Annotated in this window: 41 protein-coding genes and 1 riboswitch; of the genes, 16 read left to right on the top strand and 25 right to left on the bottom strand. The window is 62.0% G+C overall.

Going from position 1 to position 43,448, the window contains the following annotated elements:
- Window positions 1-185: 185 nt before the first annotated feature.
- Complete coding sequence (locus TU79_RS24280; protein WP_057010364.1) at window positions 186-1,745, bottom strand: sigma-54-dependent transcriptional regulator; 1,560 nt, start codon at window positions 1,743-1,745, stop codon at window positions 186-188.
- Between the two features lie 256 nt (window positions 1,746-2,001).
- Here TU79_RS24280 and phhA point away from each other — a divergent pair, with 256 nt between their 5' ends.
- The 3 genes from phhA to TU79_RS24265 all read left to right on the top strand — a co-directional run bounded on the left by phhA (window position 2,002) and on the right by TU79_RS24265 (window position 4,445).
- Window positions 2,002-2,793: a phenylalanine 4-monooxygenase gene (gene phhA / locus TU79_RS24275; protein ID WP_057010363.1), complete on the top strand. Its 792-nt coding sequence runs from the start codon at window positions 2,002-2,004 to the stop codon at window positions 2,791-2,793.
- 96 nt (window positions 2,794-2,889) lie between these two features.
- Window positions 2,890-3,246 (top strand): 4a-hydroxytetrahydrobiopterin dehydratase, encoded by a 357-nt coding sequence (locus TU79_RS24270; RefSeq protein ID WP_003238764.1) that lies wholly within the window; start codon window positions 2,890-2,892, stop codon window positions 3,244-3,246.
- Window positions 3,246-4,445 carry an amino acid aminotransferase gene (locus TU79_RS24265; RefSeq protein WP_057010362.1) on the top strand — a complete coding sequence of 400 codons (1,200 nt, stop codon included), beginning with the start codon at window positions 3,246-3,248 and terminating at the stop codon, window positions 4,443-4,445. Before TU79_RS24270 ends, TU79_RS24265 begins: the two co-directional genes overlap by 1 nt.
- A 31-nt stretch (window positions 4,446-4,476) precedes the next feature.
- Here TU79_RS24265 and TU79_RS24260 read toward each other — a convergent pair whose 3' ends face one another.
- Window positions 4,477-5,286 carry a UDP-2,3-diacylglucosamine diphosphatase gene (locus TU79_RS24260; RefSeq protein WP_057010361.1) on the bottom strand — a complete coding sequence of 270 codons (810 nt, stop codon included), beginning with the start codon at window positions 5,284-5,286 and terminating at the stop codon, window positions 4,477-4,479.
- Between the two features lie 221 nt (window positions 5,287-5,507).
- Between TU79_RS24260 and TU79_RS24255 the strand changes: the two genes are divergently transcribed.
- Window positions 5,508-6,392 carry a DMT family transporter gene (locus TU79_RS24255; RefSeq protein ID WP_057010360.1) on the top strand — a complete coding sequence of 295 codons (885 nt, stop codon included), beginning with the start codon at window positions 5,508-5,510 and terminating at the stop codon, window positions 6,390-6,392.
- 3 nt (window positions 6,393-6,395) lie between these two features.
- Here TU79_RS24255 and TU79_RS24250 read toward each other — a convergent pair whose 3' ends face one another.
- Complete coding sequence (locus TU79_RS24250; RefSeq protein WP_057010359.1) at window positions 6,396-6,683, bottom strand: Rdx family protein; 288 nt, start codon at window positions 6,681-6,683, stop codon at window positions 6,396-6,398.
- Between the two features lie 84 nt (window positions 6,684-6,767).
- On the opposite strand from TU79_RS24250, the gene TU79_RS24245 reads away from it, so the two are divergent.
- A complete protein-coding gene (locus TU79_RS24245) occupies window positions 6,768-8,957 on the top strand; it encodes a patatin-like phospholipase family protein (RefSeq protein WP_057010358.1) in 2,190 nt (729 codons plus the stop codon).
- 392 nt (window positions 8,958-9,349) lie between these two features.
- Here TU79_RS24245 and TU79_RS24240 read toward each other — a convergent pair whose 3' ends face one another.
- A complete protein-coding gene (locus TU79_RS24240; protein ID WP_057010357.1) occupies window positions 9,350-9,784 on the bottom strand; it encodes a MarR family transcriptional regulator in 435 nt (144 codons plus the stop codon).
- 121 nt (window positions 9,785-9,905) lie between these two features.
- Window positions 9,906-12,035, bottom strand: coding sequence for a DNA helicase RecQ (gene recQ, locus TU79_RS24235; RefSeq protein ID WP_057010356.1), 2,130 nt, complete (start codon window positions 12,033-12,035; stop codon window positions 9,906-9,908).
- A 277-nt stretch (window positions 12,036-12,312) separates the two neighbouring features.
- On the opposite strand from recQ, the gene TU79_RS24230 reads away from it, so the two are divergent.
- The 3 genes from TU79_RS24230 to TU79_RS24220 all read left to right on the top strand — a co-directional run bounded on the left by TU79_RS24230 (window position 12,313) and on the right by TU79_RS24220 (window position 16,876).
- Window positions 12,313-12,900 (top strand): UPF0149 family protein, encoded by a 588-nt coding sequence (locus TU79_RS24230; protein ID WP_003238779.1) that lies wholly within the window; start codon window positions 12,313-12,315, stop codon window positions 12,898-12,900.
- A gap of 20 nt (window positions 12,901-12,920) precedes the next feature.
- Window positions 12,921-13,304, top strand: coding sequence for a YbaN family protein (locus TU79_RS24225; RefSeq protein WP_057010355.1), 384 nt, complete (start codon window positions 12,921-12,923; stop codon window positions 13,302-13,304).
- A gap of 101 nt (window positions 13,305-13,405) precedes the next feature.
- Window positions 13,406-16,876 carry a hybrid sensor histidine kinase/response regulator gene (locus TU79_RS24220; RefSeq protein WP_057010354.1) on the top strand — a complete coding sequence of 1,157 codons (3,471 nt, stop codon included), beginning with the start codon at window positions 13,406-13,408 and terminating at the stop codon, window positions 16,874-16,876.
- A 41-nt stretch (window positions 16,877-16,917) separates the two neighbouring features.
- On the opposite strand, the gene TU79_RS24215 is transcribed toward TU79_RS24220, so the two are convergent.
- Window positions 16,918-18,282, bottom strand: coding sequence for a DNA recombination protein RmuC (locus TU79_RS24215; protein ID WP_169793819.1), 1,365 nt, complete (start codon window positions 18,280-18,282; stop codon window positions 16,918-16,920).
- Between the two features lie 175 nt (window positions 18,283-18,457).
- Entirely contained in the window at window positions 18,458-18,781 is a 324-nt protein-coding gene (locus TU79_RS24210; RefSeq protein WP_057010352.1) for an SEL1-like repeat protein, read from the bottom strand.
- Window positions 18,782-19,239: 458 nt separating this feature from the next.
- Here TU79_RS24210 and TU79_RS24205 point away from each other — a divergent pair, with 458 nt between their 5' ends.
- The 3 genes from TU79_RS24205 to TU79_RS24195 all read left to right on the top strand — a co-directional run bounded on the left by TU79_RS24205 (window position 19,240) and on the right by TU79_RS24195 (window position 22,014).
- Window positions 19,240-19,545 carry a hypothetical protein gene (locus TU79_RS24205; protein ID WP_057010351.1) on the top strand — a complete coding sequence of 102 codons (306 nt, stop codon included), beginning with the start codon at window positions 19,240-19,242 and terminating at the stop codon, window positions 19,543-19,545.
- Between the two features lie 443 nt (window positions 19,546-19,988).
- Complete coding sequence (locus TU79_RS24200) at window positions 19,989-20,213, top strand: hypothetical protein (RefSeq protein ID WP_003175353.1); 225 nt, start codon at window positions 19,989-19,991, stop codon at window positions 20,211-20,213.
- Between the two features lie 523 nt (window positions 20,214-20,736).
- Complete coding sequence (locus TU79_RS24195) at window positions 20,737-22,014, top strand: OmpP1/FadL family transporter (RefSeq protein ID WP_057010350.1); 1,278 nt, start codon at window positions 20,737-20,739, stop codon at window positions 22,012-22,014.
- A 66-nt stretch (window positions 22,015-22,080) separates the two neighbouring features.
- Here the strand turns inward: TU79_RS24195 and TU79_RS24190 are convergent, their stop codons facing one another.
- From TU79_RS24190 to cobO, 13 genes are all read right to left on the bottom strand, one after another.
- Entirely contained in the window at window positions 22,081-22,632 is a 552-nt protein-coding gene (locus TU79_RS24190) for a glutathione peroxidase (protein WP_057010349.1), read from the bottom strand.
- A gap of 151 nt (window positions 22,633-22,783) precedes the next feature.
- Window positions 22,784-23,992: an MFS transporter gene (locus TU79_RS24185; protein ID WP_057010348.1), complete on the bottom strand. Its 1,209-nt coding sequence runs from the start codon at window positions 23,990-23,992 to the stop codon at window positions 22,784-22,786.
- A gap of 54 nt (window positions 23,993-24,046) precedes the next feature.
- The gene (locus TU79_RS24180) at window positions 24,047-24,451 is read right to left on the bottom strand and encodes a MarR family winged helix-turn-helix transcriptional regulator (RefSeq protein ID WP_003238800.1); all 405 of its coding nucleotides are present in this window, start codon (window positions 24,449-24,451) and stop codon (window positions 24,047-24,049) included.
- Window positions 24,452-24,493: 42 nt separating this feature from the next.
- On the bottom strand, window positions 24,494-25,222 hold the full coding sequence (locus TU79_RS24175) for an adenosylcobinamide-GDP ribazoletransferase (protein ID WP_057010347.1): 729 nt from the start codon (window positions 25,220-25,222) through the stop codon (window positions 24,494-24,496).
- Between the two features lie 2 nt (window positions 25,223-25,224).
- On the bottom strand, window positions 25,225-25,800 hold the full coding sequence (cobC, locus tag TU79_RS24170; RefSeq protein WP_057010346.1) for an alpha-ribazole phosphatase family protein: 576 nt from the start codon (window positions 25,798-25,800) through the stop codon (window positions 25,225-25,227).
- Window positions 25,797-26,852 carry a nicotinate-nucleotide--dimethylbenzimidazole phosphoribosyltransferase gene (gene cobT, locus TU79_RS24165; RefSeq protein ID WP_057010345.1) on the bottom strand — a complete coding sequence of 352 codons (1,056 nt, stop codon included), beginning with the start codon at window positions 26,850-26,852 and terminating at the stop codon, window positions 25,797-25,799. The genes cobC and cobT overlap by 4 nt, the downstream gene beginning before the upstream one ends.
- Window positions 26,849-27,370, bottom strand: coding sequence for a bifunctional adenosylcobinamide kinase/adenosylcobinamide-phosphate guanylyltransferase (gene cobU / locus TU79_RS24160; RefSeq protein ID WP_057010344.1), 522 nt, complete (start codon window positions 27,368-27,370; stop codon window positions 26,849-26,851). The genes cobT and cobU overlap by 4 nt, the downstream gene beginning before the upstream one ends.
- 492 nt (window positions 27,371-27,862) lie before the next feature.
- Window positions 27,863-29,314 (bottom strand): cobyric acid synthase, encoded by a 1,452-nt coding sequence (locus TU79_RS24155; RefSeq protein ID WP_057010343.1) that lies wholly within the window; start codon window positions 29,312-29,314, stop codon window positions 27,863-27,865.
- A complete protein-coding gene (cobD, locus tag TU79_RS24150) occupies window positions 29,311-30,300 on the bottom strand; it encodes a threonine-phosphate decarboxylase CobD (RefSeq protein WP_057010342.1) in 990 nt (329 codons plus the stop codon). Before cobD ends, TU79_RS24155 begins: the two co-directional genes overlap by 4 nt.
- The gene (cbiB, locus tag TU79_RS24145; protein ID WP_057010341.1) at window positions 30,293-31,201 is read right to left on the bottom strand and encodes an adenosylcobinamide-phosphate synthase CbiB; all 909 of its coding nucleotides are present in this window, start codon (window positions 31,199-31,201) and stop codon (window positions 30,293-30,295) included. Before cbiB ends, cobD begins: the two co-directional genes overlap by 8 nt.
- Window positions 31,198-31,848, bottom strand: a complete 651-nt coding sequence (bluB, locus tag TU79_RS24140) for a 5,6-dimethylbenzimidazole synthase (protein ID WP_057010340.1) — start codon at window positions 31,846-31,848, stop codon at window positions 31,198-31,200. The genes cbiB and bluB overlap by 4 nt, the downstream gene beginning before the upstream one ends.
- Window positions 31,845-33,200 (bottom strand): cobyrinic acid a,c-diamide synthase CobB, encoded by a 1,356-nt coding sequence (locus TU79_RS24135; protein WP_057010339.1) that lies wholly within the window; start codon window positions 33,198-33,200, stop codon window positions 31,845-31,847. The genes bluB and TU79_RS24135 overlap by 4 nt, the downstream gene beginning before the upstream one ends.
- Window positions 33,197-33,808, bottom strand: coding sequence for a cob(I)yrinic acid a,c-diamide adenosyltransferase (gene cobO / locus TU79_RS24130; protein ID WP_015372612.1), 612 nt, complete (start codon window positions 33,806-33,808; stop codon window positions 33,197-33,199). The genes TU79_RS24135 and cobO overlap by 4 nt, the downstream gene beginning before the upstream one ends.
- A gap of 80 nt (window positions 33,809-33,888) precedes the next feature.
- Window positions 33,889-34,143, bottom strand: a riboswitch (cobalamin riboswitch).
- A 99-nt stretch (window positions 34,144-34,242) separates the two neighbouring features.
- Between cobO and TU79_RS24125 the strand changes: the two genes are divergently transcribed.
- Window positions 34,243-35,556: a PQQ-dependent sugar dehydrogenase gene (locus tag TU79_RS24125; RefSeq protein WP_057010338.1), complete on the top strand. Its 1,314-nt coding sequence runs from the start codon at window positions 34,243-34,245 to the stop codon at window positions 35,554-35,556.
- Between the two features lie 59 nt (window positions 35,557-35,615).
- On the opposite strand, the gene TU79_RS24120 is transcribed toward TU79_RS24125, so the two are convergent.
- The 5 genes from TU79_RS24120 to TU79_RS24100 all read right to left on the bottom strand — a co-directional run bounded on the left by TU79_RS24120 (window position 35,616) and on the right by TU79_RS24100 (window position 40,203).
- Entirely contained in the window at window positions 35,616-36,161 is a 546-nt protein-coding gene (locus TU79_RS24120; protein ID WP_057010337.1) for a C40 family peptidase, read from the bottom strand.
- Window positions 36,162-36,305: 144 nt separating this feature from the next.
- On the bottom strand, window positions 36,306-36,935 hold the full coding sequence (locus TU79_RS24115) for a C40 family peptidase (protein ID WP_057010336.1): 630 nt from the start codon (window positions 36,933-36,935) through the stop codon (window positions 36,306-36,308).
- 209 nt (window positions 36,936-37,144) lie between these two features.
- Entirely contained in the window at window positions 37,145-37,849 is a 705-nt protein-coding gene (gene hda, locus TU79_RS24110; protein WP_003238826.1) for a DnaA regulatory inactivator Hda, read from the bottom strand.
- Between the two features lie 203 nt (window positions 37,850-38,052).
- Entirely contained in the window at window positions 38,053-39,126 is a 1,074-nt protein-coding gene (locus tag TU79_RS24105; RefSeq protein WP_057010335.1) for an AI-2E family transporter, read from the bottom strand.
- Window positions 39,127-39,162: 36 nt separating this feature from the next.
- Entirely contained in the window at window positions 39,163-40,203 is a 1,041-nt protein-coding gene (locus tag TU79_RS24100; RefSeq protein ID WP_057010334.1) for a DUF2066 domain-containing protein, read from the bottom strand.
- A gap of 356 nt (window positions 40,204-40,559) precedes the next feature.
- On the opposite strand from TU79_RS24100, the gene purM reads away from it, so the two are divergent.
- The 4 genes from purM to TU79_RS25760 all read left to right on the top strand — a co-directional run.
- A complete protein-coding gene (gene purM, locus TU79_RS24095) occupies window positions 40,560-41,618 on the top strand; it encodes a phosphoribosylformylglycinamidine cyclo-ligase (protein WP_057010333.1) in 1,059 nt (352 codons plus the stop codon).
- On the top strand, window positions 41,618-42,268 hold the full coding sequence (purN, locus tag TU79_RS24090; protein ID WP_057010332.1) for a phosphoribosylglycinamide formyltransferase: 651 nt from the start codon (window positions 41,618-41,620) through the stop codon (window positions 42,266-42,268). The genes purM and purN overlap by 1 nt, the downstream gene beginning before the upstream one ends.
- 8 nt (window positions 42,269-42,276) lie before the next feature.
- Entirely contained in the window at window positions 42,277-42,990 is a 714-nt protein-coding gene (locus tag TU79_RS24085; protein ID WP_003238835.1) for a DUF3108 domain-containing protein, read from the top strand.
- Between the two features lie 142 nt (window positions 42,991-43,132).
- Window positions 43,133-43,448 (top strand): transposase family protein (locus TU79_RS25760; RefSeq protein ID WP_169793818.1); only part of this gene is annotated, 316 nt, incomplete at its 3' end.

Here is a 43,448-nt window from a genome sequence, read left to right as displayed (position 1 = left end):
TGGTCGATCAGCTCTTGGGGAATGGATGGAAGGTCTCGCGGGGCCTCACGGCCAGGTTTCTTTTTGGTCGGCATACATGCACCTCTATCAACATGTTATGCCCGAACACAAAATTTATGACAGTCCCAGTGTCAGTCAGCTTATGGGGAGCTGACCCCCTGATATGTACCCACCCCCAGACGCACTCAAGCCCCCTTCACCACCCCATAATCGCGCAATTTATTAGCAATAGTCGTATGCGAAACCCCCAACCGCTTCCCTAGCTGCCGACTGCTGGAATGCTCCACGTACAACGCCTCCAACACCGCCTTCTCAAACCGCCCGACAATCGCCTCCAACCCCCCTTCCAGCGAAAAGTCTCCCAGCGGCTGACGCACCCCGTAATCCGGCAGTCGAATATGCTCCACCTTGACCACCCCGCCCTCACACAACGAAACCGCCTGAAACAATACATTCTCCAGTTGCCGCACATTCCCCGGCCAATGGTAATGAGCAAGCCGGTCCATGGCCGCCGGTGCCAGTGTTGGCAGGGGGCAGCCGATCTGCCGGCTGGCCTGGTCGAGAAAGTGCTCCACCAACGGCGCCAAGCCATCCAGGCACTCGCGCAACGGCGGGATATGCAACGACAGCACATTCAGCCGGTGATACAAATCCTGACGAAACTCCCCCCGCGCGCAGAGTTCTGACAAATCCACCTGGGTCGCGCAAATCACCCGCACATCCAGGTACACCTCTTCATCGCTGCCCACCCGACGAAAGCACCCGTCCTGCAGAAACCGCAGCAGTTTTACCTGCAACCGCGCGCTCATTTCCCCCACCCCATCAAGAAACAAGGTTCCGCCCGCCGTCAGTTCCAACAACCCAAGCTTGCCCTCGGCGCGAGCCCCTTCAAACGCACCGGGGCCGTAGCCGAACAGTTCCGTCTCGGCCATCGACTCCGGCAACCCCGCGCAGTTGAGCGCCATCAACGGTGATTGCCCACGCGGGCTGGCCAGGTGACAGGCGCGGGCCAGCAACTCCTTGCCGGTGCCGGTTTCACCTTCTATCAATAGCGGCGCATCCAGCGGCGCCATGCGCCGCGCCTCACGGACCACGGCGGCCATGACCCGCGAGCTCTGGAAAATGCTGTCGAAGCCGCGCAACTCCTGCTTGCGCACGTTATAGATACGCTCACCGACGCGGTCGGCGCGGTGCAGGGTCAGTACGGCACCGGCCATGGCTTCGCTGTCGTCGTGCTCGGACGATTGCAACGGCGCGATATCGGCCAGGAACACGTCGCCCTTGACCTTGACCCGCAAGCCATTGATGCGCGACTTGCTGGCGCGCACCAGTTCCGGCAAGTCGAAATCCTCGGCGTAGCGCGACAGCGGAATTCCCGGCACCTCGTCCACCCGCACCCCGAGCAACTGCGCGGCCGAACGGTTGGCGGCGACGATGGAGCCGCCCATATCGATCGACAGCACCGGAAACTCCAGGGCACCCAGCAGGGCGTTGAGTTCCATGTGCCGGCGCTCGCTGGGCATCAGCCCTACCCGCTTCACGCCGAACACCCCGCCAATTGCCTCGAACTGCGGGCGCAAGGCCTGGAACTGCATGTTCACCAGGTTCGGGCAGTACAGGTAAATGGCGTTGCCATGCTCACCGCCAACCTCGCCCTTGGCGACGTTGACGCCGTACTCCACCAGCAGGTTGAGAATGTCCCGCAGGATGCCAATGCGGTTCTGGCAATGCACTTTAATACGCATGAAGACACCCGAAGAGTGGGAAGGCGCCGCGTGTTTTTGTCGCTGAGCGCAGATTATCGTCAAGATTATGTTACAGCCAGTGTCCTTTTCCCAGCCCAATGCCGTGACGAGCGCAGATACGTAACGAATTCTTTACGAACTGCAGAGGCTTTTTCTGCAACAGACGCTGTGAAGCGGATGGAATCCTGCCCCGTAGGGCGTATCAATACCGGTATCGCAGGACATAACAATAATGAACGCCCAGCAGGAGAGCCGTATGAAGCAGACGCAATACGTGGCCCGCGAGCCCGATGCGCAAGGGTTTATCCAGTATTCGCCGGAAGAACACGCGGTGTGGAACACCCTGATCACGCGCCAACTGAAGGTGATCGAGGGGCGCGCCTGCCAGGAATACCTGGACGGTATCGACAAGCTGGCCCTGCCACTGGACCGCATCCCGCAACTGGACGAAATCAATCAAGTGCTGGCCGACACCACCGGCTGGCAAGTGGCCCGGGTCCCGGCGCTGATCCCCTTCCAGACCTTTTTCGAGCTGCTCGCCAGCAAGCAGTTTCCGGTGGCGACTTTTATTCGCACCCGCGAGGAACTGGACTACCTGCAAGAGCCGGATATTTTCCACGAGATCTTCGGTCACTGCCCGCTGCTGACCAATCCCTGGTTCGCTGAATTTACCCACACCTACGGCAAGCTCGGCCTGGCGGCCACCAAGGAGCAACGGGTGTACCTGGCGCGGCTGTACTGGATGACCATCGAGTTCGGCCTGGTGGACACACCGGCCGGTCTGCGCATCTACGGTGGCGGTATTCTGTCGTCGCCCAGGGAGACGGTGTACAGCCTGTCTGCGCAGCCCGAACATCAAGCCTTCGACCCACTGGAAGCCATGCGCACGCCCTATCGCATCGATATCCTGCAACCGCTGTATTTCGTCCTGCCTGAGCTCAAGCGCCTGTTCGACGTGGCGCAGGAAGACATCATGGGCATGGTCGAGCGCGGCATGCAGTTGGGTTTGCATGCGCCCAAGTTCCCCCCCAAACCCAAGGCTGCGTGAACCGTGCATTTTGACGCCAGGTGAGTCTGTTCCCTGGCCGCGCGTTGCTTTAGGGTGACGCCACTGACCTTCACCTTTCGAATTCAGGACACCACCATGACCACGTTGAACCAAGCCCACTGTGAAGCCTGCCGCGCCGACGCCCCGCAAGTCAGCGATGAAGAGTTGCCGGTACTGCTCAAGCAGATCCCCGACTGGAACATCGAAGTGCGCGACGGCGTGATGCAGTTGGAAAAGGTATTCCTGTTCAAGAACTTCAAGTTCGCCCTGGCCTTCACCAATGCCGTGGGTGAAATCGCCGAAGCCGAGGGCCATCACCCTGGCCTGCTCACTGAATGGGGCAAGGTCACCGTGACCTGGTGGAGCCACTCGATCAAGGGCCTGCACCGCAACGACTTCATCATGGCCGCGCGCACCGACGAAGTGGCCACCGGCGCCGAGGGCCGCAAGTGATGCATTTCGATGCCATTGGCCGCGTGCCCGGCGACCCGATCCTGGGCCTGATGGAGCTGTACGCCCAGGACGCCAACCCACACAAGTTCGACCTCGGCGTGGGCGTGTACAAGGACGATCAGGGCCTGACGCCGATTCCCCATGCGGTGAAACTCGCCGAGCAGCGCCTGGTGGACACGCAGACCACCAAGACCTACATCGGCGGTCACGGCAATGCGGCCTTCGGCACCCTGCTTTGCGAACTGGTACTGGGCGCCGATTCTACGGTGCTCGGTGAACGCCGCGCCGGCGCCACCCAAACCCCGGGCGGCACCGGTGCCCTGCGCCTGAGCGCCGACTTTATCGCCCAGAGTTTGCCTGGCCGTGGTGTCTGGCTGAGCGACCCGACCTGGCCGATCCACGAAAGCATCTTCGCCAGGGCCGGGCTCAAGGTCAGCCATTACCCCTACGTGGGGGCTGACAATCGCCTGGACGTGGCGGCAATGCTGGCGACGCTGACCACGGTGCCGGAGGGCGACGTGGTGCTGCTTCACGCCTGCTGCCACAACCCGACCGGCTTCGACCTGTCCCAGGATGACTGGCGCCAGGTGCTGCAGATTGTGCGCGAGCGCCGGTTGCTGCCGCTGATCGACTTCGCCTACCAGGGCTTTGGCGACGGCCTGGAACAGGACGCCTGGGCCGTGCGCTTGTTTGCCGCCGAGCTGCCCGAAGTGCTGGTGACCAGCTCGTGCTCGAAGAACTTCGGCCTCTACAGCGACCGCGTGGGCGCGCTGATTGTGTGTGCGGCCGATGCCGAGAAGCTGACGGATGTGCGCAGCCAATTGGCCAATACCGCGCGCAACCTGTGGTCGACACCGCCGGATCATGGCGCCGCAGTGGTCGCAACCATCCTCGGCGACGTTGAACTGCGCGCCCTGTGGAGCGGCGAGGTCGAAGCCATGCGCGCGCGCATCGCCCAATTGCGTGCCGGACTGGTGGACGCTTTGGCCCCCCACGGGTTGGCTGAACGGTTTGCGCATATCGGGACGCAGCGCGGAATGTTTTCCTACACCGGCCTGAGTGCCGAGCAGGTCAAGCAACTGCGAGAAAAACACAGTGTTTACATGGTGAGTTCGGGACGGGCCAACGTTGCAGGCATTGACGCAACACGCCTGAACAGCCTGGCCCAGGCCATCGCCGACGTGTCACCCAACTACTAAAGGAGGGAGGGTCTTGCTCCCTCCCACACCTTCAGCCCGCGACCATTTCGGCCTTGAGCTGCGCTTCTTTCGCCTGCGCATCCGCCAGGCGATACAGCTCGATCTGCCCATCCCAGTGCTCGATCAGCGCGGTGCAGGACTCCACCCAGTCCCCGCAGTTGAGGTAATCCACCTCGCCCACCTTGCGAATCTCCGCATGATGAATATGCCCGCACACCACCCCGTGCAGCTCGCGCTTGGTCACTTCGTGGGCGATGGCTTCTTCGAAATCGCTGATAAAACTCACTGCGGTCTTCACCTTGTGCTTCAAATACGCCGACAGCGACCAATAGCCATAGCCATAGCGCGCCCGCCAATGGTTGAGCCAGCGGTTCAAGGTGAGGGTAAATTCGTAGGCCGAGTCGCCAAGAAACGCCAGCCAGCGGTGATAGCGGGTGATCACGTCAAACTGGTCACCGTGAATCACCAGCAGGTGACGACCATCGGCAGTGACGTGCACCGCTTCGTCCACCAGTTGGATATTGCCCAGGATCAGCTTGGAGTAGCGGCGCAGGAATTCGTCATGGTTACCGGTGACATAGATCACTTCGGTGCCACGCTTGGCCATGGTCAGCAGGCGGCGGATCACGTTGGTATGGGCTTGAGGCCAATACATGCCGCCGCGCATTTTCCAGCCGTCGATGATGTCGCCCACCAGGTACACCTTGTCGGCGTGGTAACCCTTGAGAAATTGCGACAGGTGTTCAGCCTGGCAATCCCGGGTGCCCAGGTGCACGTCGGAAATCCACAGGGTACGCACCCTTTGCTTGCGGCTGGGCTTGATGGACTCTGCACTGGTCATGGGCTTGCCTCGGCGGTGTTTTCGCGAGCTTGCGCTCTGGCGATTAATAGCCCATGACAAGGGTGCGTCAGTCTGATGACAGTGTTCCCGTTTCGCTCATCCCGCGGCCCCGTGCATTGTAGGAATAGTCACGCAATAAAAATCGCAGCGCGGACGACAGACGCCGGCCTGCGCAACCCTCTAGACTGCGCTTCTGTCCGCTCGTTGATTCAAGGATTGCAATGACTCCCCGCTCAGCCCTCGGCGCCCTGCATATCGGCGCACTGATGTTTGGCCTCACCGGCGTATTCGGCAAATTGGCGGCCGCCTCCCCCGCCATCATCGTGTTTGGTCGCGCCGCGTTTGCCGTGCTGGCGCTGGCGGTATTTGCCCGGTTCGCCAGCAATGCTCCCTGGAAGCCACTGCACAGGCGTGACTGGCGCCGACTGGTAGTCAGCGGCGTACTGCTGGCAGCGCATTGGGTGACGTTCTTTATTGCAGTAAAAGTCGCCGGCGTGGCGGTTGCCACCCTGGGGTTCACTGCGTTCCCGGCGTTTACCGTGATCCTTGAAGGGCTGATCTTTCGCGAACGCATCCGCGCCAATGAAGTGCTGCTGGTGGCGCTGGTCACGGTCGGCCTGGTGCTGGTGACGCCGGACTTCAATCTGGCCAGCGAAGCCACCGGCGGCCTGTTGTGGGGGATTGTCTCGGGGTTGCTGTTCTCGTTGCTGTCGCTGAACAACCGCGCCGGTTCCGGGCGAATTCCGGCGGTGCAGGCGGCGTTGTGCCAGAACGTGGTGGTCGCGGTATGCCTGTTGCCCGTGGCGGCACCGGGGCTGGCGCAGGTGCGTGCGATTGACTGGTTGTGGATCGGCCTGCTCGGGGTGTTCTGCACGGGCCTGGCCCATAGCCTGTTTGTCGCCAGCCTGGCAGTGATCAAGGCACGCACCGCGTCGGTGGTGTTCGCCATGGAGCCGGTCTATGGCATTACCGTGGCCTGGCTGCTGTTCGCCGAGACCCCGACCCTGCGCATGCTAATGGGCGGCGCGCTGATCATCGTCGCCATTGTGCTGTCCGGTCTGATGGGCAGTGCCGCTCAGGCCAAACAACCGGCTGGGGCGAGTTGATCCCTACGCGGTACGGTCGTTGTGGCCCAGATCACGCTGCGGGTCGATCTGGTCGCGCACCCGTTGCTTGAGCACCTTGGCTTCGGGAAAGCCGCCGTCGGCCTTGCGCTCCCACAGTTGCACGCCGTCGCAGGTAATCCGAAATGCGCCGCCGGTCGCAGGTTCCAGCGCGACCCGGGCCAGATCCTCGGCAAAGGTGCTTAACAGTTCCTGCGCCAGCCACGCCGCGCGAAGCAGCCACTGGCACTGGGTGCAGTAGGTGATGACGATCTCGGGTTTGTTCACGGACATAATTTGACAGGCTCCTGGCGTAACGGCCTCAGCGGATCGAGTGGCTATAATACCGGCCATTATCGCCCAGCCTTGAGATTCATGATGCGCCGCCTGTTGTCCTGCCTGTTCCTGTGCCTGTTCCCCCTTCTTGCCGATGCCGTTGAACCGCCACGCCCGAAAATCGGTCTGGTGCTGTCCGGCGGCGCCGCGCGTGGCCTGGCCCACATCGGCGTGCTCAAGGCGCTGGAGGAACAGGGCATCCACATCGATGCCATCGCCGGCACCAGCATGGGCGCAGTGATTGGCGGGTTGTATGCGTCGGGCTACAAGATCGACGAACTGGAAAAACTCGCGCTGGGCATCGACTGGCAGCAGGCCCTGTCCGATGCGCCACCGCGCGAAGACGTTCCGTTTCGGCGCAAGCAGGATGACCGGGATTTCCTGGTCAAGCAGAAACTCAGCTTTCGCGACGACGGCAGCCTCGGCCTGCCGCTGGGCGTGATCCAGGGCCAGAACCTCGCACTGCTGCTGGAGAGCATGTTCGCCCACAGCAGCAACACGCGTAATTTCGACAAACTGCCTATCCCGTTTCGGGCGGTGGCCACCGACATCACCACGGGCGAAAAAGTGGTGTTCAGCAAGGGCCACCTGCCCCAGGTGATTCGCGCCAGCATGTCGATCCCTGCCGTGTTCGCCCCGGTGGAACTGGACGGCCGATTGCTGGTGGACGGCGGCATGACCGATAACATTCCCGTGGATGTAGCGCGTGAGATGGGCGTCGACATTGCCATCGTGGTCGACATCGGCACGCCGCTACGCTCGCGCAAGCAACTGGCTACGGTGGTAGATGTACTCAACCAGTCCATCACCCTGATGACCCGGCGCAACTCCGAAGAACAACTCAAGGCCCTGCATCCCAAGGACGTGCTGATCCAGCCGCCGCTGAGTGCCTATGGCGTCACTGACTTCGGCCGCGCCAGGGACATGATCGACGCCGGCTACCGTGCCACCCGCGCACTCGACCAGCGCCTGGCCCACCTGCGCCCCGCCGAACAGATCGATGCCGAGCTGGTGGCCGCGCGAGCCCCTGGCGAGCGCACACCAGTGATTACCGCCATCAACGTGGAGAACGACTCGAAAGTCAGCGACGACGTGATCCGCTACTACATCCGCCAACCCCTGGGCGAGCCCCTCAATCTGGGCCGCCTGCAATCGGACATGGGCACCCTGTATGGCCTGGATTACTTCGAACAGGTGCAATACCGCGTGGTGAAAAAAGGCCGCGACAACACCCTGGTGATCAGCGCACGGGGCAAGCGCAGCGGTACCGACTACCTGCGGCTGGGCCTGAACCTGTCGGACGACATGCGCGGCGACAGTGCCTTCAACCTGGGCGCCAGTTACCGCGTCAACGGCATCAACCGCCTCGGCGCCGAATGGCTGACGCGTGTGCAGATCGGTGATCGGCAGGAGTTGTACAGCGAGTTCTACCAACCGATGGACGCCGGCTCGCGTTACTTCGTTGCGCCCTATCTAACCGCCAGGGCGCAAAACGTCGAACTGGTGCTGGACAACGACCCAATTGCCGAATACCGCGTGGAGCGCTATGGGTTTGGCCTGAATGTCGGGCGGCAGATCGGCAACAGCGGCGAGATTCGCTTCGGCGTCGGTGAGGCCTGGGGCAAGGCGGACGTGCGCATCGGCGAACGCGACCTGCCGAGCGCGAGCTTCAGCGAAGGCTTCTATGAACTCAAATACTCCTTCGATTCTCTGGACAACGTTTACTTCCCCCACACGGGCGAAGATATCGGCCTGGCGTTCCGCGAATTCGAACCGGGACTGGGCTCCGACCAGCGCTACCGGCAATGGGAGTTCAAGCTGGACAAGGCCATGAGCCATGGCCCGGACACGCTGGTGCTGGGGGGCCGTTACGGGCGCACGCTGGACAACTCGGAGGTAGTGGTTTCCAGCTTTCTGCTGGGCGGCGCGCGGCAGTTGTCGGGGTTTCGTCAGGATGCGATTTCGGGGCAGAACATCAGCCTGATGCGGGCGGTTTACTATCGCCGGTTGACGCCGCGCTCATACCTGCCGCTGGATTTCCCGCTGTACCTGGGGGCTTCTCTGGAGCGGGGACGGGCGTGGAACAATGATAACGAGTTCGACAGCGGGTATATCAATGCTGCGAGTGTGTTTTTGGGGTTTGATACGCCGCTGGGACCGTTGAATTTCAGTTATGGGTTTAATGATGAGCGGCAGAAGGCGGTTTATTTGAATTTGGGGCAGACGTTTTAAGGGGGGGTTGGGTGGGATATATATCCGTTGCCCCACCACTCGCAGCCTCACCCAGCGTGGTTAACGGGGCGCCTAAGATCAAAAGCCAAGCAGATCAAAAGCAGCGTGATGTCCATCAGACAAATGGAGATCCAAATGTGGGAGGGGGCTTGCTCCCTCCCACAGTTTGTAAAGCGTTCGGCAGCCAATTCCGGTCGGCCATAAGGCCGCCGCGCTCTTGATCTTGATCTGAGGCGCCCCGTTAAACACGCTGGCCGAACGCAGTTGGGGCGAAGCGTTTTGGGTCACTTTTTACGCTCTTCAAAAAGTGACCCGCTGCAAGAGCGGAACCGCCAGTAGCCATTACCCAAATAACGGATATACCCCCCACCAACCCCATGGCACTCACTTAATCAAGACTTCTCCAAATTTTGCAAAATATGCCCATGCACCCGCATGCACACTTTCAAATCCGCCTCATCCACCCCTACAAACAACTCATGGCGCAAGGCAGTCGCAATCGTCTCAATCTGATCAATCAACGGCCGGGCCGTATCGCACAATAAAATCCGCTTGGCCCGGCGATCCTCCACCACGGCCTGGCGCTGCACCAACCCCTGCCCTTCGAGGCTGTCGAGCAACCGCGCAAGGGTCGGCCCTTCCACACCAACGCTCTGCGCCAGCTCCCGCTGAGTCGGCGCGTCTTCGAAACGCGCCAGGTGCAGCAGCACCAGCCAGCGCGCCTGGGACAAGCCCAGCCCTGCGAGACGGCGGTCCAGCTCGGCGCGCCAACCTCGAGACATTTGCGCCAATTGCATGCCAAATCGGTGTTGATCGGTTAACGGCATAAAAAACTCGTGTTTTAGACTGAAAATAAAGTTTGGCTAATTATTAGTCAGCTAAGCATGAGCCATGCCCATAGGCAATAGTGGCTATGTACTGATTCGTTACATTGTCGCAAACGGCCCATTAAATCTCGAATTCAGACTGCAAGGCCGCCCGTACGCAGTACAGGACGCCTTCCGGCACACGCCCGGTGAACAGCGGTTCGATCTGGGCAACGGGTGGCAGTTCTCCCTCTCCGTCAAGGAAAGCGTCCTGAATTTCGCCGAGCAGATCCTCCGGCAAATCAAGGGCCTGCTCAAGTGACAATTGCTGCTTGCCAATGGATTCAGCGAGCAAGGTGTAGACGTTTTTTTCCGAGCATTGCAGTTGGCCGGCGATCTGGATCGGCGTCATGCCGGCCCGCGCCAGGCTGATCAGTTCGTGGCGGATATCGGCGACTTCCTTCGGCGCTTCGGCCTGCCCGCCCAGCACTTCGAGGAAGGCCTGGCCGTAGCGCTCCAGCTTGCGCGCGCCCACGCCGCTGACTCTGCCCATCTCTGCCATGGTGGTGGGCTGCTCGCGCAGCATCTCCAGCAGGGTGGAGTCGGGGAAGATGACGTAAGGCGGCACGCTGTGTTCCTGCGCCAGTTTGCGGCGCAGGGTGCGCAAGGCTTCCCACTGCTCGCGCTCTTCACCGCGCACCAACTGACTGGCCGGGCTGGTGCTGCTGCTTTTCGCGGTGGTCTGGGGCTTGAGGTCGCGGCGCAGTTCCAGGGTCACTTCGCCCTTGAGCAGCGGCCGGCAACTGTCGTTAAGGCGCAGGCCGCCGTAGCCTTCGATGTCGATGTCCACCAGGTTGCGCGCGACCATCTGCCGGAACAACGAACGCCATTCGCCCTCGGCCCGGGCCTTGCCGACGCCGTAGACCGAGAGTTTTTCATGGCCGAAGCTACGCACTTTCTCGTTGTCCTTGCCCAGTAGCACATCCACCAGGTGGCCCACGCCGTAGCGCTGGCCGGTGCGATAGATGGTCGACAACGCCTGACGCGCCGGCTCGGTGGCGTCCCAGGTCTGGACGCCATCGGTGCAGTTGTCGCAATGGCCGCAGGGCTCGGGCATGTCTTCGTCGAAGTAGGCGAGCAAGGTCTGGCGGCGGCAGCGAGTCTCTTCGCACAGCGACAGCATGGCGTCGAGCTTGTGCTGCTCAAGGCGCTTGTGACGCTCGTCGCCTTCGGAGTTCTGCAGCATCTGCTTGAGCATCACCACGTCCTGCAGCCCGTAGACCATCCAGGCATCCGCCGGCAGGCCATCGCGGCCGGCGCGACCGGTTTCCTGATAGTAAGCCTCGAGGGATTTGGGCAGGTCCATGTGGGCGACGAAGCGCACGTTGGATTTGTCGATGCCCATGCCGAACGCAATGGTTGCCACCATGATCAGACCTTCCTCGTTGAGGAAGCGCTTCTGGTGGGCCGAGCGTGTCTCATTGGGCAGGCCCGCGTGGTACGGCAGCGCCGGATAGCCCTGCTCGCAGAGGAACGCGGCCACTTCGTCGACCTTTTTTCGCGACAGGCAATAGACAATGCCGGCATCGCTGCGCCGCTCGGACAGGAACGCCAGCAACTGCTTGCGCGGCTGCTCCTTGGGCACGATGCGGTAGAAGATATTCGGTCGGTCGAAACTCGACAGGAAGCGCTCGGCGTTCTGCAGATGCAGGCGCTCGACGATTTCCTCGCGGGTACGCTTGTCGGCGGTGGCGGTCAGGGCGATACGCGGCACGTCGGGAAACAGCTCGGCCAACTGGCCCAACTGCAAATACTCGCGACGAAAATCATGCCCCCATTGCGACACACAGTGAGCTTCGTCGATGGCGAACAGGGCGATTTCCAGGCTCTGCAGGAACGCCAGCATGCGCGGCTGCACCAGGCGCTCGGGGGCCAGATAAAGCATTTTCACTTCGCCGCGCTTGATGCGTGCGGCCAGGTCGCGCTGCTGCTCGGCGCTGAGGGTGGAATTCAGGGAGGCGGCAGCGACACCGAGTTCTTCCAGGGTGGCTACCTGATCGTCCATCAACGCGATCAACGGCGAAACCACTACCGCCAGGCCGTTGCGCAGCAAGGCCGGCACCTGGAAGCACAAGGATTTACCGCCACCGGTGGGCATCAATACCAGGGCATCACCACCGTTGGCCACGCGCTCAATGATCGCACCCTGGCGGCCACGAAAACTGTCGTAGCCGAAGATGTCCTTGAGGACGCGTTGAGCCTGCTCGAGCATGTAAAACTCCAAAATGGTGCCGAAATCCCTCTGTACAGGCTGGCCGAAAAACGGTGCTGGCACGAAAAATAATCCGTAAGCGAAGTTTTCCCGCGCTGCCGCCCAGCCTGCATGGGGCATCACAAAACGCGGCAGTATACCCGAGCGCCATCCGGCAAAGGGCGCGACTGACGAATAGACCTCTCTCGCTAAAACCTGGCAAATATGCAGTGCGGCTGGCCTGGGCGCTCAAGAAAGCCTAGAATTCAGCATCGTTTATTCCCAAGGTAGTCCTTCAATGTCCTTCGCTGAGCAACTAACCCGCCTGCAAGCCTTCCTCGACGCCGATGAGCTGCATGACGAGGCGCTGGACTACGTGGCCGCCCACGGCTACCTGACCGCCCTGTCGATCTGCGCCGAAGTCGTCCCCGACCGTGAATGGATCGACGCACTGTTCGCTGAAGAACCTCGCTACACCGACGACGCCCACCGCGAGGAAATCGAATCCACCCTGCTGGCCCTCAAGGCACACATCGGTCGCCAACTGGCCTCTGACGAGGAATTCGAGCTGCCGTGCGAGCTGGACCTGGGCGAAGATCCGGATGACTCCGACCTGCGCGGCTGGTGCATCGGTTTCATGGAAGGCGTGTTCCTGCGTGAAGCCGCCTGGTTCGAATCGGCTGAAGAAGAAGTCAGCGAGATGCTCCTGCCGATCATGGTCGGTTCGGGTCTGTTCGAGGAAGAAGCTGAATTCTCCGATATCGCCGCCGACGCCAACCTGATGGACGACATGATCGTACAGATTCCGGAAGCCCTGACCGCGCTTTACCTGCTGTGCAACGCGCCCGACGAAAAACCGGCGATTCTCAAGCCTCGCCACCACTGAGTGGTTTGCCCGTGACACCCATGGGCAATCGCTCGCCACTCCTGCGCTATACGCTGCTGGCCATCGGCTGGCTCAGCGTGGCGCTGGGAGTGATCGGCATTTTCCTGCCGGTGCTGCCCACCACGCCCTTCCTCCTTCTCGCCGCCGCCTGTTTTGCACGCAGTTCTCCGCGCTTCTACCACTGGCTGGTGGAACACCCGCAACTGGGCCCGTGGATTCGAGGCTATCTGGACGGCGATGGCATCCCGCTCAAGGGCAAGGTCTACGCCATCGGCCTGATGTGGCTGAGCATCGGCGTGTCCTGCTACCTGGTGCCCTCGCCCTGGGCGCGCGGGTTCATGCTGACCAGCGCCGTGCTGGTGACCGTCTTCATCCTGCGTCAGAAAACCCTGCCACCGGGATGATCGAGGGGGCGACCTTGGTCGACACTGACTAACCCCCCGCATCATGCGAGACTGTCCCGCCGGGCCGGGTCTGCCCGGGTGTTCCTGTGCTCGGAGTTAACATGACGCTGTCCAGCGGGCTGATCGCCGCCGTTGCCCTGGCCTATATGGCCATTATGTTTGCCATCGCCTTCTACGGGGACCGCCGCCGCGCGCCGTTGCCCCCGCGCGTGCGCGCCTGGGTCTACAGCCTGTCACTGGCGGTGTATTGCACCAGCTGGACGTTCTTCGGCGCCGTCGGTCAGGCCGCCGAACAACTGTGGGCATTCATCCCGATCTACCTGGGCCCGGTGCTGTTACTGGTACTGGCACCCTGGGTGCTGCAAAAGATGGTGCTGATCAGCAAGCAGGAAAACATCACCTCCATTGCCGACTTCATCGCCGCCCGCTATGGCAAATCCCAGTCGCTCGCTGTGGTGGTTGCGTTGATCTGCCTGGTCGGCGTGCTGCCGTATATCGCGCTGCAACTCAAAGGCATCGTGCTCGGCGTCAACCTGTTGATCGGCTCTGGCGCCGACACCACCGGCACCCGCGCCCAGGACACCGCGCTGGTGGTTTCACTGGTGCTGGCGCTGTTCACCATCGTCTTCGGCACCCGCAACCTCGACGCCACCGAACACCACCGAGGGATGGTGCTGGCGATTGCATTCGAGTCGCTGGTCAAGCTGTTCGCATTTCTCGCGGTTGGCGCATTTGTGACCTACGGCCTGTACGACGGTTTCGACGACCTGTTCAGCCAGGCCATGCTCGCGCCCCGGCTGGAGGAATACTGGAAGGAGACTATCAATTGGCCGTCGATGGTGGTGCAGACCGGCGTCGCAATGATGGCAATCATTTGCCTGCCCCGGCAGTTTCACGTCACGGTGGTCGAGAACATTGACCCACAGGACCTGCGCCTGGCCAAGTGGGTGTTTCCGGCGTACCTGATCCTCGCCGCACTGTTTGTGGTGCCGATTGCCCTGGGCGGCAAGATGCTGCTGCCCGGCTCGGTGCTGCCCGACTCCTACGTGATCAGCCTGCCCCTGGCCGAGGCTCATCCGGCACTGGCGGTATTGGCGTTTATCGGCGGCGCCTCGGCCGCCACCGGCATGGTGATCGTGGCCAGCATCGCGCTGTCGACCATGGTCTCCAACGACATGCTGCTACCCTGGCTGCTGCGCCGTTCCAGCGCCGAGCGGCCGTTCGAAGTGTTCCGCCACTGGATGCTCTCGGTGCGCCGGGTCAGCATTGTGATCATCCTGCTGCTGGCCTATGTCAGCTACCGGCTGCTGGGCTCCACCGCCAGCCTGGCCACCATCGGTCAGATCGCCTTTGCCGCCGTGACCCAGCTGGCCCCCGCCATGCTCGGCGCGCTGTACTGGAAGCAGGCCAATCGCCGTGGCGTGTTCGCAGGCCTCGCGGCGGGCACGTTCCTGTGGTTCTACACCCTGGTCCTACCGGTGACCGCGAAAAGTCTCGGCTGGTCCTTCAGCATTTTTCCCGGCATGACCTGGCTGCATTCGCACCCGCTGGGGTTGTCCGTCACCTCGCTGACCCTCGGCACGGTGTTTTCCCTGGCGGGCAACTTCACCCTGTTCGTGTGGGTGTCGATGCTGTCGCGCACTCGGGTTTCCGAGCATTGGCAGGCTGGCCGCTTTATCGGCCAGGAGACCAGCCAGCGTGCCGGCGCCCGCTCGATGCTGTCGGTGCAGATCAGCGACCTGCTCAGCCTGGCGGCGCGCTTTGTCGGTGAGGAACGCGCGCAGCAGAGCTTCATCCGCTTCGCCTATCGCCAGGGCAAGGGCTTCAACCCCAACCAGAATGCCGACAATGACTGGATCGCCCACACCGAACGCCTGCTGGCCGGGGTACTCGGCGCCTCGTCGACGCGAGCGGTAGTAAAAGCGGCCATTGAAGGTCGGGAAATGCAGCTTGAGGACGTCGTCCGAATCGCCGACGAAGCCTCGGAAGTGCTGCAGTTCAACCGCGCGCTGTTGCAAGGCGCCATCGAAAACATCACCCAGGGCATCAGCGTGGTCGACCAGTCCCTCAAGTTGGTGGCGTGGAATCGTCGTTACCTGGAGCTGTTCAATTACCCGGACGGGCTGATCAGCGTGGGCCGGCCGATTGCCGACATCATTCGCTACAACGCCGAACGCGGCCTGTGCGGGCCGGGCGAGGCCGAGGTGCATGTGGCGCGACGCCTGCACTGGATGCGCCAGGGCCGCGCGCACACCTCCGAGCGCCTGTTTCCCAATGGCCGGGTCATCGAGCTGATCGGCAATCCGATGCCGGGCGGCGGCTTTGTCATGAGTTTCACCGACATCACCGCGTTCCGCGAAGCGGAGCAGGCACTCACCGAGGCTAATGAAGGCCTGGAACAACGGGTGACCGAGCGCACCCATGAACTGTCGCAGCTCAACCTGGCACTCACCGACGCCAAGGGCGTGGCCGAGTCCGCCAGCCAGTCGAAAACCCGCTTTCTCGCGGCGGTGAGCCATGACCTGATGCAGCCTTTGAACGCCGCACGCCTGTTCTCTGCCGCCCTCTCCCATCAGCACGACGGCCTGTCGAGCGAAGCCCGGCAACTGGTGCAGCACCTGGACAGCTCGCTGCGTTCGGCTGAAGACCTCATCAGCGACTTGCTGGATATCTCGCGCCTGGAAAACGGCAAGATCAATCCGCAGCGTCAGCCGTTTGTGCTGAACGAACTGTTCGACGCCCTCGGCGCCGAGTTCAAGGCGCTGGCCCAGGAGCAAGGCCTGCGCTTTCGTCTGCGCGGCAGCCGTTTGCGTGTCGACAGTGACATCAAGTTGCTGCGGCGGGTTTTGCAGAATTTTCTGACCAACGCATTCCGTTATGCCGAAGGCCCGGTGCTGCTGGGCGTACGCCGGCGTCGTGGGGAATTGTGCCTGGAGGTGTGGGACCGTGGCCCAGGCATTGCGCTGGACAAACAGAAGGTCATCTTCGAGGAGTTCAAGCGCCTGGACAGCCACCAGACCCGCGCCGAGAAAGGCCTGGGCCTGGGTCTGGCGATTGCCGATGGCTTGTGCCGGGTGCTGGGCCACCGCCTGAGCGTGCGCTCCTGGCCGGGCAAAGGCAGCGTGTTCAGCGTGCACGTGCCACTGGCGCGCAATCAAGCCAGCCCGCCGCTCAAGGCGCCGCTGGAAACCGGCCAACCGCTGAGCGGCGCACGCGTGCTGTGCGTGGACAACGAAGACAGCATCCTGATCGGTATGCGCAGCCTGCTGACCCGGTGGGGCTGCGAAGTATGGACCGCCGCCGATCAGGCGCAATGCGCCGTCTTGCTTGCCGACGGCGTGCGTCCGCAACTGGTGCTGGTGGACTATCACCTGGACCACGGCGAAACCGGCACCGGGCTGATGGGTTGGTTGCGTGCGCAGCTGGCCGAGCCCATTCCCGGCGTGGTGATCAGCGCCGATGGCCGTGCAGAGACAGTGGCCGAGGTGCATGCCGCGGGGTTGGATTACCTGGCCAAGCCGGTAAAACCTGCAGCGCTGCGGGCGCTGTTAAGCCGGCACCTGCCGCTGTAAGCCTGCTTCACTCGGTCAAAATGTGGGAGGGTGCTGCGTTTTTATTCGGGAACGTGCGCCACGCCATCAGAGTCGGTCATCGCGCGTTCGAGCAAATCGGCCGGCAGGCTTTTGCTGGCGCGGGCACCGAGCAGCCTTAATTGCTCGGTGCGGCTGACCAGATTTCCGCGTCCATCCGTAAGCTTGTTACGCGCTGCGCTGTAAGCCTTATCCAACTGCTGCAGGCGGTTGCCCACTTCATCCAGGTCCTGAATAAACAACACGAACTTGTCGTACAGCCAACCGGCGCGTTCGGCGATCTCCCGCGCGTTCTGGCTTTGACGCTCCTGCTTCCACAGGCTGTCGATCACCCGCAGGGTGGCGAGCAAGGTGGTGGGGCTGACGATCACGATATGGCGGTCGAACGCTTCCTGGAACAGGTTGGGCTCGGCCTGCAAGGCTGCCGAAAAAGCCGCCTCAATGGGTACGAAGAGCAGCACGAAATCCAGACTGTGCAAGCCTTCCAGACGCTTGTAATCCTTGCCGGCCAAGCCTTTGACGTGATTGCGCAGGGACAGCACGTGCTGCTTCAACGCCGCCTGGCCGATCACCTCGTCATCCGCTGCCACATACTGCTGATAGGCGGTCAGACTGACCTTGGAGTCCACCACCACCTGCTTGTCGCCGGGCAACATGATCAGCACGTCCGGCTGAAAACGCTCGCCGTCCGGCCCCTTGAGGCTGACTTGTGTCTGGTACTCGCGGCCTTTCTCCAGGCCTGCATGCTCCAGCACGCGCTCAAGGATCAACTCGCCCCAGTTGCCCTGGGTTTTCTGGCCCTTGAGGGCGCGGGTCAGGTTGGTGGCTTCGTCCGACAGGCGCAGGTTCAACTGCTGCAGGCGTTCAAGTTCCTTGGCCAGGGAGAAACGTTCACGGGCTTCATTCTGGTAGCTTTCTTCAACGCGCTTTTCGAAGGACTGGATGCGTTCCTTGAGCGGATCGAGCAGCTGACCAAGGCGTTCGTGGCTGGTTTCGGCGAAACGCTGTTCACGTTCATCGAAGATCTTCCCGGCCAGCTCGGCGAATTGCGCGCGCAGTTCATCCCGCGAACCTTGCAGGTCGGTGAGGCGTTGCTGGTGGCTGTCCTGCTGCTCGCGCAGTTCAGCGCGCAAGGCGGCCGCCAAGGCGTCCAGGCGGCGCAGTTCGGTTTCCTTGGCAGTGCGGTCGAGGTTCCAGGCGTGGGCGGCGTCGCGGGCATTGTCGCGGTCGATCTGCAGCAGTTCGACCTCGCGACGCAGGGCCGCCAGATCCGCCTGCTTGGCCGCGTTGGCGTGGCTCAAGTCGCTGATCTCATCGCGGCTGGCGTCCAGTTGAGCAGCGAGCCCTTCCTGGGCCAGTTGCGCGGTGGCCAGTCGTTCTTCGAGCAGTTCCCAGCCGGTGGTGCGTGCAGTCAGGCGCCGCTGAAGCTGCCAACACAGCGCCACTAACGGCACCGCAGCGCCCGCGAGGCCCAGCGCGAGGCTGGTCCAGTCAAAAGCCATAGCCATGTTTGCCGTCACCGAAAAAGACCAAGGTTAACCAAGCGCAGGGCAGGAGGACAGCTCAGTCTTCGACCTGGCCCAATTCGCGCAGGGCACGGCGATCGCCGGCGCGGGCTGCCAGGCGCAGCAGGTCGTGGCCGATACGACGGTCGCGGGCATTCCCGCACTCACGGCACATGAGTTGACCCAGGCGACTCTGCGCGACGACGACACCTTCACGGGCCGGCTGCTTGAGCAAACGCCCGGCAAAATGCTTGACGTTGGTGTGATGCCCCAGGCGGGGGCTATCGAGCAGCCACAAGGCGACTTTCAGGGAGAAACGCTTGGGTGTGGTAACAGCCTGGGAGGTATCGGTAACAGAAGATGATACTGAGCGAAACTTCATAAAGCACTGTGGGACAGATCGGAAGGCGCGCCACTCTACTCTTTTTTTCGTTCAGGTAAAGCTGAAATAAACCTGCACGCCCGTGCTAGAGCAAGCGCTTGGGACAATCCACAGAAGCTGTGGATAACTCAGTGGACAACCGTGCTTTAACTTGCGCAAAGCCCCATGGAACGGGGGCCGCAGTCAAACTGACGATTTTTTCACCAATAAAAAAAAGCGATGTTTTTCATTGACTTAAATTTTCATTGCAGGCAAATGGCAGCGCCGGAGTGCAAGTAACGGCGGCAAGACACACGCTGCAACCAATGTGCACAAGTGGCAATCATTCGGCGCTATGAGCGTGGTTTTTTGATTCGTCAACCGGCGCAAATGTTACCGAAGGTGCAAAGCCGGGCCTTTTCAAAGGCCGTTCCGCTCGCCACACTGCCCCACCTTGCAGCGCATCGGGATAGGGATACATGAAAGGAATGCTGTTATTCGCCGTGTTGTTATTGGCCATCTGCGCGACATCTCTGGGCATCAATGCGGCGTTGCCCTCCCCCGACGGTGCACTGTTCGCCATTGCTATCCTGGTGTCTGCCGCGTTTACGGCAGTGAGCCTGTGCATCGAGTTGGGTGAGGGCCGGATCAATGACATGGGGGATGTGATGAAGGTGGTCGAAACAGGCCAGTCACTGCGACTGACCCTGGCCACCTACGCGCTGGGCTGCTCGCTGGCGGCGGCGATTACGGTGCTGGTGTATCGAGGATTGCTTGGCGGCTGAATGAATTTTTTTTGCCAACGCGCTTTCCTTTCGTGTTTCGATCCATTACTATCCGCGGCGTTAGTACCAAGCTGAAAGTCAATTCTGGTCGAGCAAATCCCCTGAACAACGCGGGATCGACCACCTCGATGGTTTCCAGGTATCGCTTGCGACGACACGGCCTTTGAACAAGCAAAGGGTGTCGCGAAGTTTCCATACTCTGACCGAACCAACCTGCAGATTGATCAGGATCTTCACCCCGGGCCCAGAACCTTTGCCCTTGTTGTGTTGCCTGCCCTCCTAAGTACCTACCTGCCAGCCCAAGCGCGCCTTATTATCAGCGCTTCAAACTGGCGGCTTTGTTCCAGTCAGGTTCTTCGTTTGATCAATGGTGATCAACGTTACTGGAACGTTTTAACGTTGCACGGTTCTTAAACCGTGTCATTTGTAGGAACACCCATAATATGAACGCTCAAATCCACACTCAGGATGCCATCCGCACCCTCACCAACGCTTTTGCCCCAATGAACTGCCTGATCATGGCCGCTCGCAAAGGCTGCTTCAGCTTCACCCTGGTCAACGAACACGGCATCGCGCGTCACAGCGAACGCCTGTATCCCGATCAATACTCCAGCGCAGAACCGCTGCAGGCCGTGATCGAGCGTACCCGTCAGGCACTGGTTGCCTGATCGACCCGAGTCGCTGAAACGCAAAAACCCTGTTTGAAAAACAGGGTTTTTTATTGCCTGCGATTTCTACTCAGCGATTTCGCCCTCAGCTCAAATAGATATAACCGTTATAACTGAATAAAGAAGATGTTTTAAAAACAGCCTTTTACATCACGAATATCACACTACACTTCAACTTGAGCGGCTTGATCCGCTTTCGGCGAGCCTGAGCTTCGATTCATTGCTGCCAAGCCCTCCCCGCTCAGGCTTCGTCGATCCTCTCGTGATCCATCAAACAGCAAACCACTAAAAATAAATATTCCATCTTCAAATGGGCCGCACAAATGGATGAAGCCCGCCAAACCTGTGTTTCACCCATGAATCATGAGGCCCGCCGACCGGGCAATTTGCAAGATTCGTCAAATAACGGGAATTATGGTCGGATTGTCCTACAAAACCCCTCTATCTCCTGCATTACAGCCTATAGCGCGATGTTAAATTTATTGATACTTTCCGCAACGGTGATCACCACGGAGTTCTAATAATGAAAAAAGTAATGCTCAAGACCACACTTAGCTTCGCCGTTGCCATGGCTTCTTCCCAACTGTTCGCCAGCGGTTTCGCGCTGAACGAACAGAGCGTCAGCGGGATGGGGACGGGTTTCGCGGGTCGTTCCTCTTCTGCCGATGATGCAAGCACTGTCTACGGCAACCCTGCCGGCATGGCGCGCCTGCAAGGCCAGCAGGTCACGGGTGGCGCTGCAGCCATCGACGCCTCCACCGACATCAGCGACGTGAGTGGCCGCTCCCGCGGCAGCAACAAAGGCGATATGGTGCCTTTCACTGGCGTTCCTTTCGGTTTCTACACCAATAAACTCAACGATCAATGGGCCGTCGGCTTCGGTGTCTATGCACCGTTCGGTCTGGTGACCGATTACGAAAGCGGCTTCCAGGGCCGTGGCTTTGGCAGCAAAAGCGAAGTAAAAGTCATCACTTTGCAGCCTACCGTCAGCTACGCCTTCAATGATCGCGTTTCCGTAGGTTTTGGCCCGACCATCAACCGCATCGCCGGCACCCTGGAATCGGACCTGACGCTGAACCCTGCCGCGCCGGACACCAATATCAAGATCAAGGGTGACGACACCGCACTGGGCTTCAACGTCGGCGTGCTGGTTCAAGCCACCGACACCACCCGTGTTGGCCTGACCTATCACTCCAAGGTCAGCTACAAGCTCGATGGCCACACTGAAGTCACCGCGCCCACCGCGACCTCGCCGTTCCTGCGCAGCAATCGCTACGATGCGTCGCTGAAGATCGACACCCCTGAGTCCTACGACCTGTCGGTCACCCAGGACCTGACCGACGCGTGGAAACTCTACGCGGGCGCGACCTGGACCCGCTGGAGCCGTCTGAAAGACATCACCGTCGAAAACAAGGGCGTGAGCGGCGCTACCGGCGGCGCACTGGCGCCAGCCCTGGTGAGCACCATCAAGGAAGACCAGAACTGGCACGATACCTGGGCCTACGCCTTGGGTACTTCGTACCAGTTGACCAAACAGGTGGTACTGCGTACCGGCCTGACGTTCGACCAATCGCCGACCAACAACACGGATCGCTCGCCGCGCATCCCGACCGGCGACCGCACCATCTTCAGCCTGGGCCTGGGCTACGAAGTGATGCCGAACATGACCGTCGACGTGGCCTACTCCTACCTGAAGGAAGAGGACGTCAAGGTTGCACGCTCCAACCAATTGGCCAGCTACAACGCCAAGTATGAAAACAGTGCCAATGGTTTCGGCCTGGGCATGACCTACCGCTTCTGATTCACAGCGGTATAAAAAAAGCCCCGCTCTCCTGCAAGGGAGGCGGGGCTTTTCAATGGGCGCCGATCAGGGTTTGGAGGCGATTGCCTTTTCCACCGCCTCGATCAGCTCAGGGCTGTCGGGCTTGGTGAGGCTGGAAAAGTCGGCGATGACGTTGCCCTGGCGGTCCACCACGTACTTGTAGAAATTCCATTTGGGCGCGTTGCTTTGCTGCGCCAGCACCTTGAACAGGTGCACCGCGTCTGCGCCCCTGACCGGCTGCGGCTCGATCATGGTGAACGTGACGCCGTAATTCACATAGCAGACCTTGGCGGTCTCCTCGCCGGTCTTGGCTTCCTGCTTGAAGTCATCGGACGGCACGCCGATCACTTCCAGCCCCTGATCCTTGTAGCGTTGGTACAAGGCTTCGAGACCTTTGAATTGCGGCGCGAACCCGCAGAAGCTCGCGGTATTGACGATCACCAGCGGTTTACCGGCAAAGCGCTGGCACAGGTCGATGGATTCTTTCGCACGCAACTTGGGCAGTTGCCCTTCGAGCAGTGGTGGGCATTCGGCAGCCATCGCCACCCCGCCAAAAGCCGCCATCAACACGGGAACTGCAAGCCAGCGCATGCGCATGTGGAAATGTCCTATAAAAAATTCAGAGCCCGAACTTAACAGATCGACATACCCAGTTGCATCAACGCCAGTCCGCCATGTTGCCAGCCCCACCAGGCCATCAGCAACAGGACGATGCCGGCGACGATCACCAACGACCTTGCTGTCCCGCTCATGCTGCCTCCATTTGCGCCTGCAGCCTGGCCACCGGCCGCTCGCGCACCGGCCAGTTCAGGCCTGCAGCGATCAGGCTCAGCACAATTGCCACCTGCCAGATCAAATCGTAGTTGCCGGTATGATCATAGACCACCCCGCCCAACCAGCCGCCGAGAAACGAGCCGAGTTGGTGAAACAGGAACACGATCCCACCGAGCATGGAGAGGTTTCGCACACCGAACAGCGTCGCGACCGTGCCATTGGTCAGCGGCACGGTGGACAGCCACAGGAACCCCATGGCCATGCCGAACAGGTACGCGCTGACCTGAGTCACCGGCGCCCACAGGAACAGCGCGATCACCACTGCGCGCAACAGATACAACCCCGTGAGCAGGCGTGGCTTGGACATGCGCCCGCCGAGCCAACCGGCGGTGTAGGTGCCGAAAATATTGAACAGGCCGATCAATGCCAGCACGGTGGTGCCGACCGTGGCCGGCAGATGCTGGTCCACCAGATAGGCGGGCAGATGCACGCCGATGAACACCACTTGAAAACCGCAGACAAAGAAGCCAAAGGCCAGTAACCAGAAGCCGGAGTGGGAACAGGCTTCGCGCAACGCCTCACGCAAGGTCTGCTGGCCGGCCAGTACCGGCAGCGGCCTGTCCTTGAGCATGCTGACCAGCGGCAGAATCAGCGCCACCATCAAACCCAGCGCCAGCAGCGCGGCAGACCAGCCCAGCCAACTGATCAGACCCAGGGTACCCGGCACCATGGCGAATTGGCCAAAAGACCCGGCAGCGCTGGCAATGCCCATGGCCATGCTGCGTTTTTCCGGGGCCACCGCACGCCCGACCACCCCGAGGATCACCGAAAACGACGTGCCGGACAGGCCGATGCCGATCAACAGGCCCGCGCTTAACGACAGCGACCACGCCGAATCGGACAAGCCCATCAACACCAGGCCCACGGCGTAAAGAACGCCGCCGACAAACACGGTTTTGGTCGCACCGAAACGGTCGGCCAGGGCCCCGGTGAACGGCTGTGCCAGACCCCAGATCAGGTTTTGCAAGGCAATGGCGAAGGCGAAGGTTTCGCGGCCCCAGCCGAATTCGGCGCTCATCGGCGACAAAAACAGGCCAAAGCCGTGGCGCACGCCCAAAGACAACGCCAGGATCAGCGCACTCCCCACAAGAACCCAGCCACTGGTGCGCCACATCGAGGTCATTTCTTGTTCTCCGCTCGCGGGTATATACCCGCTTGTCATCGAACGAACCTGCCCTCAGGCGAGTTCGTCCAGCAAGGCCAACAGGGTTTCGCGCTTGTCGGCGCCCAGTCGGTCAATCAGTTTCTGCTGCGCCGCTTCCCAGGCCGGCAAGGCGGCAGCCAGCCGCTCTGCACCGGCTTCGGTCAACATCACCAAACGGTTTCGCAGGTCGCTACCCTCGACCAACTGCACCAGGCCTTCGCATTCCAGCACCCGCAGATTGCGCCCCAGGGTGCTGCGATCCAGGCCCATGGCGTCGGCCAAACTGGAAATGCTCGGCTGATCCAACCGCTGCAGGTTGCACAGCAGGGAATACTGGGCAACGTTGATCCCGAAGCCGTCGAGGGCGCCGTCGTAGTGCCTGCTGACGCCACGAGCGGCGCGACGCAGGTTGATACATAAACATTGGGAGGCAAGCATGGAGCGTGTATATACCCGCGATTGAGCAAATGCAAGAAAGTGTTACAAAGCCAGCCCCGCCAGCACCGCCACTTCCAGCAGCTCCAGCATGGCGCCGGCCGTATCGCCGGTGGTGCCGCCGAGCCGCTTGACCATCAGCCGGCGCAGGCCGATAAAGCACAGCGCTGCGAGCAGCACGGCGATACCGCCACTGAAACCGCCGATCAGCAGGCAGGCCAAAGCGCTGAGGATCAGCACCTGCTGGCCCACCACGCGCGGTAAATGATCTGACAAGGCCTGGCCTAATCCCCCTGCCCGCACATAGCGCGTGGTGAGAAACAGCGCCAGCATCGAGGCGCGCCCGATCAGCGGCGCCAGGATCAAGGCCGCGCCGTTGTGCTGCTCGATCAACGCCACCAGCGCCGCGAACTTGAGCAGCAACACCAGGCCCAGGGTCACCACGGCAATCGGCCCGCTGCGCGGGTCTTTCATGATACTGAGCGTACGCTCGCGGTCGCCGAAGCCGCCGAGCCAGGCATCCGCGCTGTCCGCCAGGCCGTCCAGATGCAGGCCGCCACTGAGCAGCACCCACGCGGTCAACAGCAGCGCGGCGTGCAGCAACAGCGGCGCGCCCATCAACAGACTGTTGAGCCCCCACAGCAGCAGCCCGAAGAGCAAGCCCACCAGCGGATAGAACAGCAACGAACGCCCCAGTTCCTGAGGTTGCGGCATGCCCGGCAAGCGAATCGGCAGGCTGCTCAGAAATTGCAGGGCGATCCAGAACGGCAACATGATCAGATGTCTTCCTTCAATACACCGCCTGCGCCGACGCGCAGGCTGAACAGCCCGCCGTGGCCGACTTCGACGTTCAGCAACCGCTCGCGGGGCAGGCCGCGCGCGCGGGCCAGCAGCAAACGCATCACCCCGCCGTGGCTGATCAACAGCACGCGCTCACCGGCATAGGCCTGATGCAGGCGTGAGACCGCACCAAGTACGCGGTCGGAAAAATCGCTGACCGGCTCTCCCTCGGGTGGGGTGAAGTTATACGGATCGGCCCAGAACAGGCCCAGGCCTTCAGCATCGGTTTGCATCAGTGCCGCCGCGCTCTGCCCTTCCCAGGCACCGAAGTGCAGCTCCTGCAGGTCTTTTTCCAGGCTCACCGGCAGGTTGAGGCGTGCACCCAACTCCTCGGCAAAACGCGCACACCGTTGCAGCGGCGAACTGATGACGCGGTCCCAGGGGCCCTGCTCGACGACGGCGGCGCGCATCTGCGCCCAGCCGTTGGCGGTGAGCGCGTCATCCAGGCTGCCGCGCAGGCCGCCGCCCAATTCGGTTTCACCGTGACGCAGCAAGTCCAGGTGCAAGATCATGCGGGACGATCCGCCACGGCCGCTTCGGCGAAGGTCGCCATCTGCCCATGCAGCGCGCAGGCCAGGCGCAACAGCGGCACCGCCGTTGCGGCGCCACTGCCTTCGCCAAGGCGCAGGCCAAGGTCCAGCAATGGCTGGGTGTCGAGGCTTTGCAGCACGTGGCGATGCCCTGGCTCGGCGCCACGATGGCCAAACAGCAGCCATTCGCGGCACGCCGGGTTCAGATGCGTGGCCACCAGCGCCGCGACGGTGCAGATAAACCCGTCCACCAGCACCGCGACGCCCTCCTGGGCACAGGCCAGATACGCGCCGACCAGCGCCACGATCTCAAACCCGCCGAGGTTGAACAGCGTCTGCAACGCATCACCGCGTTGCCCGGCGTGCAGCGCCAGCGCGCGCTCGATAACGGCCACCTTTTGGCTGACGCCCTGAGCATTGAGCCCCGTGCCCGGTCCGGTCAGGTCTTTCACCGGGCAATCGAGCAAGGCACACGCCAGCGCACTGGCGGCGGTGGTGTTGCCGATGCCCATCTCGCCACCGATAAACAATTGCGCGCCGCTCTCCAGGGCGCGCAGCACGCTATCGCGGCCGGCTTGCAACGCTTGCCTGCCCTGGGCCGCAGTCATCGCCGGACCCTTGACGAAATTCGCCGTGCCCGCGCCGAGGTTCAAATGACGCACGCCGGGCAGTTTCAACGCGGGCGTGACGGTGCCGAGGTCGACCACTTCCAGCTGTGCATCCAACTGACGCGCCAACACACTGATGGCCGCGCCGCCGCTGACAAAGTTATGCAGCATCTGCCCGGTCACTTCCTGGGGAAAGGCCGATACACCTTCGGCGACTACGCCGTGATCGCCGGCGAAGATCGCGATCCACAGCCGATCCACCGACGGCTTGACCCGCCCTTGCAACCCCGCCAACTGCACCGCCAGCGCTTCCAGCTGGCCAAGGGAACCGGCCGGCTTGGTCAATTGCTGCTGGCGCGCCAGGGCCTGTTCGTACGCCGAGACGTCAATCGCCCTGCACGGGTTGAGCCACCAGGTGTCAGTCATAACGCAGTACCTTTCAAAGTCAGGGGCAGGCCGGCGACGGTCAGGACAACACGCTGACAACGCTCGGCCAGGGCTTGATGCAGCCAACCGGCTTCATCCACATAGCGGCGAGTCAATTCGCCCAGCGGCACGACACCCAGACCGGTCTCGTTGCTGACAAAAATGATCTGCCCCGGCAGCGAGGCCAGGGTGTCCAACAGGTGATCGCGCTCGAACGCCAGGCGCCCCGCGTCTTCGAGCATCAGCAGGTTGGTCAGCCACAGGGTCAGGCAATCAACCAGCAGGCAGCGATCCACTGCCGCGTTGTCGCGCAGGACACGCGCCAGCTCAATGGGCTCTTCGATCAAACCCCAATGCTCGGGTCGACGCTGGCGATGCAAGGCAACCCGCTCATTCATCTCACCGTCCAGCGGTTGGCTGGTGGCGATGTAAGTGACCGGCAACCCACTGTCGCTGGCAAGCTTTTCGGCGAGACGGCTTTTGCCGGAGCGAGCGCCACCGAGGATCAGTTCAAGCATGGATGGCACCTTCGGTTGGCTGAAATTGTTTGGCTGTCAGGCCGCCATCGCGGGCAAGCCCGCTCCCACAGAAAAGCACATCAGCTTTTGAGCTGGCTTTTGATTTTGATCTCAGGCGCCCCGTAAAACCACGCTGGCCGAACGCAGGTTTGAATCCGTGGGCAACCCGGCAGGACGCCGGGTTAGCCGCGCTGGGCCATGAATGGCCCATCGTGGCGGCCCCCGGATTCAAGCCTGTGTTCGGGCACACCGAGCCTAAGCGAGGTGCCGAGTGGTGGGGCGAGAGCCTTTTGGTTACTTTTGGGCTCTTCCAAAAGTGACCTGCTGTAAGAGCGGAACCATCAGCAGCCGTTACCGCAGCAACGGACAGGTACACTGAAAAACCGCCATCGGGAGCAAGCCCCCTCCCACATTGGGAACGTGGCGTTTCAGTTAAATAATGACCGACTGTCAGGCCGCCTTCGCGGGCACAGAGAGGCTGTCTGTACACCGTCAGATTCCACACAGTTTGCGTAACAACTCGGTATCCAGATGGTTCTCGACCAAATCCGCCAACCGCTCGATATCGCGCTCACGCAACGCGTGGTAATCCACCTCCTGCACATCCAGCAACCCGGCCCAACGCAGCAAAGCGCTGCACGCGGCGGGAGTTTCGAACAATCCGTGCAAGTAGGTGCCGAGAATTTGCCCGTCAGCACTGAGCGCGCCATCACTGCGCCCATCATCCAGCAGCACCGCAGCACGCGACAGCCCGTCACCGGACGTCACCCCCGCGTGAATCTCATAGCCACTGACCTCAGCGTCCTCCAACAACAGCCGCCCACGCACATTGCGCAACTGCTTTTCTTCTTCCAGTGTGGTGGTGAACGCCAGCAGCCTCAACCCATCACTGGACCCCGCGGCCCCTTCCAGCCCAAGCGGGTCATGCACCTGCTCGCCCAGCATCTGCAAACCACCGCAAATCCCCAGCACCTTGCCGCCATAGCGCAAGTGCCGCGCCATGGCGCTGTCCCAGCCATTGGCGCGCAGGTACGCCAAATCACTGCGCACACTTTTCGAGCCCGGCAGGATGATCAGGTCCGCGGCCGGAATCGGCTGGCCCGGCCCCACGAACTGCAGGTCCACCTGGGGATGCAGGCGCAACGGGTCGAAATCCGTATGGTTGCTGATGCGCGGCAACACCGGCACCACCACCTTGAGCACCTGTGCAGCCTTGTCGATCTGGCGCCGGTCGATGCCGTCCTCGGCTTCCAGGTGCAGGTCCATCACATAGGGCAACACGCCCACCACCGGTTTGCCGGTGCGTGCCTGGAGCCAATCCAGCCCCGGCTGCAGCAGCGCGATGTCGCCGCGAAAGCGGTTGATGATAAAGCCCCGGACCCGCGCCTGTTCGCTGGGCGAGAGCAGTTCCAGGGTACCCACCAAATGGGCGAACACGCCGCCACGGTTGATATCGGCGATCAGCAGCACCGGGCAGTCCACCGCCTCGGCAAAGCCCATGTTGGCGATGTCGTTGGCGCGCAGGTTGATCTCTGCCGGCGAACCCGCGCCTTCCACCATCACCACCGGATAGGCTGCGCTCAGGCGTGCATGGGAGGCCAGTACCGCCTGCATCGCAATGGCTTTGTAATCGTGGTAGGCCACCGCGTTCATGCTGGTGACGGCGCGGCCATGGATGATGACCTGGGAGCCGGTGTCGCTGTTGGGTTTGAGCAACACCGGGTTCATGTCGGTGTGGGGCACCAGGCGCGCGGCCTGGGCCTGCACGGCCTGGGCACGGCCGATCTCGCCGCCTTCGGCGGTCACGGCGCTGTTGAGGGCCATGTTCTGCGGCTTGAACGGCGCCACCGCCACGCCCTGGCGCACCAGCCAGCGGCACAGCGCGGTCACCAGGGTACTTTTGCCGGCATCGGAGGTGGTGCCCTGCACCATCAGCGTACTCATGCAGTCTCCCGGTAAGCGGCCAGGGCCGTCTCGAGGCGCAGCCAGTCGACCTCGGTGTCGGGCAGGCCGAAGCGCAGGCTGCTGTTGTGGGCAAACAGGCGCAGCAGGATGCCGCGCTGGGCCATGAATTCGTGCAGCCGTTCGGCGTGCGTCGTGATCAACCACTGGAACAGAGCGCAGCCGCCCTGAGGTTGAAAGCCGTGGCGCTCGAGCAGGGCAAACAAACGCTGCCCGGCCTCGACACACCGCGCGCGCTGGCGCGTGTGCCCGTCGCTGTCACGCAGACATGCCTGACCCAGCACACGTGTCGGCCCGCTGACGGCCCAGGGACCGACCTGCTCGGCGAGCAACTTGAGCAACCGCCGCTCGGCCAGGACAAAGCCCAGCCGCACACCGGCCAGGCCGAAGAACTTGCCGAATGAACGCAGCACGATCAACCCGACCTGATGGGCATGGCCCGCCAGGCTCAGGTGCGGGGTGACGTCCATGAACGCTTCGTCCACCACCAGCCAGCCACCGCGCTGCGCCAGGCGGGTGTGCCAGTCGAGCAGGCGTCGCGGGCTCAGGCTCAACCCGGTGGGGTTGTTCGGGTTGACCACCACCAGCACATCAAGGCTGTCGAGAAAGAAGTCGACTTCCTGCTCCTGCACTTCGCGCACCACATACCCGGCGCGACGCCAGGCTTCAGCGTGTTCGGCATAACACGGCGACAGCACGCCGACCTTGCCGGAGCGACGCAGGCGCGGCAGTAGCTGGATGGCCATCTGGGAACCGGCCACCGCCAACACGTGCGCCGCGCCGTAATACTCGCTGGCGGCCAACTCCAGGCCATCGTCGGTTTCCGGCAGGCGCGCCCAGGCCGGCAGCGGGATCTCGGGGATCGGCCATGGCCACGGCGCCAGGCCGCTGGACAAGTCGAGCCACTGATCTTCGGCAATACCGTATTGAATGGCCGCCTTGCGCAGCCGTCCGCCGTGCTCAAGCATAAAATTGCGCCCCCACGCACAGGATCAGCAGCCACAACCACACGCCGCGCTGCACCAGTTGCCAGCCCCGCTCGATGGCATCGGCATCCGCCGGCGGGCCTTCGCCCAGCGGTGGACGCTGGTGCAGCTCGCCGTGATAAATCGCTTCGCCGCCCAGCGCCACGCCCAGCGCGCCCGCGCCAGACGCCATCACCGGCCCGGCGTTGGGACTGTCCCAGCTCGGACCCTGGGTGCGCCAGCACTTGAGCGCCAGACGGGTCTTGCCCAGCACGGCGTAGGTCAAGGCCACCAGCCGTGCGGGAATATAGTTGAGCACATCGTCAATTCTGGCCGCCGCCCAGCCGAAGCGCTCGAAGCGTTCAGTGCGGTAGCCCCACATCGCGTCCAGCGTATTGCTCAGACGATAGAGCACCACGCCTGGCACGCCGGCAACCACAAACCAGAACAGTGCGGCAAATACCGCGTCGCTGCCGTTTTCCAGCACCGATTCGGTGGCGGCGCGGGCGACGTCGGTGGCGTCCAGTTCGGCGGTCTCGCGGCTGACCAGGTAGCTCACCCGTGCGCGCGCCTCAACCAGGTCATCGCTGCGCAGGGCCTGGGCCACGGGCATCACATGTTCGCCCAGGCTGCGCATGCCCAGGGCGCAGTACAACGCGAGGATCTCCAGCGCCCAGCCAATGCAGGGCGCCCATGACAACGCGGTGGCCAGCAGGGTCAACGGCACCACCGCGATCACCCAAGCGGTCACGCCATGGCTGCGCCAGCCGCGTCCACCGCTGTTGAAGCGTTGCTCGATACGCCCGGCGAAGTTGCCAAACGCCACCAGCGGATGCCAGCGCCGGGGCTCACCCAGCAGCGCGTCCAGCGCCACCGCAGCGACGCACAGCAAGGCCACACTCATTGACTCACTCCCCACGCATTTTCATACAGCATGTCACTCAACGGTTGTGGCTCGCGCCAGCCTTCGAGCTGCAGCATCGGCGCCGGATAAAATTCGGCGACCGGGCCCAGGCACAATACGGCCAGGGGTTTGGCGCCCGGCGGCAAGCCCAGCAGGTCGGCCAGGGCCTGGGGCTCGAACAGCGACACCCAGCCCATGCCCAGCCCTTCCACCCGCGCCGCCAGCCACAGGTTCTGGATCGCGCAGGACAGCGAGGCCATGTCCATTTCCGGCAAAGTGCGACGGCCGAAGATATGCCGCTCGCGGTCATCCATCAACGCCGCCACCAGCACTTCGGCGCAGTCATGGATGCCTTCGACCTTGAGCTTCATGAACTGGTCGGAGCACTCGCCCAGGGCCTGGGCGGTGCGCACGCGTTCCTCTTCCACCAGTTGCTGAATCCGCCCGCGCAACGGGCGGTCGCTGATGCGGATAAACCGCCACGGCTGCATCAGGCCGACACTCGGGGCCTGATGCGCGGCCTGGAGCAGGCGCTGCAGTAATTCGGGTGTGATCGTACCCCCGCTGAAGTGGCGCATGTCGCGGCGTTCGGCGATGGCGCGGTAGACCGCGTCGCGCTCGGCCTGGGGGAAGGCGTGGTCGGTCATGGCGCTGTCGCGGGCAAGCCCGCTCCCACCGTTTGATCTGTGAACGCTGTCTTGAGGTCCGGCGCAAACAGCGCGGCCACCGCCGCCGGATTCGACGGAAAGTAAAAGTGCACATAGGAAGCGGTCATCCGTCCCTGCCGATACACCGCCTCGGCGCCGCGCCCGCCATTGGGACTCAGGCCACGGGCGATCGGCTGCCACTCGGTGCTGGTCAAGGAATGGTGATAGGTGTGCCCGCGCAACGTGCCCTCCGGCAGCTCGACACTCTGCAGCGCCAGCGCTGCCAGTTTTTTCTGCATCACCGCGTCGCCCTGCAACAGGCCCACCAGTTCGGCGCGGGTGCCGTCGACGTCGGTGAGCGAGTCGAGCAGGTACAACATGCCGCCACACTCGGCGAGCAAGGGTTTGTTCGCCGCGTGATGGGCGCGAATGGACGCGAGCATCGAGGTATTGTGCGACAGCGCCTGGTGATGCAGCTCCGGGTAACCACCGGGCAGGTACAGGCTGTCGGCGTCGGGCAGTTGCCTATCGTGGAGCGGAGAAAAGAACGTCAGCTCGGCGCCCATCGCCCGCAACAGGTCCAGGCTGGCGCCATAGGTGAAGGCAAACGCTTCGTCCCGCGCGATGGCAATGCGCACGCCGGCGAGCAGCGGCTCGGCCGCGATCACTTCAGGCACGGCAAAGGTCACCGGCGGCGGCACCGCCACTTCGCAACTGCTGCCAAGGGCCTGGGCGGCGGCGTCCAGGCGCGCGTCGAGGTCATTGAGTTCGCTGGCCTGCACCAGGCCCAGGTGACGGCTGGGCAGTTCGATACCGGTCTCGCGCGACAGCGCGCCGTACCAGCGCAGGCCTTCGGTGAGGCTGCCTTCGAGCAGTTGCGCATGGCGCAGGGTACCGACGCGGTTGGCCAGCACGCCGGCAAACGGTAGATCCGGCTGGTAGCGCGCCAGGCCCAGGGCCAGTGCGCCGAAGGTCTGGGCCATGGCGGTGCCGTCGATCACGCCGAGCACCGGCACGCCGAAATGTCGCGCCAGGTCGGCGCTGGAGGGCGTGCCGTCAAACAGGCCCATGACGCCTTCGATCAGAATAAGGTCGGCCTCGCCCGCCGCTTCCCACAACAGGCGACGACTTTCCTGCTCGCCCACCATCCACATGTCCAACTGATACACCGGCGCACTACTGGCGCGCTCGTGGATCATCGGGTCGAGGAAGTCCGGGCCGCATTTGAACACGCGTACCTTGCGCCCAAGGTTGCGGTGCAAGCGGGCCAGGGCAGCGGTCACGGTGGTTTTGCCCTGGCCGGACGCCGGTGCGGCGATCAGAACGGCCGGGCAATGACGGGGCTGATTCAAAGTTCGACGCCCTTCTGAGCCTTGATGCCGGCCTGGAATGCGTGCTTGAGCATGCCCATTTCGGTCACGGTGTCGCCCATTTCAATCAGTTCGGGCTTGGCGCCACGGCCGGTGACCACCACGTGTTGCATCGGCGGGCGGGCCTGCAGGTCGCTGAGGACCTGATCAAGGTTGAGGTAGCCGTGCTTGAGGGCGATGTTCAACTCGTCCAGCACCACCAGGCCAATGGAGGGGTCTTGCAGCATCGCCCGGGACACCGCCCAGGCGGCCTCGGCGGCGGCGATGTCGCGCTGGCGGTCCTGGGTTTCCCAGGTGAAGCCTTCGCCCATCACGTGAAAGCGCACCTGCTCGGGGAAGCGGCGGAAGAACATCTCTTCGCCGGTGCTGAAACGGCCCTTGATGAACTGCACCACACCGCACTGCATGCCATGGCCCATGGCACGGGCCAGCATGCCGAAGGCCGAGCTGCTCTTGCCTTTGCCGTTGCCGGTGAGCACCAGCAGCAGGCCGCACTCATTCGGAGAATTGGCGATGCGCTCGTCGATCACGGCTTTTTTGCGCAGCATGCGCGCCAGATGGCGCTCGTCGCGTTCGGGGGAATCGGTCATGGCAGCTCTCCGTTGGGGCTGGACAAAAACGGCGGGCAGGAAACAAGCGCATACAGACAGCCAAGCATCGCCCACCGTGATGCTGTTGAATGTTCAAGGCCGGTCTCCGGACTCATGAGCGGCGCCTGCACGTATCAAGCGCAGGCAGGCCGGCGGCGCGCCTTCCCATATCGCGCACGATACAGTGGCAAACAGCACCGTTTTGACTCATTTACCGTTGCGGGGGCAGCGCCGGGATCGCGGCAGCACTGTGTACAAGTGCGCTCACTCACCGGCTTCCCTGTTTCACTCTGTCGACGCACGCGCCACGGAGCACCTGGAACAAGCGGCGAAGGTTAGTGGGTTGGGGGTGGAGCGTCAATTAAAGCTGGCCTGACACTTGAACCATCCCGCGCAGGCAATCCTCTACCCTTACAGGCATTCAGGAGAAAATCATGCATAAAACAAGACTCGCCTTACTCATCATGCTCGCCGGCACCCTCGCCGCCTGCGGTGAAAGCTCGACGTTGCAGGTCTCGGATGGCACCGGGCCGTCGCCCAAATTGCCGCAGCCGAACAAGACGCTGATCCCCACCGTGAATATCGCACCGGCCATCGGCTGGCCTGAAGGCGCCAAGCCGACGGCCGCCGCTGGTACCCAGGTGGCCGCGTTCGCCGAAGGCCTGGACCACCCGCGCTGGCTGTATGTGTTGCCCAATGGCGACGTGCTGGTGGCCGAAACCAACGCGCCGCCCAAGCCGGATGATGCCAAGGGCATTCGCGGCTGGGTGATGGAGAAAGTCATGGGCCGCGCCGGCGCCGGCGTGCCGAGCCCGAACCGCATCACCCTGCTGCGCGATGCCGACCACGACGGCGTGGCCGAGACACGCACGGTGTTCCTGGAAAACCTCAACTCGCCATTCGGCATGACCCTGGTGGGCAACGACCTGTACGTGGCCGACTCGGACAAACTGCTGCGCTTCGCCTATCAACCGGGCGAGACCGCGATCAAAACCCAGGGCGCCACGGTTGTGGACTTGCCCGGTGGCCCGCTGAATCACCACTGGACGAAAAACGTGGTGGCGAGCAAGGACGGCAGCAAGCTGTACGTGAGTGTCGGCTCCAACAGTAACGTCGGCGAAAACGGCCTGGAAGTCGAACAAGGCCGCGCAGCGATCTGGGAAGTCGACCGCGCCACCGGCCAGCACCGGATTTTCGCCTCGGGTCTGCGCAACCCCAACGGCATGGCCTGGGAGCCGCAGAGCGGCAAACTGTGGACGGCAGTCAACGAGCGCGACGAAATCGGCAGCGACCTGGTGCCGGACTACATCACTTCGGTCAAGGACGGTGGCTTTTATGGCTGGCCGTTCAGCTACTACGGCCAGCATGTGGACGTGCGCGTGACGCCGCAGAACCCGGAGCTTGTGGCCAAGGCCATTGCGCCGGACTACGCCGTGGGCCCGCATACCGCCTCCCTGGGCCTGACCTTTGCCGAAGGCAGCAAACTCCCGGCGCCCTTCAGCAACGGCGCGTTCATCGGTCAGCACGGCTCGTGGAACCGCAAGCCGCACAGTGGCTACAAGGTGATCTTCGTGCCGTTCGAAGGCGGGCAACCCAAGGGGCAGCCGGTGGACGTGCTGACCGGTTTCCTCGACAAGGACGAGAAAGCCATGGGCCGGCCGGTGGGCGTGGTGATCGATCAGCAGGGGGATCTGCTCGTGGCCGATGATGTGGGGAATAAGGTGTGGCGAGTTTCAGCCGCTAAATAAACGCCGCAAAAAATCTGGGAGGGGCAAGCCCCTCCCACATTTGGATCTTCGTTTGAGCGTTAAGGGTTGCGCGCCAGATGCTCGGCCGGTAATACGCGCTTGGCGCTCAGGTAGGCATTCTGCCAATACGCCTTGGACAGGGTATCCAGCTTCACCGTACCGCCGGTTTGCGGTGCGTGAACAAAGCGGCCCTCGCCCACATAGATGCCCGCATGGCTAACGCGGGAACCGCCGCCAGTGGCGAAGAACAGCAAATCACCGGTCTGCAGGTTCTGCTCACTCACGTCCTGGGCGCGCATCACAATCAGTTCGCGGGTGGTACGCGGCAGGGAAATGCCGGCGGCATCACGATAGACGAACCCGATCAGGCCACTGCAATCGAATCCCGAATCCGGCGTATTACCGCCCCAGCGATAGGGCGTACCGACCAGGCCGAGTGCACGGAACAGCACGTCTTCGGCCGCAGGCGAGAAACTCTGGGTGGCAGCGTAGTTGAACACCGGCTTGGGCTTGACGGCGACAGGCGCCGGCGGCGGTGGACGGCTTGCGCAGGCGCTGAGCAGCGCGGCGCAAACAAGAAGCATGAGGCGGGCCGAGGTCGACATGGGCAGAACAATCCTGGTCTGGATGCGGCTTTCGCTGCCGAACGCTGAAAACCAGAACGCGCAAGCAAAGCTCGCGCGAACGGATTACAACAATGTCCAGGGATTCTAGCGCTTACACGTCAAACTTCAAGTATCACTTTAACTTTACTTACTGGCGGTCACTGTAGACGGGGCCATGGCCAGTGCGCGCTTGGCTTCGATGAAGGTCTTGCTCCAGTAGCTGTCGCCCAGGCTGTCGACTCGAACACCGCCACTGCGACGGCTGCTGGAGTGGATAAACTGGTTATCGCCCAGGTAGATACCGGCGTGGCTGACACGACCACGGCCCGCTGTACTGAAGAAAAGCAGATCGCCAGGCTTGAGGTTGTTGCGTGCGACCAACGGTGCTTTCACGTTGATCATTTCGCGCGTCGAGCGTGGCAGATTCATGCCCGCCTCTTCACGAAACAGATAACCGATGAAACCGCTGCAATCGAAACCGGCTTCAGAGGTGCCGCCGAAACGGTAACGGGTACCGATCAGCGACATGCCGCGTTCGAGAATGCTGTCGGCCAGCACCGGGAGTTGGTAAGGCTTGCTGCCGGAGAAATCGGTCAGTTCCTTTTCGGTTGCCAGCTCTTCTTCGTAAACGGAAGCAGACTGCGCAGCAACGAATTTCGCTTGGCTTTGAACCTGTGGTTTTTGCTGGACAGCCACTTGCTGGGGCTGGGAGGCGCAACCAAACAACAGGGTAATGAGTGCGAGAGGCACGAGGGGTGCGAAGCGATTTAGCATGGGCACGACCGTGGCGGGTATGTAAAGAAGCCGAGACTATGCCCGCTATCGGATCGATTTGCAAATTCAATCGAGGTCTATGTGACTTGGCGATTGGACTGCGACATCTAAGCCGTAATTCCATTTAATGAGCAAACTGCGTAGCCAATGCGGCTCAAACGCAGAATTTCTGGCGCCTGAAAACTGCCGAATCCTTGCAAATCAGGCAGTTACCAACCCAGCGTCTCTTTGAGAAAAGGGATCGTCAATTTTCTTTGCGCCTGCAGGGACGCCTGATCAAGTTGTTCGAGCAAATCGAACAGCGCGCTCATGCTGCGGGTGCCACGGGTGAGAATAAAATGCCCGACTTCGTCGGTAAGGTGCAGGCCGCGACGGGATGCACGCAATTGCAGGGCGCGCAATTTGTCTTCGTCGGACAAGGGGCGCATCTGGAAGATCAGCGCCAGGGTGAGGCGTGACTTGAGGTCGGCCAATTTGACCGGCAACTCCCGGGGCGAGGTGGATGCTGCGATCAACAGGCGCCTGCCGCTGTCACGCAGGCGGTTGAACAGATGGAACAAGGCCTCTTCCCACTGCGCCTTGCCGGCGATGACCTGCAGGTCATCCAGGCACACCAGCTCGTATTGCTCGAGGTTGTCGAAGATGCCGATGCCATGGTCCATCAGCTCGGCCAATGGCAGGTATACCGCCGGCTCGCCCATCTGCTCGAAGCGCAGGCACGCGGCCTGCAGCAGGTGGGTACGGCCCACGCCATGTTTGCCCCATAGATAGATCAGGCTTTCCGTCCACCCGGCGTCGGCTTCGCATAGACGCTCGACATAGCCGAGAGCTGCGGCATTGGCGCCTGGGTAGTAATTGATAAAGGTTGCGTCATCACGCAGACGCACACCTAGGGGCAGCTGAATCGGTTTCATGCTGACTGAACGGCTCCCATCGAACCGCTAGTGGCCTCTGTGTAAAGTTGGCAAAGTCTATACCCGTGACGCCGGGCGCACAATGCAGCAGACCACAAGCAAAATCAAAGGTTTGCGTTAACCTGCCGGTTTATACGGAGTGTTTGACGCGCCCACCTTATAAACAACAAACCCGGCCATGAGCCGGGTTTGTCGCACTGCGATTACAGCTCGGGGTCTTCGACGCCCGTGTACACATCCGAATCCTTGTACAACACGTGCACATGGCGCACCAACACCATGATCACCGCCGCCACGGGCAAGGCCAGCAGGATGCCGGTAAAACCGAACAGCTCACCGCCCGCCAAGATCGCAAAGATCACCGCCACCGGATGCAGGCCGATCCGATCGCCCACCAGCAAGGGCGTCAGCACCATGCCTTCGAGGGCCTGGCCGACCATGAACACCGCGACAATCCCAAGCATCGGGTACAGGTCGCCGCCGAACTGGAACAACCCGGCCACCAGCGCCGCGCCGATCCCGATCACAAAGCCCATGTACGGCACAATGGCCGCCAGGCCCGCGATCAGGCCGATCAACAGGCCCAGCTCCAGGCCGATGGCCATCAGCCCGGCCGCGTAGATGATGCCCAGCGCCAGCATCACCAACAACTGGCCGCGCACGAACGCACCGAGCACCTCATGGCACTCTGCAGCCAGGGACACCACGCGCTCCTCACTGTCACGCGGCAGCAGGCCGCGAATCTTGGCCATCATGATGTCCCAGTCGCGTAGCAGGTAGAACGCCACTACCGGAATCAGCACCAGGTTCGTCAGCCAGCCGATCAGCGCCAGGCTTGAAGCGGTGGCCTGACTGAGCACCACACCGACGATGTCGGTGGTCTGGCCCATATGCTCGCTGATCGCGGCCTTGACCTTGTCGAACTTCCAGAACCCTTCCGACAGCCCCAGCTTGGTCTGAGCCCACGGCATTGCCGTGTGCTGCAGCCAGTCGAGCATCTGCGGCGCCAGCTCGTACAAGCGAAACAGCTGCTTGGCCAGCATCGGCACCAGCACCAGCACCAGCGCGGTGATGATCAACGTGAACAGCGCAAACACCGTCACCACGCCCAGGGTCCGCGACAGGCCGAGCTTTTCCAGGCGATCCACGACCGGATCGAACAGATAGGCGAGCAACAACGCGACCAGAAACGGCGTCAGGATCGAATGCAGCAGGAACACAAAAACGCACAGCAGGACAATCCCGCCAAGCCACACCCAACGACGCGTATCCGCCATACACCACTCCAATTGCTTCTATATAAGGAAGAACATTTACCAACGAAAACGCAGTTGCGCCTGAGGTTCAGGTGCCGCTGCGGGTTGCGTGCCATCAACTGCGGGTGGCTGAACAGGCGCTTCACCTGCGGGAATTTCCTGCAACCTGGCCAGGCTCAGTTGGGTGCGCAATTGATCGGCACTGCCATTGACGCGATACACAATGCGATTGCCGTCCACTAGTTGCGGCTGGCCGCCAAAGGGTTCCAACAGGTGAGCGAGCGAGGCGTAGCGCTCCAGGTTCATGCCCTGCACTTCCAGCAATTGTTCGGTGGTCACGCCCGGTTTGACAGCAAAGCGCGGTGCGAGCTTCTGGCTCACGGCCAGCAGCACCGCGTCGGCTACCGCAGCGGTGTCGGCGCCTTGTGCACTGCCCTGCTCGCTTTTATCGCCCAGCCACAGCCGCCATTTGGCCTGCCACTGGTTGCCCTCCTGACGCGCATGCACCGCAAGCAATGCGTCGGCGCCGTAGCGCTCGGACGCGGCGCGCAACGGCGTGGCGTCGGCGCTTTCCAGATTCGGTGCGGTGGCAACCACCTGCTCATCCAGATCACCCAACGGCAGGCGCAGCGGCAGGCCGCGATGCTGCGCCGCACGGCGCAGCGCCTGGGCGACGGGTTGACCATCACCGACCAGGCTGCTGCCTTCGGTGGAATCGTTCAGCCACCAGCCGAGGATCGACGGGCGGTTGCTGCCCCAGATCGACAGGCCCGCATCACGCAGCGCGCGGTCGGTGCTGACCGGGTCGAAATCCACCTGCAGGCTTTCCGGCGGGCCGGCGTCGTAGCCGTATTGCGTAATGATTTGCTGCGGGTCCTTGCGGATCGCCGCCAGGCCCGGGCCTTCGGCGGCCCTGGCGTCGCCGGTCAGGCGAATCACCAGGGTCTGCACCGCGCGCTGGGTGGCCTGGTCACGCTCCTGGGGCGACTGACTGCTCACAGGTTCGAGTACTTGATAGAGGCCATTGAGGGTTTCGGCATGACTCGCCAGGCTGAACAACGACAAACAGCCTACAAAAAAGAATTTACACAAACGCATGGAAGATTCCCGAACGACAAATTTAGCGGGTGGAACAGACCGCGTGCACCCGGTTCAGCCAGGCTGTGACCACAGTGATTGGTAAAACATTCACAGGGTTGCGGTAAGTTTTCAGACTGTCACAACGATAGCTTGCTCAAGGCTATACCTTAATACGCACCAGGACAGGGCCGGTGAGCATTTTTTTAATCGGCTTTTTTGGCCTATATGGCCCTGCCCGTCGGCCCGAGGATGGCCGCTGCCCCTCAAGCCTGATAAAATCGCGCGCCTTCGCAGACCGTCAACGTCGAGGCCTTTTCACAAACGCCGTCGCCGGCTCGGTCGTAACCCAGAAATCCCCCCTAAAGGCCTGGATCATGAGCAAGCAACCCTCCCTGAGCTACAAGGACGCCGGTGTAGACATCGACGCCGGTGAAGCATTGGTCGAACGCATCAAGAGCGTCGCCAAGCGCACTGCGCGCCCCGAAGTCATGGGCGGCCTGGGCGGTTTTGGCGCCCTCTGCGAAATCCCGGCCGGCTACAGGCAGCCTGTGCTGGTGTCCGGCACCGACGGCGTGGGCACCAAGCTGCGTCTGGCGCTGAACCTGAACAAGCACGACACCATCGGCATCGACCTGGTCGCCATGTGCGTCAACGACCTGGTGGTGTGCGGCGCCGAGCCGCTGTTCTTCCTCGACTACTATGCCACCGGCAAGCTGAACGTAGACACCGCGGCACAGGTGGTGACCGGTATCGGCGCCGGCTGCGAATTGTCGGGTTGCTCCCTGGTCGGCGGCGAAACCGCTGAAATGCCCGGCATGTACGAAGGCGAAGACTACGACCTGGCCGGTTTCTGCGTAGGCGTGGTGGAAAAGGCCGAGATCATCGACGGCTCCAAAGTCGCTGCCGGCGACGCCCTGCTCGCCCTGCCATCCTCCGGCCCGCACTCCAACGGTTACTCGCTGATTCGCAAGATCATCGAAGTGTCCGGCGCCGACATCGAGAACACCCAGCTCGACGGCAAGCCGCTGGCCGACCTGCTGATGGCCCCGACCCGCATCTACGTCAAGCCACTGCTCAAACTGATCAAGGACACCGGCGCGGTAAAAGCCATGGCCCACATCACCGGCGGCGGCCTGCTGGACAACATTCCGCGCGTGCTGCCAAAAGGCGCCCAGGCGATTGTCGACGTGGCCAGCTGGCAGCGCCCGGCAGTCTTTGACTGGCTGCAGGAGCAGGGCAACGTGGACGAGACCGAGATGCACCGCGTACTCAACTGCGGCGTGGGCATGGTCATCTGTGTGGCGCAGGAACACGTTGAAACAGCGCTGAACGTCTTGCGTGAAGCCGGCGAGCAGCCTTGGGTGATCGGCCAGATCGCCACTGCCGCGCACGGCGCAGCCCAGGTCGAACTGAAGAACCTCAAGGCTCACTGATGCCTCGGACCTGTAATGTCGTGGTGCTGCTTTCCGGCACCGGCAGCAACTTGCAGGCCTTGATCGACAGCACGCGCACCGGCGACGGCCCGGCGCGCATCGCTGCGGTGATTTCCAATCGCAGCGATGCCTACGGCCTGCAACGCGCCAGGGACGCCGGCATCGACACCCGCTCGCTGGATCACCAGGCATTCGATGGTCGCGAGGCCTTCGACGCGGCCTTGATCGAACTGATCGACGCCTTCAACCCTCAACTCGTGGTTCTGGCCGGTTTCATGCGCATCCTCAGCGCTGACTTCGTGCGGCACTACGCAGGCCGCCTGCTCAATATCCACCCTTCCCTGCTGCCCAAATACAAAGGCATGCACACCCATCAGCGCGCACTTGACGCCGGCGACGGCGAGCACGGCTGCAGCGTGCACTTTGTCACCGAGGAACTCGATGGCGGACCTCTGGTCGTACAGGCAGTGGTTCCGGTAGAGTCGGGTGACTCGGCGCAGAGCCTTGCGCAACGGGTTCATGCCCAGGAACACAGAATTTACCCACTGGCTGTTCGCTGGTTTGCCGAGGGTCGGTTGATTCTCGGTGAACAGGGTGCATTATTGGACGGTCAGTTACTCGCGGCCAGCGGCCACTTGATTCGAACTTAGGAGATTTTATGCGTCGCGCCCTGCTCTTCGCTTTTGCGCTGTTCGCCTTGCCTGCCGTGCAGGCAGCAGACCTTCACCCTTTCTCCGCCAGCTACACCGCCGACTGGAAACAGTTGCCCATGAGCGGTTCGGCCGAACGCAGCCTGACCAAGAATGACAACGGCTCCTGGACCTTGAACTTCAAGGCTTCCATGATGATCGCCAGCCTCACCGAAACCAGCGTGATCCGTTTCGACAAGGACGCCCTGCAGCCGGTGAGCTACAGCTTCGAACGTGGCGGCCTGGGTAAATCGAAGAAGGTCAACCTGGACTTCGACCAGAGCGCCAAGAAAGTCACCGGCTTTGAAAACAAGGACCCGGTGAACGTGACCCTGGAAAGCGGCATGCTCGACAAGTCGACTTACCAGTTGGCCCTTCAACGTGACGTGGCCGCCGGCAAAAAAAGCATGAGCTACCGCGTCGTCGAAGGCACGGACGTCGACACGTATGACTTCCGCGTGATTGGTCCGGAAAAGGTTCAGACCAAGGTAGGCGCCATCGACGCGATCAAGGTCGAGCGCGTGCGTGACCCGTCGCAGAGCAAGCGCATCACCCAGATGTGGTTTGCCAAGGATCTGGGCGGCGTGCTGGTAGCGTTGCGTCAGGTTGAGACGGACGGCAAGGAATACAACATCATGCTGCAGGATGGCACTGTTGATGGCCAGGCCATCAAAGGCAGCTGATCGGCAGATTGAACAAAGAGCCTCGCTGAATGCGAGGCTTTTTTTTGGTTCTTCACGGAATCCCGGGAAAGACAGAAACAAGAACGCCGATTTGATTGATGATGTTCGTGCGAGCAAACACATCTAACAAACCGGCGTTCTTATGCACGATATTAATACTTTCCTTCCTTTTTGGGAGGGCTTTTCTGTCGTTAACATCAAGCCTGATGGTGACGCCCTCCAGATCGATCTGACTCCCCACTCCACCCGATTCCCTTCTTGCGGCGGCTGCCAGAAACCCTGTTCAACCACTCATGAGTATTGCGAGCGAGTGATTCGTGATTTGCCCATACTCGGTCGTGCGGTGCGCCTCAGCGTTTTGCTCAGGCGTGTTGGTTGCCGCGACTGTGGCAAACGCATGGAGGCTGTCAGTTGGCTAGACCGCTACGCTCGCATGACGCGCCGCTTGGCCGAGACGG

Source organism: Pseudomonas trivialis, from assembly GCF_001439805.1.
Taxonomy (GTDB): domain Bacteria; phylum Pseudomonadota; class Gammaproteobacteria; order Pseudomonadales; family Pseudomonadaceae; genus Aquipseudomonas; species Aquipseudomonas trivialis.
Note: the sequence above shows the minus strand (reverse complement) of the source record. Positions and strands in the feature narration are given on the sequence as shown.

Coding starts and splice junctions, on each gene's coding strand:
- TU79_RS24210 (WP_057010352.1), bottom strand. CDS start 18,781: ATGAAGTTTCGCTCAGTATCATCTTCTGTTACCGATACCTCCCAGGCT.
- TU79_RS24230 (WP_003238779.1), top strand. CDS start 12,313: ATGTCCTTCGCTGAGCAACTAACCCGCCTGCAAGCCTTCCTCGACGCC.
- TU79_RS24175 (WP_057010347.1), bottom strand. CDS start 25,222: ATGTTGCCGTTCTGGATCGCCCTGCAATTTCTGAGCAGCCTGCCGATT.
- TU79_RS24245 (WP_057010358.1), top strand. CDS start 6,768: ATGCGCCGCCTGTTGTCCTGCCTGTTCCTGTGCCTGTTCCCCCTTCTT.
- TU79_RS24190 (WP_057010349.1), bottom strand. CDS start 22,632: ATGCGCATGCGCTGGCTTGCAGTTCCCGTGTTGATGGCGGCTTTTGGC.
- TU79_RS24225 (WP_057010355.1), top strand. CDS start 12,921: ATGGGCAATCGCTCGCCACTCCTGCGCTATACGCTGCTGGCCATCGGC.
- purN (WP_057010332.1), top strand. CDS start 41,618: ATGCCTCGGACCTGTAATGTCGTGGTGCTGCTTTCCGGCACCGGCAGC.
- TU79_RS24220 (WP_057010354.1), top strand. CDS start 13,406: ATGACGCTGTCCAGCGGGCTGATCGCCGCCGTTGCCCTGGCCTATATG.
- TU79_RS24270 (WP_003238764.1), top strand. CDS start 2,890: ATGACCACGTTGAACCAAGCCCACTGTGAAGCCTGCCGCGCCGACGCC.
- TU79_RS24265 (WP_057010362.1), top strand. CDS start 3,246: ATGCATTTCGATGCCATTGGCCGCGTGCCCGGCGACCCGATCCTGGGC.
- TU79_RS24125 (WP_057010338.1), top strand. CDS start 34,243: ATGCATAAAACAAGACTCGCCTTACTCATCATGCTCGCCGGCACCCTC.
- cbiB (WP_057010341.1), bottom strand. CDS start 31,201: ATGAGTGTGGCCTTGCTGTGCGTCGCTGCGGTGGCGCTGGACGCGCTG.
- TU79_RS24085 (WP_003238835.1), top strand. CDS start 42,277: ATGCGTCGCGCCCTGCTCTTCGCTTTTGCGCTGTTCGCCTTGCCTGCC.
- TU79_RS24180 (WP_003238800.1), bottom strand. CDS start 24,451: ATGCTTGCCTCCCAATGTTTATGTATCAACCTGCGTCGCGCCGCTCGT.
- TU79_RS24250 (WP_057010359.1), bottom strand. CDS start 6,683: ATGTCCGTGAACAAACCCGAGATCGTCATCACCTACTGCACCCAGTGC.
- phhA (WP_057010363.1), top strand. CDS start 2,002: ATGAAGCAGACGCAATACGTGGCCCGCGAGCCCGATGCGCAAGGGTTT.
- TU79_RS24280 (WP_057010364.1), bottom strand. CDS start 1,745: ATGCGTATTAAAGTGCATTGCCAGAACCGCATTGGCATCCTGCGGGAC.
- cobT (WP_057010345.1), bottom strand. CDS start 26,852: ATGACTGACACCTGGTGGCTCAACCCGTGCAGGGCGATTGACGTCTCG.
- TU79_RS24120 (WP_057010337.1), bottom strand. CDS start 36,161: ATGTCGACCTCGGCCCGCCTCATGCTTCTTGTTTGCGCCGCGCTGCTC.
- TU79_RS24200 (WP_003175353.1), top strand. CDS start 19,989: ATGAACGCTCAAATCCACACTCAGGATGCCATCCGCACCCTCACCAAC.
- cobD (WP_057010342.1), bottom strand. CDS start 30,300: ATGCTTGAGCACGGCGGACGGCTGCGCAAGGCGGCCATTCAATACGGT.
- TU79_RS24255 (WP_057010360.1), top strand. CDS start 5,508: ATGACTCCCCGCTCAGCCCTCGGCGCCCTGCATATCGGCGCACTGATG.
- cobU (WP_057010344.1), bottom strand. CDS start 27,370: ATGCTTGAACTGATCCTCGGTGGCGCTCGCTCCGGCAAAAGCCGTCTC.
- TU79_RS24240 (WP_057010357.1), bottom strand. CDS start 9,784: ATGCCGTTAACCGATCAACACCGATTTGGCATGCAATTGGCGCAAATG.
- TU79_RS24105 (WP_057010335.1), bottom strand. CDS start 39,126: ATGGCGGATACGCGTCGTTGGGTGTGGCTTGGCGGGATTGTCCTGCTG.
- recQ (WP_057010356.1), bottom strand. CDS start 12,035: ATGCTCGAGCAGGCTCAACGCGTCCTCAAGGACATCTTCGGCTACGAC.
- TU79_RS24195 (WP_057010350.1), top strand. CDS start 20,737: ATGAAAAAAGTAATGCTCAAGACCACACTTAGCTTCGCCGTTGCCATG.
- TU79_RS24155 (WP_057010343.1), bottom strand. CDS start 29,314: ATGAGTACGCTGATGGTGCAGGGCACCACCTCCGATGCCGGCAAAAGT.
- TU79_RS24185 (WP_057010348.1), bottom strand. CDS start 23,992: ATGACCTCGATGTGGCGCACCAGTGGCTGGGTTCTTGTGGGGAGTGCG.
- hda (WP_003238826.1), bottom strand. CDS start 37,849: ATGAAACCGATTCAGCTGCCCCTAGGTGTGCGTCTGCGTGATGACGCA.
- cobC (WP_057010346.1), bottom strand. CDS start 25,800: ATGATCTTGCACCTGGACTTGCTGCGTCACGGTGAAACCGAATTGGGC.
- TU79_RS24260 (WP_057010361.1), bottom strand. CDS start 5,286: ATGACCAGTGCAGAGTCCATCAAGCCCAGCCGCAAGCAAAGGGTGCGT.
- TU79_RS24115 (WP_057010336.1), bottom strand. CDS start 36,935: ATGCTAAATCGCTTCGCACCCCTCGTGCCTCTCGCACTCATTACCCTG.
- TU79_RS24205 (WP_057010351.1), top strand. CDS start 19,240: ATGAAAGGAATGCTGTTATTCGCCGTGTTGTTATTGGCCATCTGCGCG.
- purM (WP_057010333.1), top strand. CDS start 40,560: ATGAGCAAGCAACCCTCCCTGAGCTACAAGGACGCCGGTGTAGACATC.
- TU79_RS24100 (WP_057010334.1), bottom strand. CDS start 40,203: ATGCGTTTGTGTAAATTCTTTTTTGTAGGCTGTTTGTCGTTGTTCAGC.
- bluB (WP_057010340.1), bottom strand. CDS start 31,848: ATGACCGACCACGCCTTCCCCCAGGCCGAGCGCGACGCGGTCTACCGC.
- cobO (WP_015372612.1), bottom strand. CDS start 33,808: ATGACCGATTCCCCCGAACGCGACGAGCGCCATCTGGCGCGCATGCTG.